Source organism: Allobosea eneae (genome assembly GCF_042657265.1).
GTDB lineage: Bacteria > Pseudomonadota > Alphaproteobacteria > Rhizobiales > Beijerinckiaceae > Allobosea > Allobosea eneae.
The window spans coordinates 1-55,594 of the sequence record NZ_JBHSLW010000010.1; the positions used below are offsets into that span (position 1 = coordinate 1).

General features: G+C 66.8%; 51 protein-coding genes and 2 pseudogenes (1 of these 53 cut by a window edge). 35 read left to right on the forward strand and 18 right to left on the reverse strand.

The annotated features are described in order from the left end of the window. A pseudogene (locus tag ACFPOB_RS08140) lies at positions 1 to 317 on the forward strand (hypothetical protein); the annotation flags it as partial. A gap of 6 nt (positions 318 to 323) precedes the next feature. Here ACFPOB_RS08140 and ACFPOB_RS08145 read toward each other — a convergent pair. Both ACFPOB_RS08145 and ACFPOB_RS08150 read right to left on the reverse strand, forming a co-directional pair. Further along, complete coding sequence (locus ACFPOB_RS08145; protein WP_377797359.1) at positions 324 to 746, reverse strand: globin domain-containing protein; 423 nt, start codon at positions 744 to 746, stop codon at positions 324 to 326. 113 nt (positions 747 to 859) lie between these two features. Next, positions 860 to 2,269 carry an MATE family efflux transporter gene (locus ACFPOB_RS08150; RefSeq protein WP_377797361.1) on the reverse strand — a complete coding sequence of 470 codons (1,410 nt, stop codon included), beginning with the start codon at positions 2,267 to 2,269 and terminating at the stop codon, positions 860 to 862. Positions 2,270 to 2,450: 181 nt separating this feature from the next. Here ACFPOB_RS08150 and ACFPOB_RS08155 point away from each other — a divergent pair, with 181 nt between their 5' ends. From ACFPOB_RS08155 to ACFPOB_RS08175, 5 genes are all read left to right on the forward strand, one after another. Next, a complete protein-coding gene (locus tag ACFPOB_RS08155; protein WP_377797363.1) occupies positions 2,451 to 3,680 on the forward strand; it encodes a M20 family metallo-hydrolase in 1,230 nt (409 codons plus the stop codon). Between the two features lie 13 nt (positions 3,681 to 3,693). Then, on the forward strand, positions 3,694 to 5,106 hold the full coding sequence (locus ACFPOB_RS08160) for an amidase (protein ID WP_377797365.1): 1,413 nt from the start codon (positions 3,694 to 3,696) through the stop codon (positions 5,104 to 5,106). 221 nt (positions 5,107 to 5,327) lie between these two features. Beyond that, positions 5,328 to 6,926, forward strand: coding sequence for an ABC transporter substrate-binding protein (locus ACFPOB_RS08165; protein WP_377797366.1), 1,599 nt, complete (start codon positions 5,328 to 5,330; stop codon positions 6,924 to 6,926). Between the two features lie 120 nt (positions 6,927 to 7,046). Beyond that, positions 7,047 to 7,988, forward strand: coding sequence for an ABC transporter permease (locus tag ACFPOB_RS08170; RefSeq protein ID WP_377797368.1), 942 nt, complete (start codon positions 7,047 to 7,049; stop codon positions 7,986 to 7,988). A gap of 41 nt (positions 7,989 to 8,029) precedes the next feature. Next, positions 8,030 to 8,869, forward strand: a complete 840-nt coding sequence (locus ACFPOB_RS08175) for an ABC transporter permease (RefSeq protein ID WP_377797370.1) — start codon at positions 8,030 to 8,032, stop codon at positions 8,867 to 8,869. Positions 8,870 to 9,007: 138 nt separating this feature from the next. Here ACFPOB_RS08175 and ACFPOB_RS08180 read toward each other — a convergent pair whose 3' ends face one another. Next, a complete protein-coding gene (locus tag ACFPOB_RS08180) occupies positions 9,008 to 9,307 on the reverse strand; it encodes an antibiotic biosynthesis monooxygenase (protein WP_377797372.1) in 300 nt (99 codons plus the stop codon). A gap of 179 nt (positions 9,308 to 9,486) precedes the next feature. Here ACFPOB_RS08180 and ACFPOB_RS08185 point away from each other — a divergent pair, with 179 nt between their 5' ends. The 6 genes from ACFPOB_RS08185 (at position 9,487) to ACFPOB_RS08210 (ending at position 13,941) form a co-directional block, all read left to right on the forward strand. Then, the gene (locus ACFPOB_RS08185; RefSeq protein ID WP_377797374.1) at positions 9,487 to 10,419 is read left to right on the forward strand and encodes an N-carbamoyl-D-amino-acid hydrolase; all 933 of its coding nucleotides are present in this window, start codon (positions 9,487 to 9,489) and stop codon (positions 10,417 to 10,419) included. Next, a complete protein-coding gene (locus ACFPOB_RS08190; protein WP_377797376.1) occupies positions 10,416 to 10,550 on the forward strand; it encodes a hypothetical protein in 135 nt (44 codons plus the stop codon). The genes ACFPOB_RS08185 and ACFPOB_RS08190 overlap by 4 nt, the downstream gene beginning before the upstream one ends. 40 nt (positions 10,551 to 10,590) lie before the next feature. Next, a complete protein-coding gene (locus tag ACFPOB_RS08195; RefSeq protein WP_377797377.1) occupies positions 10,591 to 11,757 on the forward strand; it encodes an amidohydrolase/deacetylase family metallohydrolase in 1,167 nt (388 codons plus the stop codon). A 128-nt stretch (positions 11,758 to 11,885) separates the two neighbouring features. Then, entirely contained in the window at positions 11,886 to 12,410 is a 525-nt protein-coding gene (locus ACFPOB_RS08200) for a GNAT family N-acetyltransferase (protein ID WP_377797378.1), read from the forward strand. After that, positions 12,407 to 12,865 (forward strand): RidA family protein, encoded by a 459-nt coding sequence (locus ACFPOB_RS08205; RefSeq protein WP_377797379.1) that lies wholly within the window; start codon positions 12,407 to 12,409, stop codon positions 12,863 to 12,865. Before ACFPOB_RS08200 ends, ACFPOB_RS08205 begins: the two co-directional genes overlap by 4 nt. Continuing rightward, complete coding sequence (locus ACFPOB_RS08210; protein ID WP_377797380.1) at positions 12,862 to 13,941, forward strand: alanine racemase; 1,080 nt, start codon at positions 12,862 to 12,864, stop codon at positions 13,939 to 13,941. Before ACFPOB_RS08205 ends, ACFPOB_RS08210 begins: the two co-directional genes overlap by 4 nt. A gap of 202 nt (positions 13,942 to 14,143) precedes the next feature. Here the strand turns inward: ACFPOB_RS08210 and ACFPOB_RS08215 are convergent, their stop codons facing one another. Next, entirely contained in the window at positions 14,144 to 14,809 is a 666-nt protein-coding gene (locus ACFPOB_RS08215; protein ID WP_100959380.1) for a GntR family transcriptional regulator, read from the reverse strand. Between the two features lie 86 nt (positions 14,810 to 14,895). Between ACFPOB_RS08215 and ACFPOB_RS08220 the strand changes: the two genes are divergently transcribed. From ACFPOB_RS08220 to ACFPOB_RS08235, 4 genes are all read left to right on the forward strand, one after another. Beyond that, the gene (locus tag ACFPOB_RS08220; protein ID WP_377797381.1) at positions 14,896 to 15,522 is read left to right on the forward strand and encodes a TRAP transporter small permease; all 627 of its coding nucleotides are present in this window, start codon (positions 14,896 to 14,898) and stop codon (positions 15,520 to 15,522) included. Beyond that, positions 15,522 to 16,790, forward strand: coding sequence for a TRAP transporter large permease (locus tag ACFPOB_RS08225; RefSeq protein WP_377797382.1), 1,269 nt, complete (start codon positions 15,522 to 15,524; stop codon positions 16,788 to 16,790). Before ACFPOB_RS08220 ends, ACFPOB_RS08225 begins: the two co-directional genes overlap by 1 nt. Before the next feature lie 33 nt (positions 16,791 to 16,823). Beyond that, positions 16,824 to 17,813, forward strand: a complete 990-nt coding sequence (locus ACFPOB_RS08230; protein WP_377797384.1) for a TRAP transporter substrate-binding protein — start codon at positions 16,824 to 16,826, stop codon at positions 17,811 to 17,813. Between the two features lie 73 nt (positions 17,814 to 17,886). Further along, positions 17,887 to 18,843, forward strand: a complete 957-nt coding sequence (locus tag ACFPOB_RS08235; RefSeq protein ID WP_377797385.1) for a dihydrodipicolinate synthase family protein — start codon at positions 17,887 to 17,889, stop codon at positions 18,841 to 18,843. A gap of 118 nt (positions 18,844 to 18,961) precedes the next feature. Here the strand turns inward: ACFPOB_RS08235 and ACFPOB_RS08240 are convergent, their stop codons facing one another. Together ACFPOB_RS08240 and ACFPOB_RS08245 are read right to left on the reverse strand one after the other, a co-directional pair. Further along, the gene (locus tag ACFPOB_RS08240; protein WP_377797386.1) at positions 18,962 to 19,687 is read right to left on the reverse strand and encodes a DUF1028 domain-containing protein; all 726 of its coding nucleotides are present in this window, start codon (positions 19,685 to 19,687) and stop codon (positions 18,962 to 18,964) included. Positions 19,688 to 19,697: 10 nt separating this feature from the next. Further along, complete coding sequence (locus tag ACFPOB_RS08245) at positions 19,698 to 21,500, reverse strand: gamma-glutamyltransferase family protein (RefSeq protein WP_377797388.1); 1,803 nt, start codon at positions 21,498 to 21,500, stop codon at positions 19,698 to 19,700. Between the two features lie 202 nt (positions 21,501 to 21,702). Here ACFPOB_RS08245 and ACFPOB_RS08250 point away from each other — a divergent pair, with 202 nt between their 5' ends. Next, entirely contained in the window at positions 21,703 to 22,002 is a 300-nt protein-coding gene (locus tag ACFPOB_RS08250) for a GIY-YIG nuclease family protein (RefSeq protein ID WP_377797390.1), read from the forward strand. Positions 22,003 to 22,107: 105 nt separating this feature from the next. Here the strand turns inward: ACFPOB_RS08250 and ACFPOB_RS08255 are convergent, their stop codons facing one another. The 3 genes and pseudogenes from ACFPOB_RS08255 to ACFPOB_RS08265 form a co-directional block, all read right to left on the reverse strand. Beyond that, on the reverse strand, positions 22,108 to 22,980 hold the full coding sequence (locus ACFPOB_RS08255; protein ID WP_377797391.1) for an ABC transporter permease: 873 nt from the start codon (positions 22,978 to 22,980) through the stop codon (positions 22,108 to 22,110). Beyond that, a complete protein-coding gene (locus ACFPOB_RS08260) occupies positions 22,980 to 23,924 on the reverse strand; it encodes an ABC transporter permease (RefSeq protein ID WP_377797392.1) in 945 nt (314 codons plus the stop codon). The genes ACFPOB_RS08255 and ACFPOB_RS08260 overlap by 1 nt, the downstream gene beginning before the upstream one ends. Positions 23,925 to 24,141: 217 nt before the next feature. Beyond that, positions 24,142 to 25,646, reverse strand: a pseudogene (locus ACFPOB_RS08265) (ABC transporter substrate-binding protein). Between the two features lie 349 nt (positions 25,647 to 25,995). Between ACFPOB_RS08265 and otnK the strand changes: the two are divergent. The 4 genes from otnK to ACFPOB_RS08285 all read left to right on the forward strand — a co-directional run bounded on the left by otnK (position 25,996) and on the right by ACFPOB_RS08285 (position 30,725). Continuing rightward, the gene (otnK, locus tag ACFPOB_RS08270) at positions 25,996 to 27,261 is read left to right on the forward strand and encodes a 3-oxo-tetronate kinase (RefSeq protein WP_377797393.1); all 1,266 of its coding nucleotides are present in this window, start codon (positions 25,996 to 25,998) and stop codon (positions 27,259 to 27,261) included. A gap of 83 nt (positions 27,262 to 27,344) precedes the next feature. Beyond that, entirely contained in the window at positions 27,345 to 28,673 is a 1,329-nt protein-coding gene (locus ACFPOB_RS08275; RefSeq protein ID WP_377797394.1) for a malonyl-CoA decarboxylase, read from the forward strand. 37 nt (positions 28,674 to 28,710) lie between these two features. After that, the gene (locus ACFPOB_RS08280; RefSeq protein WP_377797396.1) at positions 28,711 to 30,240 is read left to right on the forward strand and encodes a malonate--CoA ligase; all 1,530 of its coding nucleotides are present in this window, start codon (positions 28,711 to 28,713) and stop codon (positions 30,238 to 30,240) included. Positions 30,241 to 30,329: 89 nt separating this feature from the next. Beyond that, positions 30,330 to 30,725 (forward strand): hypothetical protein, encoded by a 396-nt coding sequence (locus tag ACFPOB_RS08285; protein ID WP_377797397.1) that lies wholly within the window; start codon positions 30,330 to 30,332, stop codon positions 30,723 to 30,725. A gap of 7 nt (positions 30,726 to 30,732) precedes the next feature. Here the strand turns inward: ACFPOB_RS08285 and ACFPOB_RS08290 are convergent, their stop codons facing one another. Further along, on the reverse strand, positions 30,733 to 31,497 hold the full coding sequence (locus ACFPOB_RS08290) for an MBL fold metallo-hydrolase (RefSeq protein WP_377797398.1): 765 nt from the start codon (positions 31,495 to 31,497) through the stop codon (positions 30,733 to 30,735). A gap of 228 nt (positions 31,498 to 31,725) precedes the next feature. Next, positions 31,726 to 32,280: an NADPH-dependent FMN reductase gene (locus tag ACFPOB_RS08295; protein ID WP_377797399.1), complete on the reverse strand. Its 555-nt coding sequence runs from the start codon at positions 32,278 to 32,280 to the stop codon at positions 31,726 to 31,728. 75 nt (positions 32,281 to 32,355) lie between these two features. Between ACFPOB_RS08295 and soxR the strand changes: the two genes are divergently transcribed. Continuing rightward, the gene (soxR, locus tag ACFPOB_RS08300; RefSeq protein ID WP_377797400.1) at positions 32,356 to 32,817 is read left to right on the forward strand and encodes a redox-sensitive transcriptional activator SoxR; all 462 of its coding nucleotides are present in this window, start codon (positions 32,356 to 32,358) and stop codon (positions 32,815 to 32,817) included. Between the two features lie 226 nt (positions 32,818 to 33,043). Here soxR and ACFPOB_RS08305 read toward each other — a convergent pair whose 3' ends face one another. Further along, positions 33,044 to 33,844: a creatininase family protein gene (locus ACFPOB_RS08305; RefSeq protein WP_377797401.1), complete on the reverse strand. Its 801-nt coding sequence runs from the start codon at positions 33,842 to 33,844 to the stop codon at positions 33,044 to 33,046. Positions 33,845 to 34,125: 281 nt separating this feature from the next. Between ACFPOB_RS08305 and ACFPOB_RS08310 the strand changes: the two genes are divergently transcribed. The 3 genes from ACFPOB_RS08310 to ACFPOB_RS08320 all read left to right on the forward strand — a co-directional run bounded on the left by ACFPOB_RS08310 (position 34,126) and on the right by ACFPOB_RS08320 (position 36,947). Next, positions 34,126 to 35,154, forward strand: a complete 1,029-nt coding sequence (locus ACFPOB_RS08310) for an ABC transporter substrate-binding protein (protein WP_377797403.1) — start codon at positions 34,126 to 34,128, stop codon at positions 35,152 to 35,154. A 75-nt stretch (positions 35,155 to 35,229) separates the two neighbouring features. Next, on the forward strand, positions 35,230 to 36,069 hold the full coding sequence (locus ACFPOB_RS08315) for an ABC transporter ATP-binding protein (RefSeq protein WP_377797404.1): 840 nt from the start codon (positions 35,230 to 35,232) through the stop codon (positions 36,067 to 36,069). Beyond that, positions 36,066 to 36,947 (forward strand): ABC transporter permease, encoded by an 882-nt coding sequence (locus ACFPOB_RS08320; RefSeq protein ID WP_377797405.1) that lies wholly within the window; start codon positions 36,066 to 36,068, stop codon positions 36,945 to 36,947. The genes ACFPOB_RS08315 and ACFPOB_RS08320 overlap by 4 nt, the downstream gene beginning before the upstream one ends. A 12-nt stretch (positions 36,948 to 36,959) precedes the next feature. Here ACFPOB_RS08320 and ACFPOB_RS08325 read toward each other — a convergent pair whose 3' ends face one another. Then, complete coding sequence (locus ACFPOB_RS08325; protein ID WP_377797406.1) at positions 36,960 to 37,850, reverse strand: hypothetical protein; 891 nt, start codon at positions 37,848 to 37,850, stop codon at positions 36,960 to 36,962. 102 nt (positions 37,851 to 37,952) lie between these two features. Here ACFPOB_RS08325 and ACFPOB_RS08330 point away from each other — a divergent pair, with 102 nt between their 5' ends. Genes ACFPOB_RS08330 through ACFPOB_RS08350 form a run of 5 tightly spaced genes read left to right on the forward strand, consistent with a single transcriptional unit; the run spans position 37,953 to position 42,897 of the window. After that, positions 37,953 to 39,140 (forward strand): MFS transporter, encoded by a 1,188-nt coding sequence (locus tag ACFPOB_RS08330; protein ID WP_377797407.1) that lies wholly within the window; start codon positions 37,953 to 37,955, stop codon positions 39,138 to 39,140. A 23-nt stretch (positions 39,141 to 39,163) separates the two neighbouring features. Further along, the gene (locus ACFPOB_RS08335; protein WP_377797409.1) at positions 39,164 to 40,309 is read left to right on the forward strand and encodes an MlaE family lipid ABC transporter permease subunit; all 1,146 of its coding nucleotides are present in this window, start codon (positions 39,164 to 39,166) and stop codon (positions 40,307 to 40,309) included. A gap of 11 nt (positions 40,310 to 40,320) precedes the next feature. After that, a complete protein-coding gene (locus ACFPOB_RS08340) occupies positions 40,321 to 41,145 on the forward strand; it encodes an ABC transporter ATP-binding protein (protein WP_377797411.1) in 825 nt (274 codons plus the stop codon). A 12-nt stretch (positions 41,146 to 41,157) separates the two neighbouring features. Then, positions 41,158 to 42,291, forward strand: coding sequence for an MlaD family protein (locus ACFPOB_RS08345; RefSeq protein WP_377797412.1), 1,134 nt, complete (start codon positions 41,158 to 41,160; stop codon positions 42,289 to 42,291). Positions 42,292 to 42,303: 12 nt separating this feature from the next. Further along, a complete protein-coding gene (locus ACFPOB_RS08350; RefSeq protein ID WP_377797414.1) occupies positions 42,304 to 42,897 on the forward strand; it encodes an ABC-type transport auxiliary lipoprotein family protein in 594 nt (197 codons plus the stop codon). A gap of 111 nt (positions 42,898 to 43,008) precedes the next feature. Here the strand turns inward: ACFPOB_RS08350 and ACFPOB_RS08355 are convergent, their stop codons facing one another. Beyond that, a complete protein-coding gene (locus ACFPOB_RS08355; RefSeq protein WP_377797416.1) occupies positions 43,009 to 49,338 on the reverse strand; it encodes an apolipoprotein A-IV repeat region-like domain-containing protein in 6,330 nt (2,109 codons plus the stop codon). A 264-nt stretch (positions 49,339 to 49,602) separates the two neighbouring features. Between ACFPOB_RS08355 and ACFPOB_RS08360 the strand changes: the two genes are divergently transcribed. The 3 genes from ACFPOB_RS08360 to ACFPOB_RS08370 all read left to right on the forward strand — a co-directional run bounded on the left by ACFPOB_RS08360 (position 49,603) and on the right by ACFPOB_RS08370 (position 51,181). Next, positions 49,603 to 49,938 carry an Hpt domain-containing protein gene (locus ACFPOB_RS08360; RefSeq protein WP_377797418.1) on the forward strand — a complete coding sequence of 112 codons (336 nt, stop codon included), beginning with the start codon at positions 49,603 to 49,605 and terminating at the stop codon, positions 49,936 to 49,938. Between the two features lie 195 nt (positions 49,939 to 50,133). After that, positions 50,134 to 50,454: a 2Fe-2S iron-sulfur cluster-binding protein gene (locus ACFPOB_RS08365; RefSeq protein ID WP_377797420.1), complete on the forward strand. Its 321-nt coding sequence runs from the start codon at positions 50,134 to 50,136 to the stop codon at positions 50,452 to 50,454. Positions 50,455 to 50,758: 304 nt separating this feature from the next. Further along, on the forward strand, positions 50,759 to 51,181 hold the full coding sequence (locus tag ACFPOB_RS08370; RefSeq protein ID WP_377797422.1) for a universal stress protein: 423 nt from the start codon (positions 50,759 to 50,761) through the stop codon (positions 51,179 to 51,181). Between the two features lie 6 nt (positions 51,182 to 51,187). On the opposite strand, the gene ACFPOB_RS08375 is transcribed toward ACFPOB_RS08370, so the two are convergent. Then, a complete protein-coding gene (locus ACFPOB_RS08375; protein ID WP_377797424.1) occupies positions 51,188 to 51,784 on the reverse strand; it encodes a hypothetical protein in 597 nt (198 codons plus the stop codon). Between the two features lie 111 nt (positions 51,785 to 51,895). Between ACFPOB_RS08375 and ACFPOB_RS08380 the strand changes: the two genes are divergently transcribed. Beyond that, positions 51,896 to 52,261: a nuclear transport factor 2 family protein gene (locus tag ACFPOB_RS08380; RefSeq protein ID WP_377797936.1), complete on the forward strand. Its 366-nt coding sequence runs from the start codon at positions 51,896 to 51,898 to the stop codon at positions 52,259 to 52,261. Here ACFPOB_RS08380 and ACFPOB_RS08385 read toward each other — a convergent pair. Beyond that, on the reverse strand, positions 52,258 to 53,433 hold the full coding sequence (locus ACFPOB_RS08385; protein WP_377797425.1) for a vWA domain-containing protein: 1,176 nt from the start codon (positions 53,431 to 53,433) through the stop codon (positions 52,258 to 52,260). The two genes, ACFPOB_RS08380 and ACFPOB_RS08385, sit on opposite strands and share 4 nt — an antisense overlap. Before the next feature lie 137 nt (positions 53,434 to 53,570). Next, positions 53,571 to 53,843, reverse strand: a complete 273-nt coding sequence (locus tag ACFPOB_RS08390) for an HU family DNA-binding protein (protein WP_066468590.1) — start codon at positions 53,841 to 53,843, stop codon at positions 53,571 to 53,573. Between the two features lie 280 nt (positions 53,844 to 54,123). Between ACFPOB_RS08390 and ACFPOB_RS08395 the strand changes: the two genes are divergently transcribed. After that, entirely contained in the window at positions 54,124 to 55,365 is a 1,242-nt protein-coding gene (locus tag ACFPOB_RS08395; protein WP_377797426.1) for a flavin-dependent oxidoreductase, read from the forward strand. A gap of 7 nt (positions 55,366 to 55,372) precedes the next feature. Here the strand turns inward: ACFPOB_RS08395 and ACFPOB_RS08400 are convergent, their stop codons facing one another. Beyond that, positions 55,373 to 55,594, reverse strand: partial view of a PilZ domain-containing protein gene (locus ACFPOB_RS08400; protein WP_377797428.1) — the 3' portion only. 156 nt of this gene lie beyond the right edge of the window; only the last 222 of its 378 coding nucleotides appear in the window; its start codon lies beyond the right edge, outside the window — the gene reads right to left on this strand; the stop codon is at positions 55,373 to 55,375.

Sequence of the window (55,594 nt, forward strand, 5' to 3'; positions counted from 1 at the left end):
AGCTCAACACGCTGGTGGCGAGCTTCCGGACGGGCAGCGGGGCCGGCGTTGCGATGGCCGCTGGAGCGGTGTCTTCCGGAGCCGGGGCGCGCCCTGCCGCCAGGACTGCCGCCCCCGCGACGCGCGCGCCGGTACGCTCCGCCGGTGCCACGCCGCACGCGGCCGGCCCGGCCGACCGCGGCAGCGGCCAGGCGCCGGAGCCGGAGCGGCTGCGCCAGCTCGCCGAGGCCGCCTTCGCCCAGAGCAAAGCCGCCGCACCTCAGCCGCGCAAGGCAGCCAATGGCCGCGCCATCGATACAGGCTGGGAGGAGTTCTGAGCGGACTTAAGCCGAGCGCAGGCCCGGGGTGGCGGCCGAGAGCATGGTCTTGGCCATCAGATCGTAGAGCTCGGTCCAGGCCGCTCGGGTCTGAGGTGTGAACTCGGACCCCAGCGAGGTCTCGAGGGTCCAAAGCAGCGCGCTGCCGACGGCGTCATAATGCTCGGGCTGAACGCCGTAGCCTTGATGACGCTCGCCGAGACGGTTGAGCAGGACCCTGAGACCGCTGGGATCGTTCAGCGTCGCGAGCGCGACCATCAGCGTCTCCATCAGCTTGGCCGCCTGGGTCTCGATATCGGTCTTGAAGAGGGCACGTGCGCCGGGCGTCGTGGTGAACAGCCGCTCATAGAACAGGCACGCCGTCTCGATCTTGCGCCGATGCAGCTGCGCAAAGCTCGACCGGACCAGCGCGATATCCTGCGGCGTCACGACCTTCTCCCTTCAGCATTGCAGCATGAGGGATCGTCGCAGGAAGTGTCCGCCAAGATGCACCAAAATGCAACCTGGAGTTAACGGATCGCTGCGCTAGCGTCGCAGCGTCGCTACGAGGTCGATAGGCCGGCCGACTTCGTCAGGCCGAGCCGCTCACGGGCGAACCAGCGGGCCAGCATCAAGGCGGCGACAATAGCAAGGCCGGTCGCCAGTCCGATCCAGATGCCGACGCCCGCGAGCGGCGTCAGGAAGCCGAGCGCGGCCGAGAGCGGCAGGCCGATGCCCCAATAACCGAGGCCGGCGAACAGCATCGGCACGCGCGTGTCGCGCAGGCCGCGCAGGATCGAGACACCGACCACTTGCACGCCGTCGACGATCTGGAAGATTGCCGCATAGAACAGGAACACCATGGCGAGCTGCGCCACCTCGGCCGCGCCCGACTTGCCGGCGTCGAGGAATGGAACGACGAGCCAGTGCGGGATCAGCAGCATCAGGAGAGCGGTGAGGCACATGAAGGCGGTCGCGAGTACGAGCGCCGTCGCGCCGGCCCGGGCGATGCCTTCACTGTCGCCGGCGCCGAAGGCATGTCCGACCCGAACCGTTCCGGCCTGGCCGATGCCCATCGGGACCATGAAGCAGAGCGAGGCGATCTGGATCGCGATCGCATGCGCGGCGAGCGAGGTCGGGCCGAGCAGGCCCATCAGGAAGGCGGCGCCGTTGAAGATCCAGACTTCGAAGCCGACGGTGGTGCCGATCGGCAGGCCCAGCCGCCAGAAGGCGCGATAGCGGCTCCAGTCCGGCCGCCAGAAGCGGCCAAACAGATGGTAGCGCCGGAAGCGCCGGTCGAGCGAGACCACCAGCGCGAGGCCGGCGAACATCAGGGTCGAGGCCAGCGCCGTTGCCACCCCCGAGCCGGGCAGGCCGAGCGCCGGGAAACCGAGTCGGCCGAACATCAGCACCCAGTTGGCGAAGGCATTGAAGACGACCGCAAAGAGCACGGTCACGAAGACCCAGAACGGCCGCTGCAGCGCTGCGAGGAAGCCGCGCAACGCAAGATAGAAGTAGAAAGGCAGCAGCCCCCACTGCAGCGTGTGCAGATAGGAAGCGGCCGCTTTCGCCAGCGCCGGATTCTGACCCATCGCCGTCAGGCTCGCCTCGGCTTGCCAGAGGCAGAGCCACATCGGCCCGGCCATGGTCGCCGCCACCCAGAAGCCCTGGCGCACGGTACGGCGCACGTCGCGCACCGAATGCCGGTTCCGCCCGAGCTCGATCGCGACCATCGGCGCGACAGCCGCCATAACGCCGATGCCGAAGATCAGGAAGGCCATGTACAGATTCGAGGCGAGCGCGCCGGCAGCGAGCGAATCGGGGCCCAGATGGCCCATCATGATCACGTCGGTCGCCGTCATCGCAGTTTGGGCGACATTGGTCAGCACCATCGGCCAGCTCAGCGCCAGCATGGCTTTGACCTCGGTGAGCCAGGGACTCCCCGAGCGATAGGGCAGGGCGATCTGCGACATGATGACTGCCTTTTATCTGGGCAGATTGCGCCTTCAAAGGTCTCGCCGCGCCGGGCTGGACCGCGCCCTGCGCGTGGCGCGCTGCCGGCCCGCGTCGTGTCGCCCAATCTGCCTCTTGCGCGCGGGCCCCCGTTCCGGCCTGCTGGGCCCCAGACCAGAGCGCCTATGGAGAGCCGACGCGATGAGCACCAATCTGCGGATCGATGGGGAGCGCCTGCTCTCGCGGCTGGCGGCCCTGTCGAGGATCGGGGCGACGCCGGAAGGCGGCTGCCGGCGCCTTGCGTTGACCGACGAGGACAAGGCGGGGCGCGACTGGCTTGTCGGTGAATTGAGGGCGCTCGGCCTCGATGTCCGCGTCGACGCGATCGGCAACATCGTCGGCATCCTCAAGGGTCAGGAGGACGGGCCGGCAGTGATCATGGGCTCGCATATCGACACGGTCGGCACTGGCGGGCGCTTCGACGGCGCGCTCGGCGTGATCGGCGGCGTCGAGGTGCTGGCGGCGTTGCGCGATGCCGGCGTGACGCCCAAACGCGACATGGCGGTGATCGCCTTCACCAATGAGGAAGGCGCTCGCTTCCATCCCGACATGCTCGGCTCCTATGTCTGGGCCGGTGGGATGAGCGTCGAGGCCGCCCATGCCGAACTGGACTCGGACGGTGCCGTGCTCGGCAGCGAGTTGACGCGCATCGGCTATCGCGGACCGGAGCAGCCCGGCTTCCTGCCGGCGCATGCCTATCTCGAACTGCATATCGAGCAGGGGCCGGTGCTCGAGAGCGATGGCGGCGGGCTCGGCGCCGTCACCGGCATCCAGGCGATCTGCTGGCTCGAACTGACGTTGACCGGCCGGCCGAGCCATGCCGGCACCACGCCGATGCGCTACCGCAAGGATCCCGGCCTCGCCGCCGCCCGCATCAACATCTTCGCCAACGAACTGACCAAGACGATCCCGGGCCAGCTCGCCAATTCCGGCGTGATCCGCACCTGGCCCGGCAACGTCAACGTCGTGCCCGAGACCGTGGTCATTACGCTCGATTTGCGCAATCCGCTCGATGCGCCGCTGGCAGAGGCCGAGGCAGCGGTGCGCAAGTTTTGCGCCGAACTCTCGGCGCGCGACGACATCGCCATCAGCTTCCGCGATCTTGCCCGTTTCCCGGCGACGCCTTTCGCGGAAGAACTGATTGCCAGCGTCGAGGCGAGCGCCGCCGAATTCGGCCTGCCGATCCGCCGGATGATTTCCGGCGCCGGTCATGACGCGCAGATGATGTCGCGCCTTTGCCCAACGGCGATGGTCTTCATCCCGTCGATCGGCGGGCTCTCGCACAATCCGGCCGAGCTCAGCGCCGACGACGACATGGTCGCCGGCGCCAATGTCCTGCTCAGCGCCGCCTGGCGCGCCGCCAACGCCTGACGGGGTTCGATCAATGACCACCATCGCCTCCCTCTCTGCCGCCGAACTCGGCGATCTCTACGCCGCGCGCGAACTCTCGCCGGTCGAGGTCGCCAGGGACGCGCTCGCCCGCATCGAGCGCTTCGAACCGGAGGTGAACGCCTTCGTCGTCCGCGACGAGCCGGTGACGCTCGCCATGGCGCAGGCCGCCGAGGCGCGCTGGCTAAAGGGTGAGGCGTTCGGCCCGCTCGACGGCGTGCCGGTGACGATCAAGGACAATCTCGGCGTTGCCGGCTGGCCGATGCGGCGCGGCTCGGCGCTCGCCTCCGATGCGCCGTTCCAGCAGGACGCCCCGGCGACGGCGCGGCTGCGCGAGGCTGGCTGCGTCTTCCTCGGCAAGACGACCATGCCGGAATATGGCTGGAAGGGCGTCGGCGATTCGCCGCTCTCCGGCATCACCCGCAATCCCTGGGACGTCTCGACCGGGCCGGGCGGCTCCTCCTCGGGAGCGGCCGTCGCCGCCGCTCTCAATCTCGGCTGCATCCATCTCGGCACCGACGGTGCGGGATCGGTGCGCATTCCCGCCGCTTTCTGCGGCGTTTTCGGGCTGAAGCCAACCTATGGCCGCGTCCCGGCCTGGCCCGCCTCGGTGATGGGTTTCCTTGCCCATCTCGGCCCGCTGACCCGCACCGTGCGCGATTCCGCCCTTGCGATGAACGCGATCGGCCAGCCCGATGCGCGCGACATGACCGCTTTCAAACATCCCCCGCCCGATTTCACGGCCGGGCTCGATCGCGGCGTGCGCGGCCTGCGCATCGCCTGGTCGCCGCGGCTCGGTGGTGACGCGCTTGTCGATCCCGAGATCGCGGCTCTGACGCATGCGGCGGCGCTGACCTTCCGCGAACTGGGCGCGACCGTCGAGGAGGTCGATCCCGGCATCGACGACCCGATCGCGACGCTGATGACGCTCTGGTCGGCGGGCGCGGCCTTGGCCCTGCGCAGCACCGATGCGGCGGGGCGCGCGCAGATGGATCCCGGCCTCGTAGCTGTCGCCGAGATGGGCGAGCGGATCGAGAGCGCCGCATACGTCGATGCCCTGCTCTATCAGCGCAATGCGCTTGCCTATCAGATGGCGCAGTTCCACGAGCGGTTCGATCTCCTGCTGACGCCGACGCTGCCGCTGCCGGCTTTCGCGGTCGGCAGGAACACGCCCGAGCATGGCGGCTATGGCGAGGACTGGACGCGCTGGACGCCGCTGACCTACCCCTTCAACATCACCCAGCAGCCGGCCGCCGCCGTGCCCTGTGGGCTGACCTCGGCCGGATTGCCGGCGAGTCTGCAGATCGTGGGGGCATTCGGGAATGATGCGCTCGTCATGCAGGCGGCTGCATCGTTTGAATCCGCGCGTCCGTTCGCGCGCGTCGATGCGCCGATCAAATCGATTTAAGCGGATCGGCGCAATTTTATGCGCCTGCCCCCCGGCTTTGCGTGTCGTTTGCTTGCAAACGATGTCGTGAGCCGCAAACCGGTTCCGTCTGGCACGAACCGTGCAGGGCCAATTCTTGTCGTAGCGACCCGTCAAGCGTGTTGTCAGGTGCAGATTTTTCTGCCCACACTCTAGGCAAGGTCGCCCGATCAGAGGCCGCCGTTCCAGGGGAGAGCATTGCGATGGATCGCAGGAATTTTCTGAAGACCGCCGCCGGGACCGGTGTCCTGGCAGCGACCGGCGGCCTCGCCATGCCGGCGCTCTCGCAAGGCGCGGCGGCCAAGACGCTGCGCTTCGTGCCGCAGGCCAACCTCGCCAATTTCGATCCGATCTGGGGAACGCAATACGTCGTCCGCAATGCCGCGCTGCTCGTGTGGGACACGCTTTACGGCATCGATGACAAGTTCCAGCCCAAGCGCCAGATGACCGAAGGCGAGGAGGTCTCGGCCGACGGCCTGACCTGGACCTTCAAGCTCCGTTCCGGCCTCAAATTCCATGACGGAACGCCGGTGCTCGCCAAGGACGTGGTGGCGAGCCTGATCCGCTGGTCGGCCCGCGATCCGATGGGCCTGATGATCCGGGCCATCCAGAACGAGATCACCGCGGTCGACGACCGGACCTTCAAATGGGTGCTCAAGCAGCCCTATCCGAAGATGCTGTTCGCGCTCGCCAAGAACAATTCGCCCTGCACCTTCATCATGCCTGAGCGCATCGCCAAGACCGATCCGTTCACGCAGATCACCGAATATGTCGGCTCGGGGCCGATGAAGTTCCTGCGCAGCGAATGGGTGCCGGGCGCCAAAGCGGTCTTCGAGAAGTTCGCCGACTATGCGCCGCGCGAGGAAGCCCCCTCCTGGCTCTCTGGCGGCAAGAAGATGCTGCTCGACCGCGTCGAATGGGTGATCATCCCCGATGCTGCCACCGCGGCCGCGGCGTTGCAGAGCGGCGAGGTCGACTGGTGGGAGACCGCTCTCTCCGACCTCGTGCCGGTGCTCAAGGGCCACAAGGACGTCAACGTCGATATCGGCGACCCGCTCGGCAATATCGGCGCCTTCCGGATGAACCATCTGCATCCGCCCTTCAACAATCTGAAGGTGCGCCAGGCGGTGCTGACGGCGCTGAACCAGGAAGACTACATGCGTGCGATCGTCGGCGACGACGACAAGCTCTGGAAGCCGATGGCGAGCTTCTTCACCCCTGGCACCCCGCTGTATACCGAAGAGGGCGGCGAGATGCTCAAGATGAAGAACGTCGCCGCAGCCAAGAAGCTGCTGGCGGAGTCGGGCTACAAGGACGAGCCGGTGATCTGCGTGGTGGCGCAGGACATGGCTGCCACCAAGTCGATGGGCGATGTCACCGCCGAACTGCTCAAGAGCATCGGCATGAAGGTCGAGTTCGTCGCCACCGACTGGGGCACGGTCGGTGCTCGGCGCGCCCAGAAGACGCCTCCGAGCCAGGGCGGCTGGAGCATGTTCCATACTTGGCACGCCGGCGCCGACTGCGTGAATCCGGCCTCCTACACGGCGATCCGCGCCAATGGCGACAAGGCCTGGTTCGGCTGGCCTGACGTGCCTGACGTCGAGAAGGAGGTCACCAACTGGTTCAACGCCAAGGACCTCGCCGAGGAGAAGGCGGTGATGGGCCGCCTCAACAAGGCAGCCGTCCAGAACGTCGTCTACGCACCGACCGGCTTCTATCTCGGTTATCAGGCCTGGCGGAAGAATGTGCAGGGCGTGACCAGCGGACCGTTCCCGGTGTTCTGGGGCGTGTCGAAGGCCTGAGCGCGAGCAGGCCCGAGCCCCGGCCTTTGGCGGCGGCTCGGCTCAAACAACGCCCGCCGGGCCTGTCGGGACTTCAGATCCCGATTGGCCCGGCACCAGCAGCGGCAACTCAGGGTTTCGATGCTCTCATTCATCGTCCGACGCATCATCACAACGATCCCCGTCATGGCTTTCGTGGCGCTGTTCGTCTTCTCGCTTCTCTACATCGCGCCGGGCGATCCGGCGGCCGTGATTGCCGGTGACCAGGCCTCGCCTGCCGACGTCGAGCGCATCCGCGCCAGCCTCGGCCTTGACCGGCCCTATCTGGTCCGCTTCGGCGAATGGTTCTTCCGGGTGCTGCAGGGCGATCTCGGCACCTCGATCTTCACCTCGCTGCCGGTGACGCAGCTGATCGCCCAGCGCATCGAGCCGACCTTGTCGCTGATGGTGCTGACGCTGATCCTGGCGGTTTCGATCGCCGTGCCGCTCGGCGTCGTCGCGGCCTGGAAGGCCGGCACCTGGGTCGATCGCGCCGTGGTCGGCTTCGCGGTTTTCGGCTTTTCGGTCCCGGTCTTCGTGATCGGTTACCTGCTCGCCTATGTCTTCGCGCTCAAGCTCGACTGGGTACCCGTGCAGGGCTACACGCCGATCTCGCAGGGCATCTGGCCCTGGTTCAAGAACCTGATCCTGCCCTCGATCACGTTGGGCACGGTCTATATCGCGCTGATCGCGCGCATCACCCGCGCCACCATGCTCGAGGTGTTGCAGCAGGACTATGTCCGCACCGCCCAGGCCAAGGGCGTCGGCAACCGTGACGTGCTCTTCCTGCATTCGCTGAAGAACGCGGCGGTGCCGGTCGTGACCATCATCGGCATCGGCGTCGCGCTGCTGATCGGCGGCGCCGTCGTCACCGAGAGCGTCTTCGCCATTCCCGGCCTCGGCCGGCTAACGCTCGATGCGATCCTGCGCCGCGATTATCCGGTCATCCAGGGCGTCGTGCTGATCTTCTCGTTCGTCTACGTGCTGGTGAACCTGGCCGTCGACCTGATCTACACCCTCGTCGACCCGAGGATACGCTATTGACCGCTCCAGCTGCCCCACTGCCCCTGGCGGATGAAGCCGGCGTGGCCAAGCCGCCCAAGCGCTCCTATCTGCGCAAGCACCCGTCTGTCGCGATCGGCGGCTTCCTCCTGCTGCTGATGATCTTCATCGCCGTCTTCGCGCCGCTGCTCTTCACGGTCGATCCGACGGCGATCGCCACCTCCAGGCGCACGCGCGTGCCGTCCGAATTGTACTGGTTCGGCACCGACATGCTCGGCCGCGACATCTATTCGCGCGTCGTCTACGGCGCGCGGGTCTCGCTCATCGTCGGCTTCTCGGTCGCGATCCTGGCCTCGATCGCGGGTCTGGCGATCGGGCTGTTCTCCGGCTTCGTGCGCTGGGCCGACGGCATCGTCATGCGCATCATCGACGGCATGATGTCGATCCCGCCGATCCTGCTCGCCATCGCCCTCATGGCGCTGACGCGCGGTTCGGTCGGCAACGTCATCCTCGCCATCACCATCGCCGAGATCCCGCGTGTCGCGCGCCTGGTGCGATCGGTCGTGCTCTCCCTGCGCGAGCAGCCCTATGTCGAGGCCGCGATCTCGAACGGCGCCCGCGTGCCGCGCATCATCATCAAGCACATCCTGCCCAACACGATCGCACCGATGACGGTGCAGGCGACCTATATCTGCGCCAGCGCCATGATCATCGAGGCGATCCTGTCCTTCATCGGCGCGGGCGTGCCGCCGGCGACCCCGTCCTGGGGCAACATCATGGCCGAGGGCAGGGCGCTCTGGCAGGTCAGGCCGCACATCGTCTTCTTCCCGGCGCTGTTCCTCTCGATCACCGTGCTGGCCGTCAATCTGCTCGGCGACGGATTGCGCGACTCGCTCGACCCGCGCCTGGCTAAGAGCATCTGAAGGCGGTCCGACGTCATGTCCTGCGCTGTCGTCGGGCCTCGTCGAAGCCCGACCCGCTTAGCGAATTGGCCCGCCTATGGGCCCATTCATTGTCCTGGCGATGCCGTCGCTCTCGGTGGTGGCATCGTCGAGCGCGCGTCAGGCGCGCAGGTCCAGGACGACTTCCCCGGACACCGCGTCGGTGACGCCGAGGCCATTGCCGAGGTCCTCGAGCGTGTCGCGGAAGCTGCCCAGCGTCGCGATCATCTGGTCGCGGGCGCCCTTCAAGGCGGCGAGGTCCTCCCATTCGCCGATCAGGCAATAGGCGCGGTCGCCGGTCTTGATGATGTGGCCCCGCGCAAGGCCGGGCCAATTGGCTTTGCCCTGGCGGTGGGCGTCGAGGAACTCCGCCTCCCGTTCGGGCTTGATGCGGAAGCGGACGACATTGAATGTGGCCATGACTCTGATCCGCAGCTCGATGCTGCCCCGGCAGCCGCGGCCGGCGCTTCCGGACCGAGCCCAGAGGGAACGCCCGACGCTATTGCCGTAACGGCAACTGCGCAATGGCGCACAGGGATAGCGGCGTCCGCCTCCAGCGGAATCCTCGAGCAACGAGCAAGCACAGCAGGAGCCTTCCAATGCCTCGTATCCTGACCGTCGGCGCAGCCCAGCTCGGACCGATCCAGCGCGAGGAGAGCCGCAGCTCTGCCGTCGCCCGCATGATCGAGCTGATGCGCCAGGCGAAGGCGAATGGCTGCGACCTCGTCGTCTATCCCGAGGCGGCGCTGACCGCCTTCTTCCCGCATTGGTGGATCGATGACGAGGCCGAGATCGACTCCTATTTCGAGAGCGCCATGCCATCGAACGAGACGGCACCGCTCTTCGCCGAAGCCGAGCGGCTCGGCATCGGCTTCCATCTCGGCTATCCCGAGCTCGCCTTCGAGGACGGCCGCAAGCGCCGCTTCAACACCGCGATCATCGTCGACAAGGCCGGCAGGATCGTCGGCAAGTACCGCAAGATCCATCTGCCCGGCCATCCCGAGCATCGGCCGGACGCGGTCTTCCAGAATCTCGAGAAGCGCTATTTCGAGACCGGCAATCTAGGCTGGCCGGTCTGGGAGACGATGGGCGGGCGGCTCGGCATGATGATCTGCAACGACCGGCGCTGGCCCGAGAGCTATCGCGTCATGGGGCTGCAGGGCGTCGAGATGATCGTGCTCGGCTACAATACGCCCAAGCACAACCCGCCGGCTCCCGCTCATGACCGGCTCGGCAATTTCCACAACCAGCTCGTCATGCAGGCTGGGGCCTATCAGAACGCGACCTGGGTGGTCGGCGTCGCCAAGGCGGGATTGGAGGCGGGCGTCGACCAGATCGGCGGCTCCTGCATCATCGCCCCGACCGGCGAGGTGGTGGCGCAGGCGGTGACCGAGGATGACGAGCTCGTCGTCGCCCGCTGCGATCTCGACCTCGGCAACAGCTACAAGAATTCGACCTTCAACTTCGCCAAGCACCGCGAGCCGCAATGCTACGGCATGATCGTCGAGCGCAAGGGCGCGGTGATCGCGTGAGCGCCCCTGACGCCGAATACGATCCGATCCAGGACCTAGCCGTTTCGCAGCTCCATATTCCCGAGCTGCATAACCACTTCGCCGAAGCTGTCGCTATCATCCAGAACGGCGCTACGGCCAGCTTCGCCTGAACGCGACGCGTCCGCCGCCCGGTTTCCCCAAGGAGCAGTCATGACCCACGATCTCATCCTCAAGGGCGGGCGAGTGATCGACCCCTCGCAGAAGCATGACGGCGTCCTCGACGTCGCCTTCACCGACGGGAAGGTCTCGGGCTTTGGCAAGGATCTGAAGGGGGCCAAGGAAGTCCGCGACGTCTCCGGCTACATCGTCACGCCCGGCCTGATCGATCTGCACACCCATGTCTATTGGGGCGGCACCTCGCTCGGCATCGACGCCGATGAATTCTGCCGCGCCTCGGGCGTCACCACCTCGGTCGACACCGGCTCGGCCGGCCCCGGCAACTGGCCGGGCTTTCGCAAGCATGTGATCGAGAAGAGCCAGGCGCGCATCCTCGCCTATCTCCATGTCTCGCATGCCGGCATCTACGGCTTCGACCACCGCGTCATGGTCGGCGAGAGCGGCGATCTTCGGATGATGAACCCGATCGACTGCGTCGAGGTCGCCGACAAGAATCGCGACCTGATCGTCGGCATAAAGGTTCGCGTCGGCCTGCATGCGTCGGGCACCTCCGGCACGGTGCCGCTCAATATCGCGCTGCAGGTCGCCAACGAGGTCGGCATGCCGCTGATGTGCCATATCGACCACCCGCCGCCGTCCTATGAGGAAGTGATCGGCATGCTGCGGCCCGGCGACGTGCTGACCCATGCCTTCCGTCCCTTCCCGAATGCGCCCTCGACCGCGCAGGGCACGGTGAAGCCCGAGGTGCTCGCCGCCCGCAAGCGCGGCGTCATCTTCGATATCGGCCATGGCAAGGGCTCGTTCTCGTTCAAGACCACGCGCGCCATGCTCGCCAACGGCTTCGAGCCGGACGTGATCTCCTCCGACGTGCACAAGCTCTGCATCGACGGCCCGGCCTATGACCAGGTCACGACCATGTCGAAGTTCCTCTGCATGGGCATGAGCCTGAACAATGTCATCGCCGCCTCGACGCTGAACGCCGGCATGGCGCTGAAGCGCCCGGAATACGGCTCGCTCAAGGTCGGCTCGCTCGGCGATGCGACTGTGCTGACGATCAAGGAAGGCAAGTTCGATTATGTCGACGTCGTCGGCGAGCACCTGATCGGCGATCGCAAGATCGTCTCCGAGGGCGTGGTGCTGAAGGGCGCCTGGTGGCACCCCAAGCGCAGCAACAAGTTCAGGAAGGTCGAGGCGGCGTAGGAAACGAGCGTCATTCTCGGGCGAAGCGAAGCGCAGACCCGAGAATCTCATGATGGGAAGGAGCCAATCGGCGCCCTTCCGGCCTGAGATGCTCGGGGCAAGCCCGAGCATGACGCGTGATCGCTCCGATGAGCATATCCTCACCCTCCTGGCGCCTCATGGCCGCCACCGAACTGCCGGCCGTGATGGCAGTCGCGGGACAGGTGCACCCGGACTATCCGGAAGGCGAAGCGGTCTTCGCCGAGCGGCTTGCGCTGCATCCGGCTGGCTGCCTCGTGCTGGCGGGCGGGGAAGGGCTCGGCGGCTATGTGCTGAGCCATCCCTGGCGGCTCGGCCAGGTGCCGGCGCTCGACAGCCTGCTCGGCGCTTTGCCGGGCGATGCCGATGCCTATTACATCCATGACCTCGCTTTGCTGCCGGCCGCGCGCGGCGGTGGCGCAGCCTCGGCCTGCGTCGATCGGCTGGCGGCTCATGCCAAAGCCTCCGGTTTCGCCCGGATGGCTCTCGTGGCCGTGGGCAACTCGGCCGGCTTCTGGCGTCGCCAGGGCTTTCGCGAGGCGCATGACGAAGCCCTTGCTCGCAAGCTTGCGAGCTATGACAGTGCCGCCCGCTACATGATCCGCGATCTGAAAGACGATGGGAGAACGCAATGAGTGCCGATGACAAGCTCAAGGAGCTGGGCCTGACCCTGCCCGACGTTCCGACCCCGGTCGCGACCTATGTCAGCTTCAAGCGCGTCGGCGACTTCATCTATCTCTCCGGCCAGGGCCCGAAGCGCGCCGACGGCACCTATCCGACCGGCAAGGTCGGCGCCGATGTCTCGATCGAGGACGCCTATGAGCACGCCAAGCAGACCGGCCTCGGCCTGCTCGCGGCGATGAAGAAGGCGGCCGGCTCGCTCGACAAGATCGAGGTGGTGAAGCTCTTGGGCATGGTCAACGCCGCGCCCGATTTCTCGCAGCATCCCAAGGTCATCAATGGCTGCTCGGACCTGTTCGTCGCCGTGCTCGGCGAGAACGGCCGCCATGCCCGCTCCGCCGTCGGCATGGGCTCGCTGCCCAACAACATGACCGTCGAGATCGAAGTCATCGTGCGGGTGCTGCCGTGACCACCGCGCTCGCTGAGGAGATCGCCCGCGTCTACGGCACGCCGGCCGTCGTCATCGACCTCGACAAGGTCGAGGCCAATATCGCCAGGCTCCAGGCCGCCTGCGATGCCGCCGGCGTCGCCAACCGCCCGCATATCAAGACGCACAAGTCGCCGGAGCTGGCGCGGCTCCAGGTCGCCGCCGGCGCGCGCGGCATCACCTGCCAGAAGCTCGGCGAGGCCGAGGTCATGGCCGATGGCGGCATCGACGACATCCTGATCAGCTACAACATTCTGGGTGAGGAAAAGCTGGGGCGTCTTGGTGCCTTGCAACGCCGCGTCCGCATGATCGTCGCGGCCGACAATCCCGTCACCATCGCCGGCCTGCCCAAGGCCGCCGAGATCGCCGGGCGCAATCTCGAGGTCGTGGTCGAATGCGATACCGGCCGCAAGCGCGCCGGCGTCGAGACCCCCGGCGAGGCGGTGGAGCTGGCGAAGCAGATCGCCGCCGCCAAGGGCCTGACCTTCGCCGGCTTCCTGATGTATCCGCCCGAGACGGGGTGGCCGGCGACGCAGGACTTCCTCGACACCGCCAATGCCGGCCTGCGCGAGGCGGGGCTGGAGGCAGGCATCGTCTCGACCGGAGGCTCACCCAACATCCCGAATATCGGCAAGCTCAAGGGCTCGACCGAACATCGCTCGGGCACCTCGATCTTCAACGACCGCATGCAGATCGCCGCCGGGGTGGCGAGCCTCGATGACTGCGCGCTGACCGTCTACGCGACCGTGGTCAGCCGGGCCGGGCCGGAGCGCGGCATCCTCGATTCCGGCTCGAAGACGCTGACCAGCGACAAGGGCGGGCTCGACGGCCACGGCTACATCCTCGAATACCCGCTGGCCAGGATCGCGCAATTCGCCGAGGAGCACGGCTTCCTCGACCTGTCCGGCAGCAATGAGCGGCCCAATGTCGGCGAAGTCGTGCGGGTGGTCCCGAACCATGTCTGTGTCGTCGTCAACATGGTCGACCGGCTGGTGACCGTGCGCGGCGACAAGCTCATCGGCGAACTGCCGGTAGCGGCGCGGGGGAAGCTGACCTGATCTGTTAGGCGGAACGGTTCTGAAGCGCGCGGGGAATCCTCTCCTGTAAGGAGAGGGCAGGGTGAGGTGTAGACTGTTCGACCATCGCCGCGAGCGCTCACCGCGGTCAGGCCCAAGCCAGCGTTTTCAGTCCGAACACCTCCTACCCCTCTCCTTCCAGGATAGGGGATCCCGCGCCTGTTTCGTTTGGCGGGCAGCCCGCCTACCCCTTCCCTCGCTCTTCTAGGAACGCGACAAGGTCCCGCCGCACCAGCTCGATATGGTCGACGAGGAGGCGGCACGCCTCCTTCATCGCTCCGGCACGGCTGAGCCGGATCAGCTCGTTGTGCTCGGTCCGCGCCCGCTCGATCGATGAACTGTGCTGCAATTGCAGCCGCGTATAGCGATCGCTGGTCTGCAACAGCCCCGCGACGATCGCGAGCGTGCGTGGCTGCGTCGCGCGGGCATAGAGCGCCATGTGGAAATCGGCGTTGAGCAGCCCCCAGCGGCTGATGTCGCGCGCTGTCATCGCCTCCTCGAAAGCGGCCTCCATTCCGGCTACCGCGGCGAAGTCTTCAGCCGTCAGCACCGGCACCGAGCTCGCCAGCAGCCGCGGCTCCAGGAGCTTTCGCAGCTCGAAGACGTCGTTGATCTCGTCCAGCGACAGCCCTGAGACAATTGCGCCCTTGTGCGGGACGATCCTGACGAACCCCTCCGCCTCCAGCTGGAACAGCGCCTCGCGCACCGGGATGCGGCTGACCTCATAGGCCTGCGCCAGCGCGTCCTGCCGCAATTGCGAGCCGGCCGGATAGCTGCCGGCGAGGATCTCCTGTCGCAGGCGATCGACGATCGCCGAGGCAAGGGTGCGGTGTTTCAGGGGAGGTGACATCGACTGCACCGTAGTGGATCGCCGCACGAAAAACCATTGACACGTAGATTTTATACAATCTACAAAGTGGCAAGGGGAAGGCAAGCATGAACAACCAAGCTGTCGTGGCGGGTAGCCGCTCCAGGGCTGTGCCAGAGGCGATCGTCGCCGTGTCCGGGCGGCTGCTCCGGGTCGAGCATCGCGCCATCCAGGCGCTGATGTTCCTGCTCTCGGCGCTGATCCTGCTCAACGTCGTCACGCGCTACACTGGCTACCCGATCTATTGGATCGACGAATCCGCGGTCTACAGCGTGGTCTGGCTCACCTTCATCGGCGCCTCGGCGATGACGCGGATGCGGCTCGATTTCGCCGTGACCATGCTGACCGAGCGCTTCTCGGCGCGCGGCGCCGCGATCTTCCGAGTGATCGCAACGCTCGGCGTGGTCCTGTTCGGCATCGCGCTGGGGGTGATGTGCTGGCTTTGGCTCGATCCGGTCGGCATCGCCCAGGCCGGCTTCGACGCCAGGGACTATGCCGGCCAGTCCTTCAACTTCATCTACACCGAGCGCACCCAGACGCTGAACTGGCCGACCTGGGTGATCTACCTGATCATGCCGCTCTTCGCCTTCACCATGACGCTGCATGCGCTGGCCAACCTGTTCGAGGATCTCGGCCTCGTCGCGAAGCAGGAGCTGCCGGGCTTCGCCGCCAATGCCGACGGGGTGGTGAACTGATGGCACTCACGATTGGAGCCTTCTTCGGCATCATGCTGGCCGGCGTGCCGATCGCGCTGTGCCTGTGCCTAGGCGCGCTGATCTACATGGCGGCGACCGGCAACATGCAGCTCCTGCCGAACTACCCGCTGCAGATGTTCGGCGGCGTCGACAGCTACGGGCTGATCGCGATCCCGCTCTTCATCCTGATCGGCGAGATCATGAATGGTGGCGGCATCACCCGTCGCATCGTCGACCTCGCCATGGCCTTCGTCGGCTCGCTCAAGGGCGGGTTGGCCTATGTCAACATCCTCGCCAACATGTTCGTCGCCTCGATCCTCGGCTCGGCCACGGCCCAGGTCGCGATCATGGCGCAGGTCATGGTCCCCGAAATGGAACGCAAGGGCTACGACAAGGACTTCGCCGCCGGCCTCACCGCCTATGGCGGGATGCTCGGCCCGATCATCCCGCCCTCGGTGATGTTCGTCGTCTATGCCGTGCTGGCCCAGGTCTCGGTCAGCGACATGCTGCTCTCCGGCATCGTCCCGGGCGTGCTTCTGACGGTCCTGTTCTTCCTGATCATCGCCGGCATGGGCTTCGTCTACAACTACCCGGCCGGCGACAAGCTGACCCTGCGCGAGCGCGGCAAGATCGTGCTCAGTTCAGCTCCGACCCTGCTGATCCCGATCGTCATCGTCGGCTCGATCCTCGGCGGCTTCGCCAATGCGACAGAGGCGGCGGCGGTCGGCTCGGTCGCGGCGCTGCTGATCGGCCGCTACTGGACGAAGCAGCTCAGCTTCGGCCAGCTGCCGCAGATGATGCTGCGCGCCGGCGTCTATTCGGCGATCGTGCTTTTCCTCGTTGCCGCAGCGGCCGTGTTCTCCTGGGTGCTGGTCTACGGCAAGGTCCCGCAGAGCGTCGCCGCCTCGATCCAGGCGATCGCCGAGGATCCGGTGACCTTCATGCTGCTGGTCAACGTCATCCTGCTGGTGATCGGCACGGTGATCGATGGCATCCCCGGCCTGATCATGACGGTGCCGATCCTGCTGCCGATCGCGACAGAGGTCTATGCCATCGACCCCCGGCATTTCGGCGTCGTCGTGGTGATCAACCTCGTGCTCGGCCTGCTCTCGCCGCCGGTCGGCCTGTGCTTCTTCGTCGCCGCCGCGGTGACGGGGGCCAAGCCGGGCAAGATGTTCCTGGTGACGCTGCCCTTCTTCATCATCTCCTGCGTCCTCCTGGTCCTGCTCTCGATCTACCCATGGCTCTCGCTGGCCTTGGTGAAGTGAACCCGCCTGCCAACCAATAAGGGGAGTACCGTCATGACCATTTCACGCCGTCATCTCATCGCTGCCGCGGCGACCCTGCCGATCGCCAAGCCGGCGCTGCTGCTTGCCCAAAGCAAGGAGCTGCGCCTTGGCATCCTCACCCCGAACGGCCATCCCTGGAACGTCGCGGCCGTCAAGGTCGGCGAGCGCCTGAAGGCCGAGACCAATGGCCGGCTGAACCTGACGGTCTTCCACTCCGGCCAGCTCGGCAACGAGGCGGCGATGCTGCAGCAGATGCAGTCCGGCGCGCTCGACATGGGCTGGATCATGGCAGCCGAGCTCGGCTCGCGCGTGCCGGCGATCGGCGCGATCACCGCACCCTATATCGTCGACTCCACCGCCAAGATCGCCAAGTTGGTGCGCGACCCCGTCGCGATGAAGCTGTTCGACGTGCTGCCGCGCGAGACCGGCTGCGTCGGCATGGCCTGGGGCATCACCGGCATGCGCGCCGTGTTCTCCGCCAAGGAGATCGACGGCGTCGCCGGGCTCAAGGGCATGAAGCTGCGCATCAACCCGACGCCGGTCTATCGCGACTTCTACCAGCTGCTCGGCGCCGCTCCGACCCCGATCCCGACCCCGCAGGTCTTCGACGCCATGACCAACGGCCAGGTCGACGGGCTCGAGGCCGATCTGGAGTTCTCGCGGAACCAGCGCTTCGACAAGGTCTCCAAGACCATCCTGCAGATGAACGCGATCTTCATGCCGGTGATCGCGCTCGCCTCGGGCCGCGTCTGGCAGGGCATGCCGGCCGCCGATCGCGAGCTGATCCAGAAGACGGTCCGTGCCGCGCTCGACGAGCAGATCGACGCACTCGCCGTCAACGAGCCCAAGCTGGTCGAGCAGTTCAAGGCGGCCGGCGCCAACTTCAAGCTCGCCAACCCGAAGGATGCCGAGGCCGTCGTCGCCGAGTTCGACAAGATCTGGCTGCCCAAGGCGCCGGTGCTGGCCGACCTGCGCAAGGCTGGCAAGGCGATCACGGCCTGATTTTTTCAGCTATCATCCCGGCTGCGGGCGCTCCGCCCGCAGCCGCATTTCCTCCCGCGAGCGGATACCTGCCATGACCAAGAACATCTTCAGCGGTACGATTCCCGCCCTGATGAGCCCCTGCACCGCCGCGGGCGACGTCGACTACGCCGAGCTGGTGCGCACCGGCCGCCATCTGATCGACGCCGGGATGTCGGCGGTCGTCTATTGCGGCTCGATGGGCGACTGGCCGTTGCTCACCGACGAGCAGCGCATGGAGGGCGTCGAGGCGCTGGTGAAGGGCGGCATCCCGCTGATCGTCGGCACCGGCGCGCAGAATCCCAAGCGTGCCGCCGCGCTCGCCGCCCATGCCAAGAAGGCCGGGGCGCAGGGCCTGATGGTCATCCCGCGCGTGCTCTCGCGCGGCTCTTCGCTCCAGGCGCAGCGCGCCCATTTCGAGGGCATCCTGGAAGCCGCGGTCGACCTGCCCTCGGTGATCTACAACAGCCCCTATTACGGCTACGAGACCAAGGCCGACCTGTTCTTCGCGTTGAACAAGCAGTTCCCGCATCTCGTCGGCTTCAAGGAGTTCGGCGGCGGCGCGGCGCTGACCTATGCGGCCGAGCATATCACCAACCGTGACCCCAAGCTGACGCTGATGGTCGGCGTCGACACGCAGGTCACGCACGGCTTCATCCGCTGCGGCGCCAGGGGCGCGATCACCGGCATCGGCAACGCCCTGCCCAAGGAGGTGCTGCACCTCGTCGCGCTCTCGCAGAAGGCCGCCGCGGGCGACCCGCAGGCCGAGCGTGATGCGCTCGAGCTGGAGCGCGCGCTCTATGTGCTGTCGTCCTTCGACGAGGGCGTCGACCTCGTGCTCTACTACAAGCACCTGATGGTGCTGGAAGGCCACAAGGCCTATGAGCGCCATTTCAACGACGCTGACAGGCTTTCCGACGCCCAGCGCAATTATGTCGAGACCGAATGGCGCCGATTCAAGAGCTGGTACGCCAAATGGGCGGCCGAAGGGCGCACCGCCAAGGCGGCTTGAACAAGGTCGTCATTCTCGGGCGGCGCGAAGCGCCGACCCGAGAATCTCATGACGAGAAGACACTGGTTTCCGAGATGCTCGGGTCAAGCCCGAGCATGACGATCGGCTGCCGCGATCGTTATTCCGGATGCCGCGCGTTCCACGCCTCGGCATAGTCCGCACACAGCCGGTCGAGCTCGGCCCGGTCGGTGACGCCGGCAGGTCGCGCCCGCGAGGGCGAGGCCTGCTGGAAGGGCACGGAGCGCTGATGCGCCACCCGCCAGATCCGGCGCAATTCGGTGAGCGGCTCGGCATGGTCGTCGACCCGGATGTCGAAGCTCGGCACCGGCTCGCCTGCCCAGATCCTGATTGCGCAGGATTGCCGGCCGCGCTTGTCGCCACCGGCTTTCTCGCCGGCTTCGAGCGCGACCAGCAGGCGCTCGTCGAAATCGAGCCCTGAATTCTCGACATAGGCCTTCAGCGTCTCCTGGACGACCTCCGGGCCGGCCAGCATGTTGCCGGCGACCGAGACCTGCGGCCCGTTCACCGCCCCGCACCAGTCGATGCAGGCATTGCCGGTATAGGACGCCGTGCGCCCGTCGCGATCGATCAGATGGACTTGCCGGTGCGCCCGGCCTTCATCGGCCGCAGTCAGGTTGGCGATGATCTCGACCGAGGAGCGCCCTTCCTGCAGCAGCCGCAAGCCGTCGACGCCGTAGAGCGGGTTGACGAAGGCCTGGGTCGCGATCGCGCCGACCCGGCCGCAGCCATAAGGCACGCGCGCCCCGACGGCGAAGGCGCAAGTGGAGACGGCGACGCCATAGGCGCCGGTCGCGGCGTCGCGCGCGACGATGGACCATGTCATAGGCTAATCCTCAGCGGCCGGCGGCGTAGGCCTGCATCAGACGTGGGGTCGCGGCCGCGCGCAAGAGCCCATTGGCGCTCTTCTCGGCTGCGGTGAGTCGACCGACCGTCCAGGCCGGAGCCGGCTCGAGCTTGTGGCCGCGCCGCACCAGATCGGCCAGCACGGCCTCGCCGACGCTCTCCTCGACCGTGAGATGACCCGGCCGCGCCTCGCGCGGATAGAAGGTCGAGGGGAAGTGCTGGGTATGGAACAGCGGCAGGTCGATCGCCTCCTGCAGATTGAGGCCGTGATGCACCCGGCGCAGGAACATGCCGAGCTGCCACTGCTCCTGCTGGTCGCCGCCCGGCGTGCCGAAGGCGAGGCGCGGCTGTCCGTTCTCGAAGGCGATTGTCGGGGTCAGCGTCGTGCGCGGGCGCTTGCCGGGTGCCAGCGAGGAGGGCAGGCCCTCTTCGAGGAAGAAGGCCTGGGCGCGCGAGTTCAGCGGGAAGCCGAGCTCCGGGATCACCGGCGAGGATTGCAGCCAGCCGCCCGAGGGCGTCGCCGCAACCATGTTGCCCCAGCGGTCGATCACGTCGATATGGACGGTGTCGCCGCGCTGCGAGGAGGCGACCATAGAGGCGAGCGTCGGCTCGCCGACCGTCGCGCTGGTCGCCGCGCCATGCTGGCCGGCAATCCGGATATTGGCGAGCGCCTGTGCGACCTGCGCTTCGAAGCCAGCGACCGCTCCGGGACGGATTTCGAGCGAAGCCTCGTTGCCGATCAGCGCGCGCCGGCCGCGGGCATAGTCGTCCGACAGCAGCGTCGCCAGCGGCACCTTCACGAAGTCGGGATCGCCGTAATAGGCCTCGCGATCGGCGAAGGCGAGCTTCATCGCTTCGGCGACATGGTGGATGAACTCGGGGCTGGCCGGGCCCATTGCGGAGAGGTCGAAACCTTCGAGGATCTTCAGCGTCTGCAGGAAGACCGGGCCCTGGCCCCAGGGGCCGATCTTGAACACCTCCCAGTCATGATAGGTCACGCTCGCCGGCGCCTCGTAGTGCGGCGTCCAGCCGGCCAGGTCCTGCGCGGTGAGCAGGCCCTTGTGCCGGCGGCCGGTCGAATCCATCGGCGCTTCCGTGCGGCAGAAGGCGTCCATCGCTTCGGCGACGAAGCCCTTGTACCAGGCATCGTAAGCGGCCTGGAGCTGCTTCTGGCGATCGCCGCCAGCGGCTTCCGCCTCGGCGAGGATGCGCTTGTAGGTCGCGGCCGCCACTGGATTGCGGAAGAGCTCGCGGCCCTTAGGGACGTTGCCGCCGGGCAGGTAGACCGCGCCCGAGGTCGGCCATTCATTGGTAAAGAGGTCGCTGAGGCCTGCGATCGTGTCGGAGACGCGCGGCAGCATCGGGTGACCGTTCTCGAAATAGCCGATCGCCGGCTCCAGCACCTCGCGCAGGGGCAGCCGGCCATGGTCGCGCAGCATGGTCATCCAGCCGCCGAATGCGCCTGGGATCACGGTGGAGAGCAGGCCGTCCCCGGGGATGATGTCGATGCCGAGGTCCTTATAGGCCTTGATCGTCGCGGCGGCCGGCGCCGGCCCCTGGGCGCAGAGCACTTCGACCTTCCTGGTCTCGGCCGAATAGAACACCGCCGGCATGTCGCCGGCCGGGCCGACGAGGTGCGGCTCGACCACCTGCAGCACGAAGGCGGCGGCGGCGCAGGCGTCGAAGGCGTTGCCGCCCTTCTCCAGCATCGCCATCCCGGACGCGGTCGCGAGCCAGTGAGTCGAGGTGACGACGCCGAAGGTGCCGAGGATCTCGGGGCGGGTGGTGAACATCGGGCTATCCACTGGTTGGAAAAATCGGCTCAGGGGCGGATCGCGTTTCCTACCCTTAGCCCTCATCCTGAGGAGCGCTCCGCAGGAGCGCGTCTCGAAGGATGCTCCAGCTGGTTCCGGAGCTTTCTGAAGCATCCTTCGAGACGCGCTTACGGCGCTCCTCAGGATGAGGGCTGAGAAGGGAACAAGGACTCGTAACAGCATGCGAGAGCATGATGGCTGTTGGCTGTACATTCTCCGCTGCAGTGACGGCAGTTTCTACACCGGGACGACCAGGGGCGATGTTGAGACGAGGGTCGGGCAGCACAACACCGGTCTCTATCCGGCGAGTTACACGTTCAGGCGGCGGCCGGTGGCCTTGGTGTTTGCGGAGCACTTCCCGAGCATCACCGATGCCATTGCGATGGAGCGCCGGGTCAAAGGTTGGTCGCGCGCAAAGAAGCAAGCCATGATCGAAGGCCACTGGAATCTCCTGCCAGAACTGGCCAGGCGCAGAACATGAGCTGTTTCGTATCTCCAGCGCCGGCGTTTCCCGAGCTTTCTGGAGCATCCTTCGAGACGCCGCTGCGCGGCTCCTCAGGATGAGGGCTGAGGAAGAGGGCAGCACCTACTGTTCCTTCGGATCGAGCGCGTCGCGCAGGCCGTCGCCGAGCAGGTTGAAGCCGAGGACTGCCAGGAAGATGGCGATGCCGGGCGCAACCGACATCCAGGGCGCCTGCTCCATGAAGTTCTTGGCGACGTTGAGCATCTGGCCCCAGGACGGCGAGGGCGGTTGTTGGCCGAGGCCGAGGAAGGAGAGGGCGGCTTCCAGGATGATCGCCTGCGCCATGAACAGGGTCGCCTGCACGATGATCGGCGAGAGCGTATTCGGCAGGACATGGACCAGCATCAGGCGCAGGTCGCGCGCGCCGACCGCGCGGGCGCCCTCGACGAAGTCCTCCGCCTTGACCGTCATCACCTGGCCGCGCACCAGCCGGATGAAGATCGGCACCGCCGAGAGCCCGATCGCGATCATCGCATTGGTCAGCGACGGTCCGAGCACGGCGGCGAAGGCGATGGCGAGGATCAGGAACGGGCAGGCCAGCAGGGCCTCGGTGACACGCGAGATCACGATGTCGATCCAGCCGCCATACCAGCCGGCGGCGAGCCCGAAGGGAATGCCGATCGCCAGCGCGATCGCAACCGAGACGATGCCGGCGAGCAGCGAGGTCTGTGCGCCATAGAACAGGCGCGATACCTGGTCGCGGCCAAGCTCGTCGGTGCCGAACCAGTACAGCTCGGAAGGCGGCTTGCGGATCGCGAGGAAGTTCGACTTCAGCGGATCGGCCAGCGGGAGGATCGGCGCCAGGATCGCCAGCAGCACAAAGGTCAGGACGAGGGCTCCGCCGATCAGCGCCGAGCGGTTGCGGACGAGCCGTCGCATCACACCCGGGCGCGCCTGCAAGGGGCCGGCCGCGCCGGTCTCGGTCACGGCGCTCATCAGGCGTTCCTCAGGCGCGGATTGGCGAGGATATAGAGGACATCGGCGAGCAGGTTCATCAGGATGAAGCCGAGCGCCGTGCACAGCACCACGCCCTGGACGACGCCATAGTCGCGGTTGAAGACGGCATCGACGATCAGCTTGCCGAAACCGGGGATGGTGAAGACCTGCTCGGTCAGCACCGCGCCGGCGAGCAGTTCGCCGAACAGCAGCGTCGACAGGGTGATGATCGGGATCAGCGCATTGCGTAGCGCGTGGCGGTTGACGACGGTCTGCTCGTCGAGCCCCTTGGCGCGCGCTGTGCGGACATAGTCGGAGCGTAGCACTTCCAGCATGGCCGAGCGGGTATGGCGCATGATGAAGGCCGAGAGCCCGCCGCCGAGCACGAAGGCCGGCATGATCAGGCGCTCGATCGCCGCCTTGGGGTCGACGAAGATCGACTCGAAGCCCGAGGCCGGCAGCCATTTCAGCTCCACGGCGACGACGAGGATCAGCATGATGCCGAGCCAGAAGTTGGGGATCGACAGGCCGGACAGAGCGAGCGCGCTCGCCGAATAGTCGACGATGGTGCCCTTGCGTCGCGCCGCGATGATTCCGGCCGGCAGGCCGATTGCGAGCGCGACGATGATCGAGGCGGTGGCGAGCTGGATCGTCACCGGCAGCTTCTGCAGGATCAGGGTCAGCACGGGCTCGCCGGTGCGCAGCGAGCGGCCGAAATCACCCTGGAGCACCTGGCCGAGCCAGGCGAAGAACTGCACGACGATCGGATCGTCCATCCGGTAGATCGCGCGCAGGCGTGCGATCACCTCTGGATCGCGCTCCTCGCCGGCGATGACCAGGAACGGGTCGCCCGGCAGCGCCCTTTGTAGGGCGAAGACGAACAGCGACACCAGGAACAGCGTCGGGATCGCGATCAGGACGCGTCGGCCGATCAGCGCGAACATGGCTGCCGGTCGCTGTCGTGAGCCGGAGAGGGCGCCTCTCTCCCCCCTTGTGAGGGAGAGTTGGAGAGGGGGGTAGTCAGCCGTGAGGCTGGTCGTTTTGCACGCGGCGTTCGCCAGGATTTGAAGCGCGGGAGCATGGCATTCCCCCCTCCCCAATCCTCCCCCACAAGGGGGGAGGGCGTAGGGTGGCGGTGCCCGCGTCGATCGGGCTGCATCCTCACGAGCGCTTCAGCCCCGAAAGCCGGATCATCCCGTCGGGGTTGATCACGAAGCCCTGGAGATTGGAGCGCAGCGCGAAGAAGACGGTCTAATTGTAGAGATAGACGATCGGCAGTTCGTCCTGGAGGATCTTCTGCGCCGCGTCGTAGCGCTTCTTGCGCTCGGCGACATCGTAGAGCGTCCGGGCCTCGTCGAGCAGCTTGTCGACCTCGGCATTGGAGTAGCGCCCGTCGTTCTGGTTGCCCTTGGTCGTGACGAACTGGTGGATATTGCCGTCCGGATCGATGCGTCCGGACCAGCCGATCCGGCTCATCTGGAACTTGCCCTGCTGCTGGTCGCGCAATTGGCTGGCGAACTCGCTCGAGCGGATCTGGATGTCGATGCCCGCTTCCTGCGCCATCGCCTGGATGACCTGACCGAGCTGGGCGTCGACCGGGTTGTTGGTCACAAAAAGCTCGACGCTGACCTTGGCGGCCCCGGCTTCCTTCAGTAGCGCCTTGGCCTTGGCGACGTCGCGCTCCGGCACGGGCAGGGCGGCGGAAAGATACTGGTTGCCGGGGTTGAAGGGCTGGTTCATCGGCGCATAGAGCCCCTCGAACACCACCTGGCTCAGCACCTTCCGGTCGATCGACAGCGACAGCGCCTGCCGGACGCGCTTATCCTTGCCCATCGGCTGGTTGGCGGCCTCGCCATGATTGGTGTTGATGGTGATGCCCTGATAGCCGAGATTGGCGGTGCTCTCGACCTTGAGGCTCTTGTCGCCCTTGGCCGATTTCACATCGGTCGGTGCCAGTCGCTCCAGCATGTCGAGCTCGCCGGCGCGCAGATTGGCGAGGCGCACCGTGGTGTCGGGAATGGCGCGGTAGATCACCCGGTCGAACTGGTACTTGTCAGCCTCCCAGTGCCCCTTGAATTTCTCCAGCACGATCCGGTCGTTCTGGACACGCTCGACGAACTGGTAGGGGCCGGAGCAGACCGGCTTGGCCGAGATGTCGGGGCCGAGGCTCTTCGGCGACAGCATCATGCCGGCGCGGTCGGTGAGCTGGGCGAGCAAGGTCGCATCGGGGCGCTTCAGCTTCAGCACGAGCGTCGCCGGATCGGGGGCTTCGACGCTTGCGACCGAGGCGAGCTCCGACTTTCTGAGCGAATCCGGCAGCGTCATCGCCCGCTCGAGATTGGCCTTGGCCGCCTCGGCGTTGAAGCTCTCGCCATCATGGAACTTGGCGTCGGTCCGGAGCTTCATCGTCAGCGTCAGCCCATCGCCCGAGAACGACCATTGCGTCGCCAGCCGCGGGATGATCTTCAGCTCCGGGTCGATGTCGACGAGCCGGTCGCACAGCCCATGAAGACGATGCGGCCGACGAAGGTGCGGGCCTTGTGCGGATCGAGCACATCAGGGTCCTCCTGCAGGCCGATGCGCAAGGTCGATGGCGATTGGGCTTGAGCTGGAAGAATGGCGAGGCCGAGCAGAGCCGCGGACGCCAGCAGAACGATACGTTTCATCGCTGTTCCCCTCATCGTTGTTTTGCTTTGACCTTGGCCCCTTTCCCGAGACTCCATCGCTCTTGCGGCGATCACGGAGCTTCGCGGGGCATTCCTGTTTGGTCCCATTCGGTACCAAGCTGGCGTATTTTGCGGTGATCGTCGATAGGGCTTTCCTTGCCCAGGCCGAGCTTGGCCAGAAACATTCCATGCCGTGGTGTCTGGTGCAATGGATACAATGTGACGGCGTGGAGCAGGGGTTGCATGGCGGTGGCGCGGTGATGGCCTCTCGCCGCGCGCGCCAATTCTGGTATGCAAGATTTTCGCCGCGGGCCATTGCCCGCGAAGGAAGGCAAGGGAAGGTCAAACAATGCTGCTGGGTGTGATTGCCGACGACATGACGGGCGCGACCGATGTCGCCCTGATGCTGAACCGTGCCGGGATGCGCACGGTCCAGGTCATCGGCGCCCCCGCTGCCGGGGCAAAGCTGCCCGAGGCCGACGCCGTCGTCGTGGCGCTGAAATCGCGCACCAATCCTGTCGCGGAGGCGGTGGCGGATTCGCTCGCCGCCTGCGAAGCGCTGCTCGCGGCCGGTGCGCGGCAGATCCTGTTCAAATACTGCTCGACTTTCGACTCGACCGCCAAGGGCAATATCGGCCCGGTCGCGGACGCGCTGATGCAGCGCCTCAATGCCCATCAGGCGATCGTCTGCCCGGCCTTCCCGGCCAATGGCCGCTCGATCTTCCAGGGCTATCTCTTCGTCGGCGAGGTGCCGCTGCAAGAGAGCTCGATGAAGGACCACCCGCTGACGCCGATGCGGGATGCCAACCTGATGCGGCTGATGGGTGCGCAGACTCCTCAGAAGGTCGGGCTCGCCTCCTATGCTTCCGTCAACCAGGGCGCCGCCGCCGTGCGCAAGCGCCTGGCCGAGCTGGCCGCCGACGGCGTGCGCTATGTCGTCACCGACGCGCTCGACAACGGCCATCTGATGGTGCTCGGCGAGGCCATCTCCGACCATGTCCTGCTCACCGGCGGCTCCGGCATCGCGATGGGCCTGCCCGAGAATTTCCGCAAGGCGGGGCTCTTGCCCTGGCGCGAGACCGCGACGCATCTCGCCGCCCCGACCGGCCGCGCCGGCATCATCTCCGGCAGTTGCTCGGCGGCGACGCGCGGCCAGATCAAGGCGGCGCTCGCGGTCGGGATCCCGGCGCTGAAGGTCGATCCGCTGGCGCTGGCCGGCGGCCAGCAGACGGCGAAGGAACTGGCGGACTGGGCCCTGGCTCAGCCCGTCGACAAGCCCTTCCTCGTCTATTCCAGCGACGATCCGGCCGAGGTCGCTTCGGTGCAGGACAAGCTCGGCCGCGACAAGGCCGGCGAGATCGTCGAGCATGCCTTTGCGGAGTTGGCGCGCCTGCTGAACGCTGGCGGCGTCACCCGACTGCTCGTCGCCGGTGGCGAGACCTCGGGCGCGGTGGTGCAGGGCCTTGCCATCCGCACCCTGGAGATCGGCCCGGAGATCGACCCCGGCGTACCCTGGACGCGCGTCGTCGACGGGCCTGAGATGGTGGTGGCGCTGAAGTCGGGGAACTTCGGCGCGCCCGATTTCTTCATCAAGGCCTGGGGCCTGTTGAGGTAGCGCGATCGTGTCGCAGCACCGTCCGTTTGCACTGCGGCAAACTCGTATAGGATTGCCCGGGCAGCAGGCTCTTGGGGGTGCACATGGCGTTTCTTGGCGATCTATTGACCAGCGTCGCCGATCGCGGCCGCGCGCTGATCAATTTCGAGCGCTTCGCCTCGAACCGCCGGCGGCCGCTCGACAAGCTCTGCGAGGATCTGCTCTCCGGGCGCGGCGAGGCGTCCGGCATGGCGCTGGCGCAGGCCGTGCTCGACGACTGGCAGCGGCTCGACGAGGCCGGCCAGCTTGCTTTCTTCCAGTTGCTGCTGGAGCGCTTCGGCCCCGATCACGAGCGGCTTGACGCCGCGCTGGAGCGTTATCGCGACAATCCCGACGCCGAGGCGGTCGGGCAGCTCCATCTCGCCTCCGAACCGCGCCGGCAGGAGCTCTTCCGCCGGCTCAATCTCGCGCCCGGCGGGACGCATGTGCTGGTGCGCATGCGCGAGAGCCTGTTCGAGGCGATGAAGGAAGAGCCCGAGCTCAAGGCTGTCGACACCGATTTCCGACACCTGTTCGGCTCCTGGTTCAATCGCGGCTTCCTGGTGCTGCGCCGGATCGACTGGACCACGCCGGCCAATGTGCTGGAGAAGATCATCCGCTACGAAGCGGTCCACGCCATCAAGGACTGGGACGATCTGCGCCGCCGGCTCGAGCCGGCCGATCGGCGCTGCTTCGCCTTCTTCCACCCGCAGCTCATCGACGAGCCGCTGATCTTCGTCGAGGTGGCGCTGACCCGCGAGAGCCCGAGCCGCATCGTCGATGTGCTCAGCGAGGATCGCGAGGTGCTGCCGGCATCCTCGGCCACCACGGCGGTGTTCTATTCGATCTCCAACTGCCAGGAGGGCTTGCGCGGCATCTCCTTCGGCAATTTCCTGATCAAGCAGGTCGCCGAAGATCTGAAGCGCGAGCTGCCGGGGCTCGACGTCTTCGTCACGCTTTCACCGGTGCCGGGCTTCGCACGCTGGCTCGGCCAGGAGCTTGCGGAGCCGGCCGAACTCGGTCTCACCAATGAGGAAGCGGCGCTGCTGATGCAGGCTCCGGCCGAGGTCGCGAAGCAGGACGAGGTCACCCGCGCCCGTCGCGACAAGCTGCTCGGGCAGATGCTGGCGCACTACATGCTGCGCGCCCGGACTTCCTCTGGGCGCGTGATTGACCCGGTCGCCCGTTTCCATCTCGGCAATGGCGCGCGGCTGGAGCGCATCAATGTCGGCGGCAATCTCTCTGACCGGGGCCAGCGCGAGTCGCATGGCGTCATGGTCAATTACCGCTATGAACTCGCCGACATCGAGGCCAATCACGAGGCCTTCGCCAGCCGTAACACCGTCGTCGCCTCCTCCTCGGTGAAGAAGCAGCTTCGGCCCGCGACCAAGTGAACACAGACAACGGAAACGCCTGAAAGGACCCGAAATCATGGGCAATCATCTGTTCGACCTGATCAAGGCCCGCATGCCGGCGCCAACCGCGCCCTTCGCGTTTCTCGATGACGGCCGGACTTATTCCTATGCCGATATGGTTGCGGTCTCCGCGCGGTTCGCCAATGCGCTGGTCGCGCTCGACGTCAAGCCGGGCGACCGCGTCGCCGTCCAGGTCGAGAAGAGCATCGAGGCGCTGATGCTCTATCTCGGCACGATCCGTGCCGGCGCGATTTTCCTGCCGCTCAACACCGCCTATACGCCGGCCGAGGTCGAATACTTCCTCGGCGATGCCGAGCCGGCCGTCTTCCTATGCGATCCGGCCAAGGCGGAGGCGCTGAAATCCTTCGCGGACAAGGCGGGCGCCAAGCTGGAGACCCTCGGCGTCGGCACGGGCAGCTTGCTCGACAAGGCCAATGCCGCCTCGGGCGAGTTCAGGGATGTCGCGCGCGGCGCCGATGATCTTGCCGCGATCCTCTACACATCCGGTACGACCGGGCGCTCCAAGGGCGCCATGCTCAGCCATGACAATCTCGCGTCGAATGCGCTGGCGCTGGTCGACTACTGGCGCTTCACCAAGGACGACGTGCTGCTGCACGCGCTGCCAATCTTCCACACCCACGGCCTCTTCGTCGCGACCAACACCATCCTTCTGGCCGGCGCCTCAATGATCCTGCTGCCGAAGTTCGATCCTGAGCAGGTCTTCAAATACCTGCCGAAGGCCACCAGCATGATGGGCGTGCCGACCTTCTATGTCCGCCTCCTGCAGGATCCGCGCCTGTCGAAGGAGGCGGTGAAGCACATGCGCCTCTTCGTCTCCGGCTCGGCGCCGCTGCTGGCCGAGACGCATCGCGAATGGCGCGAGCGCACCGGCCACGCAATCCTCGAGCGCTACGGCATGACCGAAACCAACATGAACACCTCGAATCCCTATCACGGGGACCGGGTGGCGGGCACGGTCGGCTTCCCGCTGCCGGGCGTCTCGGCCCGCGTCACCGATCCGGAGACCGGCAAGGAGCTCGCCCGCGACGAGATCGGCATGATAGAGGTCAAGGGGCCGAACGTCTTCAAGGGCTATTGGCGCAATCCCGAGAAGACAAAGGCCGAGTTCCGGGCCGACGGCTTCTTCATCACCGGCGATCTCGGCAAGATCGATCCGGCCGGCTATGTCCACATCGTCGGGCGCGGCAAGGACCTGATCATCACCGGCGGCTACAACGTCTACCCCAAGGAGGTCGAGGCCGAGATCGACGAGATGCCGGGCGTGATCGAGAGCGCCGTGATCGGCTGCCCGCATCCGGATTTCGGCGAGGGCGTCACCGCCGTGGTGGTAGCCAAGCCCGGGGCCGATATCAGCGCCGCCGGCATCGCCAAGGCGCTGGAGCAGCGCCTCGCCAAGTTCAAGCAGCCCAAGCAGGTCTTCGTCGTCGCCGACTTGCCGCGCAACACCATGGGCAAGGTCCAGAAGAACCTGCTGCGCGAGCAGTACAAGGACATCTACGCCAAGCAGCTCAAGGCGGGAGAGTAGCGGCTGCTCCTTCGAATGGAGGATGCGATCAGGCATTTCCGGAGCGAGTATCGGTGCAGTGAGACCTGCATCGCTCTCCGGAGATCGTCATGTGCCGCTTCCTCCTGCCACTCCTCGCTGCTGTCTTCGGCTCGGCCGGGGTCGCCTCCGCCGCCACTGACTGCAAGGGAACGCTGACCGGGCGCTGGGCCACCAAGGGCGACGTCGCCATGGGGCCGATGAAGGTCAAGGTCGACAATCTCGACGCCTACAACGCCGACGGCTCCTTCAGGGCCGTCCGCCGCTTCGTCAATCAGGAAGGGAAGTGGGAGGAGCAGGTCACCTCCGGCCAATGGACCACCAAACCCGGTGCCGGTGCCGGAGAGTGCGTGCTGGAGATGTCCAGCAAGAGCGAGTTCGGCAATTCCAGCTCGTCGACGACCGTAACCGTCGTCGACCGCAATACATTTCGCTCCTTTGGTGTTGACGCCAAGCGCGTCAGGTAAGCACCGCTCAGGCGCCCATCGGCGCCTTCAGCTCGATCGTCTCGCCATCCGCGGGGATCAGGAGCCGCTCGCAGGCGATGCCGCGAGCCTCGGCCGCCTCGCGCAGCGCCTGCCGGCTGACCGTTGCGTGATCGAGCGCTTCCATGTGGACGGCGACGATCACCGCCTGCGGCGCCTGCTCGGCGAGGTCGAGCGTCTGCTGCGCATCCATCACGATCAGCGTGCCGTCCCAGAGGGCGCCGCAGGAATGGGTGATGATCACGTCGGGCTCGGCCTTGGCGACGGCCTCCTGCAGCGGCGGATAGAGCACGCTGTCGCCGCACCAGTAGACTGACGGTTCGCCCGGCGCTTCCAGGGTGAGGCCCATCACCTTGCCCATCACCTCGACGACCGGCCCGGTGCCATGCTGGGCCGGCTGCGACTTGACCACGATCGGCCCGATCCGGACGAAGCATGCGAGCGGCTCGACATTGCTGAAGCCGGCCGCGCGGATCGCCTCCTCATTGCCGGGCTGGCAGATCAGCGGAATATCCTTGGGGATCCGCGCCTTGGCGACCTCGTCGAAATGGTCGGCATGGAGATGCGAGACGATGACATGGTCGACGCCGGCGAGGATGTCCTCGATCGGCTCGGGCAGGTCGACCATCGGGTTCTGCGACTTGCCGGCGATCGAGCGGCGGCTGAGCTTCTCGCCGAAATCGGGATCGATCAGCAGGGTCTTGCCGGCATAGCTCAGCTTGAGCAGGGCGTTGCGCAGGAGTTTGAGCTGCATGGCGGCTCCGCAGTGCGAGGGATCGGTTTGCCCGATCCTTCGCCGGATGCCGCGGCCACGACCAGTTCCAATTTGTGAAGCAAACTGCATCGCGGCGTTGGATGCCTGCATTGTCAGGGGGATTTTCCACGCGCGGTCATCGGGCCGTGGAATTTGCCTCCTACGACCCGCCGGCGCGAGAAAATCTCTGCGAGCGGGCTACCGATATTGTGTTCCGCCGGATGCTGCTCAGGCTGCGAATTGGCCGTAAGGCACGGTGTTGCGGGCCGTCCTGAGCGCGCTCGCCCACCAATGGAGCTGTCCGAGCATGGTCGCCATCGCCCGCTCGGCCCGGTCGGCATCGCGCAGGCTGCCGCTCTCGTCGAACTGGTCCCAGGCATTGGCGAAGCAGACGCCATCCCGGATCGTCGCGGCGTGCAGTTCGGCGAAGACGAGGCGGAGTTGCTCGACGGCGCGCAGGCCTCCCGAAACCCCGCCATAGGAGACAAAGGCGACCGGCTTGCCACGCCATTCCGCTCCGGTTGCGTCGATCAGCGCCTTCAGCGGGGCCGGGAAGCTGCGATTGTATTCGGGCGTGACCACGATGAAGGCGTCGGCCCGGCCGAGCCGCTCCGTCTGCTCGGCAAGGTCTTGGGCACCGGGATCGACGCTTTCGACCGAAAACGGGCCATCGCCCTCGATCTGCGCGATCGTCCAGCCGGCGACCTTGGTACAGAGGCGCCCCTGGCGCGTGCTGCCATAGATCACGGCAACCTTGATCTGGGGGATGAGCGGGCGATGCATGGGAGGGCTCCGAGGGGCTGGCGGTGCAGCGGAGCGATCTCTATAAGACCTCAAGTAAGGTTAAGGTCAAGCGCCATGAAGCACCCAGCCCGCAATCCCTTCACTGACGATCTCAGCGTCGGCCAGGTCGCAAGCCGCAGCGGCATCGCCGTCTCTGCGCTGCACTTTTATGAGGCTGAGGGGCTGATCCGCAGCCGCCGCAATGCCGGCAACCAGCGCCGCTATCCGCGCGAGGTGCTGCGCCGCGTCGCCATCATCAAGGTGGCGCAGCGCACCGGCATCCCGCTGAAGACCATCCGCGAAGCCTTCAAGGCGCTGCCGCAGGAGCGCACGCCGACGGCGGAGGACTGGAGCCGGCTCTCCGCCGCCTGGAAAGAGGAACTGGAGCATCGCATCGACCGGCTGACCCGTTTGCGCGACCATCTCAACGACTGCATCGGCTGCGGTTGCCTCTCGGTGAAGAGCTGCCCGCTGCACAATCCCTGGGACGAACTCGCCAAACAGGGGGCGGGGCCGAGGTTGCTCGATCCGGATTGAAAACCGTTTCCGTCTTTCCGGGGCGACGCGAAGCGTCGAGCCCGGAATCCATGAACACGACACTGTTTGAGTTCGTCATGCTCGCCCTTGTGGCGAGCATCCACGTCTTGGACAGCGCATTGCAGGAAGGACGACGTGGATGGTCGGGACAAACCCGACCATGACGGTGAGCGCGGTGTTCATGGGTTCCGGGCTCAGGCCTTCGGCCTGCCCCGGAAAGACTGGTTCATCCCGCCTTGTGCAGCTTCGAGAGCGGAAACCGCGCCACATCCGCCAGCAATTCGACGAAGCCCCTGGCCTGAAGCTCGGCGGTCGCCTTGCCCTTATCGGCGGTGGCGCGGCTGGCATCGCCGGCGGCGCCGGAAGGGTGAACATCCTGCGCCATCCAGGCGAAGGGGTGGGCGCCGGTCGGCCGCAGCCATCGGTAGCCCTCGTCCGCCATCTCGACCGTGCGCGGCACGAAGCGGCCGGCCTGGCTCATGTCGACCAGGTCGGGCCGGAAATGCAGCATCAGCGAGGTCTCGATATCGCCGGCATGGATGCCGTGCCTGGCGTCCATCTCGCCATAGAGCTCCGGCGGCAGCCCGAAATTGCTCCAGGAGGTCGAGACCGCGAACATCCCTTGTCTGACGCGCAATTCGCGCGCCACCACCTTCATCGGGTCGACATTGCCGCCATGCGAGGTGACGAGCACGAGCTTGCGCAGGCCGGCGCGCTTCACGCTCTCGCCGATCTCGATCCAGCTGCGGATCGCGCTTTCCCAGGAGATCGTCAGCGTGCCCGGCGAATGCAGGTGCTCGTTCGACTTGCAGATCGCCTGCGTCGGCAGCACCAACGCGTCGAGCCCGGCCGGGACCTGCGGCATCGCCAGCGCCAGCATCGCGTTCATCACGGTGGTGTCGACCGATACAGGCAGGTGCGGGCCGTGCTGCTCGATCGCGGCGAGCGGCAGCACCGCGATGGTCGCCTCGGGCGAGAGGCCGGCGAAGTCGGTGGTCTTCAGGTCGCCCCAGAAGCGTGCGGTCATGTCTCGATGTCTCGTCGATCAAGCTGCGGGCCGGGCCCGCGATTCGCGCCTGCTGCTTAAAGGCTACAGGACTGCGCAGCATAATGGCCGGGGATGACGGGGGAAGGGCTGATGACACGCGCATGCCATGCAGCCTGGAGCCTCGCCGGCAAAGCCCGCCTGTGCGAAAGCCGGCGGCGACGCATTTCCAGCGGCCTATCGACCGTGGCATACAAGCTGCTTGCCGGGCGCAAGGGTGCGGCCCGGTAGCGGGTTCGCGACATGATGGAGGGGGTTAGGCCATGACGATGAAATATCGCCTCGACCGGCGCGCTGCGCTTGGCTTGCTCGGCGGCTCGGCCGCCTCGGTGCTGATCCCGGTGCCGGGGGCGCGAGTCAATGCGCAGACCCTCGACAAGGTCAGCTACCAGACCAACTGGCGCGCCCAGACCGAGCATGGCGGCTTCTATCTCGCCGCCGCCAACGGCATCTACAAGAAGTACGGGCTCGACGTCGACATCCGGCCCGGCGGCCCGCAGCAGAACCCGACCCAGCTCCTACTCGGCGGCCGCGTCGACATGATCATGGGCAACTCGCTGGAGGCGCTGAGCTTCGCGCAGGAGAACCTGCCCTTCCTCGTCATCGCCTCGATCTTCCAGAAGGACCCGCAGGTCCTGATCTCGCATCCCGGCCAGGGCAACGACACGCTTGCCGCCCTCAAGGACAAACCGATCCTGATCGCGGCGCAGGCCCGCGTCGGCTTCTGGCCGTTCCTGAAACTGAAATTCGGCTATCGCGACGAGCAGATCCGGCCCTACACCTTCAACATGGCGCCGTTCCTGGCCGACAAGAAGCTGACCCAGCAGGGCTTCCTGTCCTCCGAGCCCTTCGTCATCCGCAAGGCCGGGGTCGAGCCCGTCGTCCACCTCCTCGCCGATGCCGGCTTCGAGAACTACAACACGACCATCACCATCTCCCGCAAGATGGTGCAGGAGAAGAAGGAGATTGTGCAGCGCTTCGTCGACGCGACGGCCGAGGGCTGGGCCGAATACATGAAGGGTGGCCCGAACATCGCCGCCGCCAATGCCCGGATCCTGAAGGACAACCCCGACATGGATCAGGAGAAGATCGACTACGCCCTCAAGGTGATGAACGACAACGGCATCGTCGCCTCGGGCGATGCGAAGACGCTCGGCATCGGCGCCATGACCGATGCGCGCTGGGCGAGCTTCGCCAAGACGATGACGGACGCCGGTGTCATCCCTGCGGGAGTCGACGTCAAGAAAGCCTACAGCCTGGAGTTCATCAACAAGGGTGTCGGCAAGCCCTGAAATACGTCATGCTCGGGCTTGTCCCGAGCATTTCTTGCCGGAGATTCTCGGGTCTGCGCTCCGCTCCACCCGAGGATGACGGCCTTTCACACAACGGATCATCAGGCCTTTGGACACAGCCTATCTGAGCAGACATCCGGCGGGGGGCAGGCGAGCGGGGCTCCGCTCGTCTCGATCCGGCGGGTCTCCAAGCAGTTCGCCAACGGCACCATCGCCGTGCGCGATGTCGATCTCGATCTCGGCGCCGGCGAGTTCGTCAGCCTGCTCGGCCCCTCCGGCTGCGGCAAGTCGACCTTGCTGCGCATGATCGCCGGGCTCGGCAGCCCGTCCACAGGCACGATCGATTGGCCCGGCGCGGGCGAGGACAAGGCCGGGCGTGATCTCGGCTTCGTCTTCCAGGATCCGACGTTGATGCCCTGGGCCAATGCGCTGTCCAATGTCATGTTGCCGCTGGTCCTGAAACATGTCCCGAAGCGCGAAGCTGAGGAGCGCGCGGCCCAGATGCTGGCGCTGGTCGGGCTGAAAGGCTTCGAAAAGTCCTACCCGCGCGAGCTCTCTGGCGGCATGAAGATGCGCGTCTCGATCGCCCGCGCTTTGGTGATGCGGCCAAAAATCCTGCTGATGGACGAGCCTTTCGCCGCGCTCGACGAGATCACCCGCCATCGCCTCAACGACGACCTCCTGAACCTGTGGTGGCGCGAGCGCTTCACCGCCGTCTTCGTCACCCATTCGGTGTTCGAGTCGGTCTATCTCTCGCAGCGGATTGTGGTGATGGCAGCCCGACCCGGCCGCGTCATGGCCGATCTCGACGTCTCCGCGCCCTATCCGCGCGACGAATTGTTCCGGACCTCGGCCGAATACGCCCATCTCTGCCGGCTCGCTTCCGGCAAGCTCAAGGAGGCGATCGGCGCATGAGTTCTGCCGCTCCGTCCACCGCAGTGCCGCATGACGGCACCGATGCCGAGGCCCGTCCGCTCACGCTTGCGGAGCCCAGCATCCTCGGCCTGCCGGTCAGCTTCTGGCCGCGCATCCTCGCGCCGATCTTCGTCGGCGTCCTGGTGCTCGGACTCTGGGAATTCGCCGTGCGCTGGAACGAGGTGCCGTCCTATGTGCTGCCCGGGCCGCTCCTGGTCGGCCAGACCCTGATCGCCGACTGGGGCACGCTCTCGGCCTCGCTCTGGATAACCTTGCGCATCACCTTCATGGCGCTGGCGGCGGCGGTGATCGTCGGCGTCGCGCTTGCTGTGTTGTTCACCCAGTCGAAATGGCTGGAGATGGCATTGCTGCCCTATGCGGTGATCCTGCAGGTGACGCCGATCGTCGCGATCGCGCCGCTGATCATCATCTGGGCCGGCGACATCAATCTCTCGCTCTTGATCTGCGCCTGGATCGTCGCCTTCTTCCCGATCCTGTCGAACAGCATCCTCGGGCTGAACTCGGCTGACCACAACCTGATCAATTTCTTCCAGCTGCATGGCGCGACGCGCTGGCAGACGCTGCGCTATCTCAAGCTGCCGGCGGCGCTGCCCTATTTCCTCGCAGGTCTCAAGATCTCGGGCGGGCTCGCCCTGATCGGCGCCGTCGTCGCCGAGTTCGTGGCGGGGACGGGCGGTTCGGAATCGGGGCTGGCCTATCGCATCCTCGAGGCCGGGTATCAGCTCAAGATCCCGCGCGTCTTCGCGGCGCTGCTGATGATCTCGCTCTCGGGCATCGCCATCTTCCTGGCGACCAGCCTGATTTCGCATCTCCTGCTGCGGCGCTGGCATGAGAGCGCGCTGAGGCGCGAGAACTGAGGCGGGACGAATTCAGCCGAAGAAATGCAGCCGGTCCTCGACCGGCAGCGAGGCGATCGCCCGCAGATCCGCTTCGGAATAGCTGAGCTCGAGACGCGCCGAACTGGCCGTGTCCGGCAGCAGGATCGATTCTGGCGGTGCACCGACATCGGCGAAGGCGATATCGTCCTCGGCCACCTGGGTGCTGCTGCGCCGGCGATAAGGGCGTGTCTGTTGGCCCAGCCCGGCCTCGCTCAGAGGCGCGCGCTGCTGCGTGCTGGCCTCGACCACGTCGATGTCGCCTGGATCGGTCGCGGGCTTCGTAGACATCGGTGGTTGCGGTGCCGCCGATGCGATCGGAGCGGGAGGCGGCGTATCGAGTAGGAAGGCGGCGGAGCCCTCGGCCGTATCGCGCAGGCTCGCATCGAGCATGGCGATGGTGTCGGCGACCTTCTCGATCTGGTTCGCGCCGGCCTCGATGATCGTCGTCGTCCCGTGGATCTCGGTCGCGCGCCGGTCGAGCCGGTCGCAGAGCTCGGGCGCGGCCCCATCCTCGCGCAATGTCCAGGCGATCTCCTGGATTGCTTCGGCGGCGTCGAGGATGCCGGAAGCCGCTTCTTGAATGCGCGCCGACAGGCGCGAGGCCGTGCCGCTGACGCCCGAGCGGTCGAGATCGTCGTGCAGTTCAGCAATGGCGCGGGCGGTTTCCGAGAGCTCGGGGCTGAATTCCGCTGACGCGGCAGGAACGGTGCAGAGCCGCTCGAGGCGGGCGATCGCCGACAGCACCATCTCGGTGTCGGCCTGCCGGTTGCGCCTGGCATATTCGGCCAGGAACCAGCGGCCGCGCGCCGTCTCCATCACGGCAGCCGCGATCGCGTCATAGTCGGCCGCGCTCAGCGGAGATAGCGAACGCGCGTCGCTCATGGCCAGACTGCTCTCCATGGGCTGGCCGAATCGCATGTCGCCGGCCGAAAATGCCCATCGGCAAAATTGCTGCTGATTCTTTAAGAAATCGCTGCCAAGGGCATGTCACCGCCGCTCCGGTCCGGATTCTCGCGTCTGCTGGCGGCACGCCTGTCGCTGATGCACGCACTGAACTTTCTCGGCGTCGGCTTCTATCTGCCCTTTTTCCCGGTCTGGCTCGCCTCGAAGGGGCTGAGCGATGTCGACATCGGCTATGTCCTGGCGATCCCGATCCTGGTGCGCGTCTTCGTCGCGTCGTCAGTGACCGGGCTCGGCGACCGTCTGCAGCCAAATCTCCTGCTCGCCCTGCTGAATGCGCTCGCGGCGACGCTTTATTTTGCTCTCGCACCCCAGGACCAGCTCGTTCCGATCGCGGTGCTGACGGCGCTCAGCGCCATCGCACTGTCGGGCGTGGTGCCGCTGGCCGACGTCCTGACCACCGAGCAGGTGAAGGCGGGCGCGCTGAGGGATTATGGCCGCGTCAGGCTCTGGGGCTCGGTGACCTTCGTGCTTTCGAATCTCGCCGGCGGCCATCTGATCGCGCAGCATGGCGCCTGGCTCATCCCATTCGTCCTCGCCGGCAGCAGTTCGCTGGCGGCGCTCGCCGCGCTGCAGGCTCCGTCACCAGCGAGCGGCGTCGTGTCAGGCGTCCGGCAGGGAGCGCCCCCCGCCGGCTTCGAGCTGCCGTTCTGGCTGGCCGTGGGGGCTGCGGCCTGCGTCAATGCCACCCATGCCGCGCTCTATGCCTTCGGCTCGTTGCACTGGCGCAGCCTCGGTTTCAGCGGAGAGGCGATCGGCTGGCTCTGGGCTGTCGGTGTCCTCGCCGAGATCGCCGTTTTCCTGATCGCGGGCGGCATCGCTGCGCGCGGTCTCGTCGGCCTGCGCTGGATCGCGATCGCGGCGCTCGTGGCGGCATTGCGCTTCGGCGCGATGAGCGCCGACCTAAATCTGTCGCTCACCTTCCTGCTGCAACTCCTGCATGGGATCACCTTCGGCTGCGCGCATCTCGGCTCGCTGGCGGCGGTGTCGGCACTCGCCCCGGATGCGCGCCGGGCGACCGCGCAGGGCCGCCTCGTCGCCGCCGGTGCGCTTGCCATGGGGGTAATGACGGTTCTCTCCGGCTATCTCTACCGCCTGTTCGGCCCTGGCGTATTCCTCGCCATGGTGCCGGTCGCGCTGCTCGGGCTGGTCTTGGCGGCCCTTGCCATCCTTCGGGCGCCCGGCAATACAGGTCTTGGGGGCCGAATCTGAGTGTGGGGAGCAGGCGAATCGTCATGGCTGTCGCCGACGACGTTGAGCCGCAGGCGGTCTATCGCGACGATGGCGGCGTCCTGGTCGTATCGCTGGCCGGGCGCTGGAGTGTCGGGCGGGCGCCGCGTCTCGAGGCACTGGCCAGCGAACTGTCTGAGCGCGTCGGCAGCGTGCGTCAGGCGCGGCTCGACCTGTCGGCCATCGAGCGCCTCGACACGCTCGGCGCTTACGTGCTGGACCAGGTCAAGCAGGCGGGCGAGGCGAAGGGCGTTTCTGTCGAATTGACCAGCCGTCGCCCGGAGCACGCGGTGCTCCTGCGCGAGGTCGAGCGCAACGTCACCGACTACCAGCCGCCGGTCCATCCGATCGGGCTCGTCACCGTTCTCGTCGATATCGGCCAGGGCGTCACCCGCTTCGGCCGCGACCTCGCCGGCGGCGCCATCTCTCTCGGGGAAGTGATGGCGGGCTGCGTCGGCGCGCTGTTTGGACCGCGGCGTTTCCGCGGCGCTTCGCTCGTCAATCAGATCGAGCTGATCGCCTTCAACGGCGCGCCGATCATCATCCTGATCTCGTTCCTGGTCGGCTGCATCGTCGCGCAGCAGGGCATCTTCCAGCTTCAGCGCTTCGGCGCTACCGCCTTCGTCGTCAACCTGACCGGCATTCTCGTCCTGCGCGAGCTTTCGGTGCTTTTGACCTCGATCATGGTCGCCGGCCGCTCTGGCTCCGCTTTCACCGCCGAAATCGGCTCGATGAAGATGCGCGAGGAGATCGATGCGCTCCGGGTGATGGGGCTCGACCCGATCGAGGTGCTGGTGGTGCCGCGCATCCTGGCGCTGATCATCGCGCTGCCGATCCTGACCTTCATCTCGGCGATGTCCGGCCTCATCGGCGCCGGGCTGGTCAGCTGGCTCTATGGCGGCATCGGCCTCGACACCTATCTCGAGCGACTGAAATCGGTGATCACCTGGCAGCATTTCGCCGTCGGCCTCATCAAGGCCCCGTTCATGGCGTTCGTGATCGGGCTGATCGCCTCGATCGAGGGACTGGCGGTGAAAGGCTCGGCCGAATCGCTGGGCCATCAGGTGACGGCGTCGGTGGTGAAGGCGATCTTCATGGTCATCGTGGTCGACGGGCTGTTCGCCATGTTCTTCGCCTCGATCCGGATGTGAGGGGAGCGGAGATGCTCGACAGACCCTCGCAGGCCGGCTCGTCGGCTTCGGCCAGGCCGGAACCAGAGGCCGTGATTCGCGTTCGTGATCTTAGGGTCGCTTTCGGCGACAAGGTGATCATGGACGGGCTCGATCTCGATGTGATGCGTGGTGAAATTCTCGGCTTTGTCGGCGGCTCCGGTCAGGGCAAGTCCGTGCTGACCCGCACCATCCTCGGCCTCGTCCGCAAACAGCGCGGCACGATCGAGGTCTTCGGCAAGAATGTCGACAAGCTTGATCCAAATGGTCGGCGCCGGCTCGAACGCCGTTTCGGCGTGATGTTCCAGCAGGGCGCGTTGTTCTCGGCACTGACCGTCAAGCAGAACATCCAGGTGCCGATGAGAGAATATCTCCAGCTTTCGCCGCGCCTGCTCGAAGAACTCGCCATGCTCAAGGTCGAGATGGTCGGGCTGAAGCCCGATGCGGCCGACAAGGTGCCCTCTGAGCTGTCCGGCGGCATGATCAAGCGCGCCGCGCTCGCCCGGGCGCTGGCGCTCGATCCGGAGATCGTCTTCCTGGACGAGCCGACCTCTGGCCTCGATCCGATCGGCGCCGCCGAGTTCGACGAACTGATCATGACGCTGAAGCAGACTTTGGGCCTGACGGTGTTCATGGTAACCCATGACCTCGACAGTCTCTATGTAGCGTGCGACAGGATTGCTGCCCTGGCGGACAAACGTGTTATCGCGGTCGGTCCGCTCGCCACCATGCTGGCTTCCGATCATCCTTGGCTCAAGGCGTATTTCGGCGGCGAGCGGGCGCGGGCCCGCATGCCGGCGGAACAAACGAGGACCTGACGGACGCTCGCTATGGAATCCCGTGCGAACTACGCCCTGGTCGGCCTTTTCACCCTCGCCGTGATCGCGGCGATGTTCGGCTTCGTCTACTGGTTCGGCAGCGGCGGTGGCGGGCGCAAGCAGGATATCCGCGTGATCTTCACGGGCACCGTCACCGGCCTGGGGCGCGGCTCGAGCGTGCTGTTCAACGGTTTGCGCGTCGGCGAGGTCAAGCAGATCGGCCTGCAGCCGGACGATCCGCGTCGCATCTTCGGCGTCATCGAGGTCGAGAACACGACGCCGCTGCGGGTCGATACCCGTGCCCGGATCGAGGCCCAGGGCCTGGCCGGCGTCGTTGCCCTGCAACTGATCGGCGGCGAACTGGACGCCGAGGTGCTGCGAGCAAAGCCGGGTGAGACGCTGCCGACCATCGTCGCCGAGCGTTCCGAATTGCAGGACATCATCGAATCGGTCCGCAATGTCGCCAAGAAGGCCGATGAAGTGCTCGGCAATCTCGACGGGCTGATCAAGGAGAATTCCGGCTCCATCACCAATACCGTCCGCAATGTCGAGAAATTCTCGCAGGCGCTCGGCGACAATTCCGGCAATATCGACAAGTTGATGTCGAGCTTCGGCCAGATCGCCGACACGATCGCGCCGCTGTCTCAGAAGCTCGGCACACTGAGCGAGGAACTGACGTCGGTGGTCCGCTCGATCGACCAGAAGAAAATCACCAGCATCGTCGAGAACATCGACAAGTTCACTGCGGCGCTGGGCGGCTCCAGTGCCGACGTGTCGAAGGCGGTCAGCGACGTCGCCTCGATCACCGACAAGCTCAACCGCGCCGCCGACCAGGTCGAGGGCGTGCTCAAGGCGGCGCAATCTTTCCTGAACACGCAGGACGGGCAGGGCGCCTTCGCCGAAGTCGCCAATGCCGCGAAATCGATCCGGGTGCTGGCCGACAATCTCGACAAGCGCACGGCCGAGATCACCACGGGCATCAACCGCTTCACCGGCCCGGGCCTGCGCGATCTCGAAACGCTCGCCTCCGACGGCAAGCGCACGCTCGGGGATCTCAACCGCGTGCTGCGCAATGTCGAGCGCAATCCCCAGCAGTTCATCTTCGGCGGCCGTCCGCCGCTTCCCCAATACAGCGGATCGCGCTAGCCCGATATGACCATGCCGGTTCTACCCCTGCTGCTTCGCCGCCGTCTGCGCGCCCCGTCCCTCGCGATCGCAGGTTCGTTGCTGCTGGCCGGCTGCGGCGGCGGATCGGCACCGACCACTTACGATCTCTCGGCGCCGCGTGATTTCGGTCGCATCGGTGGCGGCGGCGGCGTGATGATCGTCGCGCAGCCGACGGCGGTGCAGGCGCTCGATTCCGACCGGCTGATCGTCAAGGATTCGAGCGGCGCGCTCTCCTTCCTCGGTGGGGCGCAATGGGCCGACCGGGTGCCCAATCTGGTGCAGACCCGCCTGATCCAGACCTTCGAGAACGGCAGCCGCATCGCCGCGGTCGGCCGGCCGGGCGAGCGCATCGTCCCCGATTTCCAGCTCAATACCGATATCCGCGCCTTCAACATCGACGCCGCCAGCGGCCAAGCCGTGGTCGAGATCACCGCCAAGCTGATTGGCGACCGCACCGGCAAGGTCCAGCGCGCCAAGCTGTTCTCGGCGCGCGTTCCCGCCGGCGCCGAGGGGGCAGGGGCGGCGCAGGCCCTCGATCAGGCCCTGTCGCTGGTGCTGATCCAGATCGCCCGCTGGGCGCGCTGAGAGGGCAAGCCGGGCTGGTGACGCGTCGAGCGCAGATCGCGTCCAACCTCCACCAAAAAGTAAGGCCGCCCAACGAGGGCGGCCTTTTTTTGCATCCGGTAGTGCTGGCTCTTATTCGAACCGCCCGCTGGCATGGGCCAGCATAGTGTAGACCTTGCCGGTCTCGGAGGTCAGGTAGGTCTTCGCCACCATCGAGTCGCGGTCGTCCTTGGCCGCTTCGCCGAGCAGGCGCTCGAACTCCTCGATATAGCGGTCGACCGTCTGCTTGAACTCGGTGTCGCGGCGGTATTTGCGCCGGATCTCGTCGAAGGTCTGCTGGCCCTGCAGGGTGTAGAGCCGGCGGGTGAAGACGTTGCGCTCGCCGCGCTTGTAGCGCTCCCAGAGTTCGACGGCCGCGTCATGGTCGATCATCCGGGCGATGTCGACCGAGAGCGAGTCGAGCTTCTCAATGCTGTGCGCCGTCGGCTTTGCCGTTTCCGGCGCCCGGTCGTCGCGCGAGGCGCGGCTGAGCAGGTCCGAGAGCCAGCCGGACTTGGCCGGGGCAGGCTGCTCGGCGGCCGGCCGGCGGGCCGGCTCGGCACGCTGGACCATTTCGGGCCGCACCGGTTCTGGGGCTGGGGTGGGGCGCAGAACCTGCGCCTGCGGCTCGACCCGCGCGGGCTCCGGCGTCGGATCGATCGAGGCGCGCAGCGGCTCGGTCAGGACCGGGGCACTCGGCACCGCGACCAAAGAGGAGGTGCTCACGACCGGGGTCGGCTGCTGATAGCTCGACGTCGCCCGCCGCTCGCCGGTCGGGCGCGCGACGTCGCTGCTGCGGCCGGAGCGCGACACGATCTCGGTCAGCTCGTTCAGCGCCTTGATCTGGTCGGCGACGACGCGGCGCATCGCGGCGGTCGATTCCTGCGTCTCGCGCGGCAGCTCGAGCACGCCCTTCTTGAGCTCGGTCCGGGTCGTCTCGAGCTCGCGATGGATCTCGGCCGACATGGCGCGCATGTCCTCGGCTGCGCTCTGGAAGCGCTCCGTGACCTTGCCGAGCTCGCCCGAAACCTCGTTCACCACCTCCTCATAGGCGGCGCGCAGCGCCTGTGCCGTCGCCTCGCGCTCGCGGCCGCTGGCGGCGCGGATCGAGTCGAACTGCTGGGCGATGGCGCTGCTGGTCGATTCGGCGGCGTCGCTGAGCACGGTGCTGAGCTGGCGGGTCCGCGTCTCGGCATTGTTGAGCGATTCGTCGAGCAGCGACGAGAACGAGCGGGTGATCTGCTCGATGTCGTCGGTGCGGGTGGCGATCAGCCCGTGCAGGTGTTCCAGCGATTCCCTGCGATCGGCCAGCACGTTGCCGACGCGAGCCTCGACCTGCTCCAGGCGCTGCGCGACGGCGTTGAGCGCGGCCGCATTGGCCTGCGACGTCTCGGTCATCGCCGAGCCCTGCGCGTCGATCCGCGAGATCAGCGCCGCGGTGTCGCGCAGCGTGCCTTCCGAATAGCCCCGCAGCGCCGCGATCTGGCTCGCGACCTGTTCCGAGGTCCGGTTGGTCTCCTGCACCACCGTCGAGAGCACGTTTTGCAGTTCCTCGACACGGCCCGACAGGCTGCCTTCGACCGCTGCGAGGTTCTTGTTCGCGCCGGTGACGATCTGCTGCATCAGCTTGTTGGCCTCGCCGAGGCGGCCCAGCATGCTGCCGAGTTCGCTACGCAGCTGCTCGTTGGTCTTGAGCAGCGCCTCGACCGATTGGTTGGTGCCGCTCTCGATCGTCTCGCGCAGCGCGCCGGAGGCGAGGTCGAGCGCTTGGCTGATCTCGGCGCTGCGCTCGCGCAGGCCGGCGATCATGCTGTTGCCGCGGTTCTCGATATTGGCGACCAGCGCCTCGCCGATGCTGGCGAACTGGTTGGCGAGGGTCGCGCCCTTGCGGCCGATCGCGTCGACCACGCCGTTGCCGCGCTCGTCGAACAGCTCCCGCAATTCCTCGGTGCGCGTGGTCAGCGCCGAGCTCATGCCCTCGGACTGTTCCGCCAGCGTCCGGCCGAACTGCCGGGTCTGCTGGTCGAGCGTGTTGAGGATATCGCCGCCGCGCTCGTCGAACAAGGCGCGCAGTTCGTCCGTCCGCTGGGCGAGGGCCGTGGCGATGCTGTCCGAGCGCTCCTGCAGGATCTGGGCGATTTGGCTGCCGCGATGGCCGAGCGCATTGAGGATGCCGCCGCCACGCTCGTCGAACACGGCGCGCAGCTCGTTAGAGCGATCGGAGAGCGCCGCCGCGATGCCGTCCGACTTCTCCTGCAGTGTCTGGGCGATCTGGTTGCCCTGCTGGTCGAGCAGGGTGATCAGGCCGGTGCCCTTGTCCTCGAACAAGGCGCGCAATTCGTCGGTGCGGGCGCCGAGCGAGCCGGCGATCGATTCCGAGGTGCCTTGCAGGGTCCGGACGATCTGGTTGCCCTGCTGGTCGAGCAGGGTGACCAGGCCGGCGCCCTTGCCTTCGAACAGGGCCCGCAGTTCCTCGGTGCGGTTGTCGAGCGCACTGGCGACCGTATCGGCCGTGCCTTGCAGGGTCTGCGCGATCTGGGTGCCACGCGCATCAAGCGTGCCGGAGACCGTGTCGAGCCGGTTGACGACGCGCTCCTCGAACCGCGCCACGCTCTGGTCGAGCGTGTCGGCGATCTGCAGGGCGCGCCCGCCCAGCGTCGCATTGATGCTGTCGGCCTTCTCGGCGAGCGTCTGCGTCAGCGCCTCGCTCTTGCTGGTGACGATCTCGCCGATCTCGTCGGCCTTGGCGGTGAGGGCGCGGGTGACCTCGCGCCCGCCCTCGGCCATGACGCGGGCGATGTCGACGGTGCGCTCGACCAGCGCCTCGTTGAGCGCGTTGGCGCGCGTGCCGAGATTGCCGTCGATGCGGGCGATGAGCCCGTCGAGCGAGGTCGCGATCTCGGCGCTCTTGGCGCTGGAGCGCTCCTCGAAGGTCTTGATCTGTGTCTCCATGGCGGCGGCCGCTTCCTGGGTGCGGGCCATCATGGTCTCGGCGGCGTGCTGCGAGCGCTCTCCGATCCGCTCGGCCAGCGCCTGGCCTTCCTCGCCGAGCAGCTTCTCGACCTGGGTCAGGCGCAGCGTCACCTGGTCGGTGAAGGAACGAGCGTCGTTGCCGAGCTTGGCGGCGAGCGTGCCGCCGCGGGTGACGATGATCTCCTCGAAGGCGCCGAGACGGGCGCCGATCGAGGCCTCGATCTCGCGGCCCTGGACGTCGAAGAGACGGTTCAGCGCATCATGCTTGCTGGCGAGCGACTCGTTGAGCGCCTGCGAGCGGGCATCAACCGAGCGCAGCAGCGACTCGGCATTGGCCGCCAGCGCCTGGTTGACCCGTCCACCCTGCTGGGTGAGGGCGATGACCACGTCCTTGCCGGTCGCGGCGAGCAGGCTGCTGGCGCGCTCGGCCTCGGTGGTGAAGGTGCCGCGCAAGGCGTCCGCGGCTTCCGAGACGCGGTCGGCGATCTCGCGGCCATCGACATTGATGGCGTCGGAGAGGGCTTTGGTCGCCTCGCCGAGGCGGCTGGCCAGAGCCTGGCTCTGCTCGCCGATGAGGCCATGGACCTCGCGGCCGGTCGCAGTGAGGCCGGCGATGATCGCGTCGCGCTGCGTGCCGAGCAGGGCGCCGACCTCGTCTCCGGCTTGGCCAAGGCGGGCGATGAAGCCGGTATGCTGGTCGTCGATGACGGATTTTGCCGTCTCGCTGGCGGCCAGGATCTTGGCGGCGAGCGCCTCGCCGGTCTCGTCGAGCCGCTGATGTGCGGTCCCGCTCGCTTCGGCCAGCCGGTCGATCAGCGCATTGCCGCGCTCGGCCAGCAGGCCGTGGACCGAGCGGCCGACATCGGCGACGCGGGTAACCAGTGCCTGGCTCTGGCCGGAGAGCAGCTCCTGCATGTCCTGGCCGGTCGCGATGACGCGGCCGCTGAGAGCCTCGCCCTCGGCGATGAGCAGGTTGCGCACGCTGGCGCCGGCATCGGTGAGCTGATTGACCAGCGTCTCGCGCTGGTCACCGATCGCGGTGTGGACCTCGGTGCCGACATCCGACAGGCGGGCGACCAGGCTGTCGCCGCGCTCGCCGATGGTGGCGTGGACCTCGCGTGCGACCTCGGACAGGCGGGCGATTAGGCCGTCGCCACGCTCGCCGATCGCCGATTCGACATCGCGGCCGGCATCGGCGACGCGGGCGACGATGCCCTCGGCGCGGTCGCCGAGCGTCCGGTGAATCTCCGCGGTCGTCTCGGACAGCTTGGCGACGAGGCCGTCTCCGCGCTCGCCGATCACGCTCTCGATGCCGCGGCTGGCATCGGCGATGCGGGCGACGATGCTGTCTGCGCGGCCGCCCAGCGTTTGCTCGATCTGATACGTGGTCTCGGCCAGGCGGGAGACGAGGCCGTCACCACGCTCGCCGATGATCGCCTCGACGCTGCGGCCGGCCTCGGCCACGCGATTGACGATCCCGTCGGCGCGATCGCCGATCGCATGCTCGACGCCCTGGCCGATCTCGGCCATGCGCAGCACCAGCCCGTCGCCGCGCTCGCTGATCGCCTCCTGCAGGCGTTGGCCGGTTTCGGAGAGGCGGCCGACGAGATGATCGCCCTGCTCGCCGATCGTGTTGCGAACCTCGTGGCCGAGGTCGGACAGGCGTGTGACGAGGCTGCTCGCCTCTTCGGAGAACAGGCTGTGCACGGTCGCGCCGACGGCGGAGATGCGCGCGGTCAATTCCTCGCCGCGCTCGCCGATCAGCGTATGCAGGCCGCGGCCGGCCTCGTCGAAGCGGACCACGATCGAATCGGTCTTCTCACGCAGGAGCTCGTCGACGGTCTTGACCGTGCCTTCGAGCTTTTCGACCAGCGTCTCGCCCTGGCTGGCGATCAGGCCGTGGACGGTGTCACCCGCTTCTTGGATGCGGTTGACGACGAGCTCGTTCTGCTTGCCAAGCAGCATGTGCACGCCGCGGCCGACCTCGGCCAGGCGGGTTGTGACGCTCTCGCCTTCGCTGCTGATCGACGTACGCAGGCTCTCGCCGGTCTCGGTCAGGCGCTGGGTCAGGCTGCTGCTCTGCGTGTCGAACAGCTCGACCAGCGTGCGCCCGCTCTGCTCGAAGCGCTCGGCGACGGTGGCGCCCCGCTGGCTGATCTCCTGGGCGAGGTTGTCGCCGGTGGCCCGCAAGGTCTCGTTGACGGTTTCGGCGCGGCTCGCCAGCGATTCGACGACCTGCGCGCCGGTCTCGCTGATGGCGCGGGTGACGTCGCGGGCGCCGGCGGTCAGGCCCTCGGTGAGCACGGCGCCGGTACGCTCCAGCGAGCCGGCGATCTCCTGGGCGCGGTTGTCGAGCACGGCGGTGACAGACTGGCTCGCAGCCGTCATGCGCTCGCTGACGTCGTGCGAGGTCGACTGCAGGCGCTCCACGAGCTCGTTGCCGCGGCCGCTGATCTCGTCGACCATGCGCTCGCCGGCATGGCCGAGCGCGAGCGTGATCTGGTCGCCCTTGTCGGTCAGCCGCGAGGTGACACGCTCGCCCGCCTCGGCCACCGCTTCGGAGATCGAGCGGCTAGCAGTCTCCAGGTCCTTGGTGATGCTCTCATGCGCGCCCGAGATCGCGAATTTCACGCGCTCGGCATTGCCGACGACGGATTCGCGCTGGGTGACAAGCTCGTCGATCAGGGAGCGCAGCCGGATCTCATTGTCGGCATAGGCTCGTTCCAGCGTCGCGATCTCGCCGCGCACGATGGTCTCGAGCTCGCCGGCGCGCGCCACGGCGCGCTCGATGCCGTCGCCCATGGCGGCGACCTCGCGGCGGATCGTCTGGCTGAGCGACAGCACGGAATCCGTTGCGACGACTTCCGGTTCGGCCAGACGCAGCGCGACCTCGGTCATCGCGCGCGAGACCAGCCGCATCTCCTGGGTCCGGCGATAAAGCGCGGCCAGCACGAAGAAGAACACAACCGGCGCGCCGGCGCCCAGCGCCAGCAGTGCCCATTGGCCCGGGCCCCAGGCCGCCATGCCGGGCGGCAGGCCCTCGGTGAAGGTGCCGTAGCGGCTGACAAGAGTGAAGCCGACGCCGCCGGCCCAGACCAGGGAGGCCAGCGCCGCAAGCCAATAGGGCCGTCCCGAGGGACGGGCGGCGAAAGCCTGAACGAGCGAGGAGGAGTCCCGGCGGTCGTCATTGGCGACGCGGCTGGTGTCCGGCGCGATGGCGGGGCGGGCAGGGGCGGCCGGCGTTTCCAGAGCGGCTTCGGCCGCCGCTGGCGTGACCGGAGCACTTTCGACGCGCGGCAATTCGATCTTGAGTTCGTTCTCGGCCGTCGAGGGCAATCTCGGCTCGGTGGAAGCCGGTCCGTCGGTCTTCGACGGGTCGAGCCGCAGCGCCTCCTCGATCGCCGACATTGCCGCTTCGGTCGGATCCTGGAGCTTGTTCTGCCGGGTCATGAATGCCGCCTCGCTACGCTACTCGCAATGGGCGGTCATGTCCGCCGCAGAGCGGGAGCCGGCAGCCTCCAGCCGGAACCCGTCAAAAGCGACACGACGCCCATCGTTTACTGTCTCGAAGGGTAGTTGAGGCAAGCAGTGATTGAAACCCGTTTGAGCGTCTGATTCACAAACGTCGTTAACGCCTCATTCACCATAACGGCGCTTGATCAAGGGTCAGAAGGCTGCACGAGTCCCGCAGCTTGAGAGAAAACCGAGTTCCCCATGCCCCAGACTGCCATCGACCTCGTGCACCTCGCCCGCCAGACCGGCGGCGATGTCGAGCTTGAGCGCGAGCTGCTGACGCTGTTCGCCCAGCAATGCGCGCGCCAGCTGCGCGCCATCCATGCCGGCGACGCCAGCACCGGCCGCGATGCCGCGCATACCTTGAAGGGAGCTGCCCGCGCCATCGGCGCCTGGCAGGTTGCCGAGGCCGCCGACCGTATCGAGCAGCAGCTCACCAAGGCCGGCGCCGCGCCGCGCGAGGACGCGCTGGATGCGCTGACGCTCGCCGCAGCCGAGGCGCGCGCCGTGATTTCCCGGCTCGACTGCGCGGCCTGACGCCGCAGCACGAGCGGGCGGCACGGCGGAGATCGCCGTTTCGCGCGCTTTCGAAATCTTCTAGAGATGCGGTGTCCGCGAGCCCCTCGCGGACGTTGTCCCTCTCGCGAACCTGTCCGTGGCCCGCCAGGACGCCCGGCCGGTTCCTCCCGTTGCGCCAGCTGCGCAGCCGTCGCCAGACGGCCGGAGTTCACGATGCCGAAGATCACTTACATCGACGCCCAGGGCACCAGCCGCACGGTCGAGGGCGAGACGGGGGCGACCGTGATGGAGGTCGCGGTTCGCAACGGCGTGCCGGGCATCGAGGCCGAATGCGGCGGGGCCTGCGCCTGCGCCACCTGCCATGTCTATGTCGACGAGGCCTGGACGCAAAAGACCGGCCATGCCGAGCCGATGGAGGAGGACATGCTCGACTTCGCCTTCGACGTTCGGCCGACTTCGCGCCTGTCCTGCCAGATCAGGGTGCGCGACGATCTCGACGGCCTCGTGGTGCGCACCCCGGCCCGCCAGGGCTGAGTTTTCAAGAATACGTGCGGAAACGCATCGTCTTTCCGGGCTCAGGCTTCGGCCCGCCCCGGAATGACGGTCCGGCTCCAGGCAAAGCCCCGTGCCGGGGAGGTTCACGCGCATCTCCGGCCTGATTGATCGACCGCAAGGACGGCGGCGCCTGCACCGGCGATGATCGCACCGCCGAACACAGAAATCCGTCGCGACGACGCGACGCTCTTCCCTTGGAAGAATGTGCTCCGACATACTGTGTAGGCGTCGGTCCCGATCGTTCGACCATGCGGCCGGGCGGGCCACGCCGGAGGAGGATGCGATGTACAAATCGATTCTGGTGCCGGTCGATCTCGCCGAGGCCGAGCTGGCGGGTCCCGCAATCGCGGCTGCCGAAAGCTTCGCCAACCAATCGGAGGGCTCGATCAGGCTGGTCTATGTCCGCTCGCTGGTGCCGATCACCTACATGGAGTTCGTTCCGGCCGACTTCGACGCCGGCCAGCAGTCCGAGTCGGAAGCCAAGCTCGCCGAGATCGCCGCCAAGGTAAACCTCCCTGCTGAGCGCGTCTCGGCCAAGGTCCTGGTCGGCTCGGTCCATGGCGAGGTGCTGGCCGAGGCTGACGCCAGCGGCGCCGACCTGATCGTCATCGGCTCGCACGAGCCTGGCATGCTGGCCTATGTGATCGGCTCGAACGCTTCGACGATCGTCAGGCGGGCGAAGTGCTCGGTGCTGGTGGTTCGATAGCGAAACTCAGGCTGGCTGCCGGCCTGGGACGAGATCGTCGGGGACTTCGCCGGTCGCGAGGTCCCGGGGTCGGTTGAGCCTGATCATCGGCCAGACCTGCCAGAACGAGGCCGCCGCCAGCACGAGCCCGAGCCCGGCGGCGGTGGTCGCGCCTTGCTGAAGGGCACGCAGACTGAAGAAGGTCAGCATCACCATGGCGCCGCCGCCGGCGAGCGTCAGCGCCAGCCAGAGCAGATAGGGCTTGCCAGCGAGGAAGCGCGCTTTCGGATTGGCGCGCGCGACCGCGCTGGACAACGCCGCGACGAAGGCGTGATAGCGCGCATCATCGCGCTCGATGTCGGTGAGCGAGCGCCAGGACAGGTTGCCGAAGGTGATGCTCTTGCCGTCGCTCAGCCGCAGCCGGGTCCGGAAGCCTTTCGAGGAGACATTGCTGGGCGCATAGATGAAGCGCACCTGCTCGACGGCCGAGAGTCTGACCTGATCGACCTTGCGGGTCGAATCGATCTCCAGCACATCGCCCTTCAGCCGATAGGCGATCTCGAAGCCGATCGGCTTCGGTCGCTGGCGCCAGAAGGGCAGGGTGGTATCGTCGGGATTGTCCATGATGCAGGCTCTAGCGACTGCTCGCGATCTTGTCTCGGGTCTCGCTTGGGCGTTGGAGATAACATGGCCGGTGGAAGCTCGCAGAAGCTGAATGCGGAAGCCTTGCTTGCCGTGCTGCGGCGCCTCGAAGAGGAGTTGCTAGCACCCGAGACAAGGTCCTCGCCGGACAAGCTCGCGGACCTGCTCGCTGACGACTTCATCGAGTTCGGCCGCTCCGGCCATGTCTATGACAAGCGGCAAACCATCGAGGCGCTTGCTGGGGAAGCCGGCGGCCCTGAAGCAGCCGCGCGGACAGCCGCGCGTTTCCACGTGAACGAGTTGGCCGAAGGTGTCGTCTTGCTCACCTACCGATCAGCCCGGCACGAAGCGGGCAGCGCGACGCATGCGCTCAGGAGTTCGATCTGGGCTTGGCGCGAGGGGCGCTGGCAGATGGTTTTCCACCAGGGCACGCCGACGAACACATCGGGGGGAGATTAGCGCGTCAGCGCCTTCATTGCGCCGTCGAGGCCATCAAGCGTCAGCGGGAACATCCGCCCGCCCATCAGCCCGGCGATCTGGCGGATCGACTGGGTGTAGCCCCAGAGATTCTGCTGGACGGGATTGAGCCAGACCGATTTTTGGAAGCGCTCGGTCAGCCGCCGCATCCAGACCTCGCCGGCCTCCTCGTTCCAGTGCTCGACCGAGCCGCCCGGCATGGCGATCTCATAGGGGCTCATCGAGGCATCGCCGACGAAGACGAGGCGGTAGTCGGCCGGGTAGGTGCGCAGCACGTCGAAGGTCGGGATCACCCGATCGTGGCGGCGCCGGTTCTCCTTCCAGACCCGTTCATAGGGGCAGTTGTGGAAGTAGAAGTGCTCGAAATGCTTGAACTCCGCCCGCGCCGCCGAGAACAGCTCCTCGGCCAATTCGATATGCCAGTCCATCGAGCCGCCGACATCGAGGAAGATCAGGACCTTGACCGCATTGTGCCGCTCCGGCCGGAGCTTGACGTCGAGATAGCCGTGCTTGGCGGTTTCGGTGATGGTCTGGTCGAGGTCGAGCTCCTCGGCCGCGCCGGTGCGGGCGAATTTGCGCAGGCGGCGCAGCGCGATCCGCAAATTGCGCACGCCGAGCTCGCGCGTGTCGTCGAAATCCTTGAACTCGCGTTTGTCCCAGACCTTCACCGCCCGGAAATTGCGGTTCTTGTCCTGGCCGATGCGCACGCCTTCCGGGTTGTAGCCATAGGCGCCATAGGGCGAGGTACCGGCCGTGCCGATCCATTTCGAGCCGCCCTGATGGCGGCCCTTCTGCTCGGCGAGGCGCTGTTTCAGCGTCTCCAGCAGCTTCTCCCAGCCGAGCGCCTCGATCTGGGCCTTCTCCTCGTCGGTGAGAAACTTTTCGGCGAGCTTGCGCAGCCACTCTTCGGGAATGCCGACCTGTTCGAAAGCCTCGCCCAAGGTCTCGACGCCCTTGAAGACCTCGGCGAAGACGCGGTCGAAACGGTCGAGATGGCGCTCGTCCTTCACCAGGCAGGCACGGGCGAGATAGTAGAACTCGTCGACGCGGTATTCGGCGAGTTCTGCCTCGACGCCCTCCAGCAGCGCAAGATACTCGCGCAAGGTCACCGGGACCTTGGCGGCGCGCAGATCGGTGAAGAGGCGGAGGAACATCGCGCTACTGTGGCTAGCAGCGTCTCGAGGTCAAGCTGCGGCGGCTCGTAAGGCCGTTTAACCGATCAGCTTGCGGCGCAGGCTGATCGGTCAAGCGGCCTCCACACGACGTGGGAGCCGCCGCTGTCCAACAGGGCTCAGGCGACGGCGTCGGCCAGATCCTTGGTGACCTTGAACTTCACGACCGTCTTGGCCGGGACCTTGATGGTCGCGCCGGTCGACGGGTTGCGCGCCTCGCGGGCTTCGCGCTTGGCGGCGGCGAGCTTGCCGATGCCGCCGAGCGTCACGTCGCCGCCGGACTTCAGCGTCTTGGCGACGACACCGGCGAGCGAGCCGAGGATGGCCGAAACGTCGGCCTTGGTCTTGCCCGTCTCGTCCGCGATCGCGGCGATCAGTTCGTTCTTGGTCATGAAAACCTCCTGAGACCAATCTTGTTAAAGTTGACGCCACGCCGAGCCCCAGCGGGTTCGGCGCAACGCGGCGAATCGACGCGCTCTCGCGCACGAATTCGCCCTTTGACATGCCTGCCGCCGAAACACGACGGCATCGGCCGTACATACGCACAGCAATCGGCTTCGTTCCTGTCAAAAGCCGCGAAATTGGGGCGGTTTTCACCAGCTTTGTGGAGCGATTGACAAATTGGGCCTGGTTATTTCAAGCTTGAAATAATTCAGGGGAGCGCAAGGCGGCATGAGGGCCATCATCATCGGCGGCGGCATCGGGGGGCTGTCACTGGCCTTGATGCTGCATGCGCGCGGCATTGCCGCGACCGTCTACGAGCAGGCGAGCGAGATCCGCGAGGTCGGCGTCGGCATCAATACGTTGCCGCATGCGATTCGAGAGCTGGCCGAGCTCGGCCTGCTCCCCGCCCTCGATGCCGTGGCGATCCGGACGCGCGAACTGATCTACATGAACCGCTTCGGCCAGACCGTCTGGCGCGAGTTGCGAGGCCTGCATGCTGGTGCTGCCGTACCGCAGTTCTCGATCCATCGCGGCCGGCTTCAGGGCGTGATCCGGGACGCCGTGGTCGAGCGTCTGGGGCCGGATGCGATCCGTACCGGCCGCCGTCTGCAGGGCTTCCTGCAGGACGAGGGCGGGGTGACCGCGCATTTCGCCGACGCCAGGCTGGGCGAGGGCGGCGAGACGGCGCGCGCCGATATCCTGATCGGCGCCGACGGCATCCATTCGACCGTGCGCGCGCACTACTTCCCGAACCAGGGCGGGCCGCGCTGGAACGGCGTCCAGATGTGGCGCGGCGCCTGCGACTGGCCGGTGTTCCTCGACGGCGAGAGCATGATCATCGCCGGCGGCATGGCCGGCAAGCTCGTGCTCTATCCGATCGCCGCGGGCAAGACGCCCGGCACGCGCCTGACCAACTGGGTCGTCAACATCCGCACCGGCGACCCGGCCAAGCCGCCGCCGAAGGAAGCCTGGTCCAAGGCTGGGCGGCTGGAGGACGTGCTGCCCTTCGCCCGGCGTTTCACCGTGCCCGGCGTCGATATCCTCGCCTTGATCCAGGCGAGCGGCACTTTCTGGGAATATCCGATGTGCGATCGCGACCCGCTGCCGCGCTGGACACATGGCCGGGTGACGCTCCTCGGCGACGCCGCCCATCCGATGTACCCGGTCGGCTCGAATGGCGCCTCGCAGGCGATCCTCGATGCGCGCTGTCTCGCCGACCTGCTGGTCAAGGCGGAACACCCACGCCATGCGCTCGCCGCCTATGAGGCGCAGCGCCTGCCGGCGACGGCCGAGATCGTGGCGATGAACCGGTCTGGCGGACCGGAGCGCGTCATCGACGCGGTCGAGGCGTTGGCACCGAACGGCTTTGACGATGTCGAGCGCGTCCTGCCCTATGGCAAGCGCGAGCAGATCGTGAACGCCTATGCCGGCAAGGCCGGCTTCTCGGCGGCGCAACTGGCGAAGCGCTGAGGCGGTCTCAGGCGCCTTCCGTCAGCGCGGCGATACGCGCCTTCAGCGCGGCGTTTTCCTGTTCGAGCTGGCGCAGGCGCCGGACCAGATCGAGCGGGATCGGCGCATCGTCCCGGGTGATGGCGGCGAAGGAGACGCCGATGCGCTCGCCGTCGCGCCAGCGGCTGCGCACCATCCGGGTCTCGCGCTTCAGCGGGAAATAAAGCTCGAACAGCTCCGGCAGGGTGGC

Bases quoted from the DNA above. Each gene is read 5' to 3' on its own strand.
- ACFPOB_RS08150 (WP_377797361.1), bottom strand. From the start codon at position 2,269: ATGTCGCAGATCGCCCTGCCCTATCGCTCGGGGAGTCCCTGGCTCACC.
- ACFPOB_RS08155 (WP_377797363.1), top strand. From the start codon at position 2,451: ATGAGCACCAATCTGCGGATCGATGGGGAGCGCCTGCTCTCGCGGCTG.
- ACFPOB_RS08160 (WP_377797365.1), top strand. From the start codon at position 3,694: ATGACCACCATCGCCTCCCTCTCTGCCGCCGAACTCGGCGATCTCTAC.
- ACFPOB_RS08165 (WP_377797366.1), top strand. From the start codon at position 5,328: ATGGATCGCAGGAATTTTCTGAAGACCGCCGCCGGGACCGGTGTCCTG.
- ACFPOB_RS08170 (WP_377797368.1), top strand. From the start codon at position 7,047: ATGCTCTCATTCATCGTCCGACGCATCATCACAACGATCCCCGTCATG.
- ACFPOB_RS08180 (WP_377797372.1), bottom strand. From the start codon at position 9,307: ATGGCCACATTCAATGTCGTCCGCTTCCGCATCAAGCCCGAACGGGAG.
- ACFPOB_RS08185 (WP_377797374.1), top strand. From the start codon at position 9,487: ATGCCTCGTATCCTGACCGTCGGCGCAGCCCAGCTCGGACCGATCCAG.
- ACFPOB_RS08195 (WP_377797377.1), top strand. From the start codon at position 10,591: ATGACCCACGATCTCATCCTCAAGGGCGGGCGAGTGATCGACCCCTCG.
- ACFPOB_RS08200 (WP_377797378.1), top strand. From the start codon at position 11,886: ATGAGCATATCCTCACCCTCCTGGCGCCTCATGGCCGCCACCGAACTG.
- ACFPOB_RS08205 (WP_377797379.1), top strand. From the start codon at position 12,407: ATGAGTGCCGATGACAAGCTCAAGGAGCTGGGCCTGACCCTGCCCGAC.
- ACFPOB_RS08215 (WP_100959380.1), bottom strand. From the start codon at position 14,809: ATGTCACCTCCCCTGAAACACCGCACCCTTGCCTCGGCGATCGTCGAT.
- ACFPOB_RS08220 (WP_377797381.1), top strand. From the start codon at position 14,896: ATGAACAACCAAGCTGTCGTGGCGGGTAGCCGCTCCAGGGCTGTGCCA.
- ACFPOB_RS08225 (WP_377797382.1), top strand. From the start codon at position 15,522: ATGGCACTCACGATTGGAGCCTTCTTCGGCATCATGCTGGCCGGCGTG.
- ACFPOB_RS08230 (WP_377797384.1), top strand. From the start codon at position 16,824: ATGACCATTTCACGCCGTCATCTCATCGCTGCCGCGGCGACCCTGCCG.
- ACFPOB_RS08235 (WP_377797385.1), top strand. From the start codon at position 17,887: ATGACCAAGAACATCTTCAGCGGTACGATTCCCGCCCTGATGAGCCCC.
- ACFPOB_RS08240 (WP_377797386.1), bottom strand. From the start codon at position 19,687: ATGACATGGTCCATCGTCGCGCGCGACGCCGCGACCGGCGCCTATGGC.
- ACFPOB_RS08245 (WP_377797388.1), bottom strand. From the start codon at position 21,500: ATGTTCACCACCCGCCCCGAGATCCTCGGCACCTTCGGCGTCGTCACC.
- ACFPOB_RS08250 (WP_377797390.1), top strand. From the start codon at position 21,703: ATGCGAGAGCATGATGGCTGTTGGCTGTACATTCTCCGCTGCAGTGAC.
- ACFPOB_RS08255 (WP_377797391.1), bottom strand. From the start codon at position 22,980: ATGAGCGCCGTGACCGAGACCGGCGCGGCCGGCCCCTTGCAGGCGCGC.
- ACFPOB_RS08260 (WP_377797392.1), bottom strand. From the start codon at position 23,924: ATGTTCGCGCTGATCGGCCGACGCGTCCTGATCGCGATCCCGACGCTG.
- otnK (WP_377797393.1), top strand. From the start codon at position 25,996: ATGCTGCTGGGTGTGATTGCCGACGACATGACGGGCGCGACCGATGTC.
- ACFPOB_RS08275 (WP_377797394.1), top strand. From the start codon at position 27,345: ATGGCGTTTCTTGGCGATCTATTGACCAGCGTCGCCGATCGCGGCCGC.
- ACFPOB_RS08280 (WP_377797396.1), top strand. From the start codon at position 28,711: ATGGGCAATCATCTGTTCGACCTGATCAAGGCCCGCATGCCGGCGCCA.
- ACFPOB_RS08285 (WP_377797397.1), top strand. From the start codon at position 30,330: ATGTGCCGCTTCCTCCTGCCACTCCTCGCTGCTGTCTTCGGCTCGGCC.
- ACFPOB_RS08290 (WP_377797398.1), bottom strand. From the start codon at position 31,497: ATGCAGCTCAAACTCCTGCGCAACGCCCTGCTCAAGCTGAGCTATGCC.
- ACFPOB_RS08295 (WP_377797399.1), bottom strand. From the start codon at position 32,280: ATGCATCGCCCGCTCATCCCCCAGATCAAGGTTGCCGTGATCTATGGC.
- soxR (WP_377797400.1), top strand. From the start codon at position 32,356: ATGAAGCACCCAGCCCGCAATCCCTTCACTGACGATCTCAGCGTCGGC.
- ACFPOB_RS08305 (WP_377797401.1), bottom strand. From the start codon at position 33,844: ATGACCGCACGCTTCTGGGGCGACCTGAAGACCACCGACTTCGCCGGC.
- ACFPOB_RS08310 (WP_377797403.1), top strand. From the start codon at position 34,126: ATGACGATGAAATATCGCCTCGACCGGCGCGCTGCGCTTGGCTTGCTC.
- ACFPOB_RS08315 (WP_377797404.1), top strand. From the start codon at position 35,230: ATGACGGCCTTTCACACAACGGATCATCAGGCCTTTGGACACAGCCTA.
- ACFPOB_RS08320 (WP_377797405.1), top strand. From the start codon at position 36,066: ATGAGTTCTGCCGCTCCGTCCACCGCAGTGCCGCATGACGGCACCGAT.
- ACFPOB_RS08325 (WP_377797406.1), bottom strand. From the start codon at position 37,850: ATGAGCGACGCGCGTTCGCTATCTCCGCTGAGCGCGGCCGACTATGAC.
- ACFPOB_RS08330 (WP_377797407.1), top strand. From the start codon at position 37,953: ATGTCACCGCCGCTCCGGTCCGGATTCTCGCGTCTGCTGGCGGCACGC.
- ACFPOB_RS08335 (WP_377797409.1), top strand. From the start codon at position 39,164: ATGGCTGTCGCCGACGACGTTGAGCCGCAGGCGGTCTATCGCGACGAT.
- ACFPOB_RS08340 (WP_377797411.1), top strand. From the start codon at position 40,321: ATGCTCGACAGACCCTCGCAGGCCGGCTCGTCGGCTTCGGCCAGGCCG.
- ACFPOB_RS08345 (WP_377797412.1), top strand. From the start codon at position 41,158: ATGGAATCCCGTGCGAACTACGCCCTGGTCGGCCTTTTCACCCTCGCC.
- ACFPOB_RS08350 (WP_377797414.1), top strand. From the start codon at position 42,304: ATGCCGGTTCTACCCCTGCTGCTTCGCCGCCGTCTGCGCGCCCCGTCC.
- ACFPOB_RS08355 (WP_377797416.1), bottom strand. From the start codon at position 49,338: ATGACCCGGCAGAACAAGCTCCAGGATCCGACCGAAGCGGCAATGTCG.
- ACFPOB_RS08360 (WP_377797418.1), top strand. From the start codon at position 49,603: ATGCCCCAGACTGCCATCGACCTCGTGCACCTCGCCCGCCAGACCGGC.
- ACFPOB_RS08365 (WP_377797420.1), top strand. From the start codon at position 50,134: ATGCCGAAGATCACTTACATCGACGCCCAGGGCACCAGCCGCACGGTC.
- ACFPOB_RS08370 (WP_377797422.1), top strand. From the start codon at position 50,759: ATGTACAAATCGATTCTGGTGCCGGTCGATCTCGCCGAGGCCGAGCTG.
- ACFPOB_RS08375 (WP_377797424.1), bottom strand. From the start codon at position 51,784: ATGGACAATCCCGACGATACCACCCTGCCCTTCTGGCGCCAGCGACCG.
- ACFPOB_RS08385 (WP_377797425.1), bottom strand. From the start codon at position 53,433: ATGTTCCTCCGCCTCTTCACCGATCTGCGCGCCGCCAAGGTCCCGGTG.
- ACFPOB_RS08390 (WP_066468590.1), bottom strand. From the start codon at position 53,843: ATGACCAAGAACGAACTGATCGCCGCGATCGCGGACGAGACGGGCAAG.
- ACFPOB_RS08395 (WP_377797426.1), top strand. From the start codon at position 54,124: ATGAGGGCCATCATCATCGGCGGCGGCATCGGGGGGCTGTCACTGGCC.